Source organism: Ferrovibrio sp., from assembly GCF_035304305.1.
Lineage (GTDB): Bacteria > Pseudomonadota > Alphaproteobacteria > Ferrovibrionales > Ferrovibrionaceae > Ferrovibrio.
On record NZ_DATGQG010000007.1, the window covers coordinates 1 to 47,754 of the forward strand.

49 protein-coding genes and 1 tRNA gene are annotated in these 47,754 nt (G+C 66.9%); 25 read left to right on the forward strand and 25 right to left on the reverse strand.

Annotated elements, in window-relative coordinates; all coding sequences use genetic code 11:
* The 5 genes from VKZ87_RS00635 to VKZ87_RS00655 form a co-directional block, all read right to left on the reverse strand.
* Positions 1–243, reverse strand: a 243-nt coding sequence (locus VKZ87_RS00635; protein WP_324219298.1) for a hypothetical protein, incomplete at its 3' end; no start/stop codon positions are given.
* 10 nt (positions 244–253) lie between these two features.
* Positions 254–553, reverse strand: a complete 300-nt coding sequence (locus tag VKZ87_RS00640) for a hypothetical protein (protein ID WP_324219299.1) — start codon at positions 551–553, stop codon at positions 254–256.
* Positions 550–873, reverse strand: coding sequence for a hypothetical protein (locus VKZ87_RS00645; RefSeq protein WP_324219300.1), 324 nt, complete (start codon positions 871–873; stop codon positions 550–552). Before VKZ87_RS00645 ends, VKZ87_RS00640 begins: the two co-directional genes overlap by 4 nt.
* 84 nt (positions 874–957) lie before the next feature.
* On the reverse strand, positions 958–2,802 hold the full coding sequence (locus VKZ87_RS00650; protein ID WP_324219301.1) for a sodium:solute symporter family protein: 1,845 nt from the start codon (positions 2,800–2,802) through the stop codon (positions 958–960).
* 15 nt (positions 2,803–2,817) lie between these two features.
* A complete protein-coding gene (locus tag VKZ87_RS00655) occupies positions 2,818–3,084 on the reverse strand; it encodes a DUF4212 domain-containing protein (RefSeq protein ID WP_324219302.1) in 267 nt (88 codons plus the stop codon).
* A 171-nt stretch (positions 3,085–3,255) separates the two neighbouring features.
* On the opposite strand from VKZ87_RS00655, the gene VKZ87_RS00660 reads away from it, so the two are divergent.
* From VKZ87_RS00660 to VKZ87_RS00690, 7 genes are all read left to right on the forward strand, one after another.
* The gene (locus VKZ87_RS00660; protein ID WP_324219303.1) at positions 3,256–3,852 is read left to right on the forward strand and encodes a hypothetical protein; all 597 of its coding nucleotides are present in this window, start codon (positions 3,256–3,258) and stop codon (positions 3,850–3,852) included.
* Positions 3,853–3,859: 7 nt separating this feature from the next.
* A complete protein-coding gene (locus VKZ87_RS00665) occupies positions 3,860–4,600 on the forward strand; it encodes a 3'-5' exonuclease (RefSeq protein WP_324219304.1) in 741 nt (246 codons plus the stop codon).
* On the forward strand, positions 4,597–6,033 hold the full coding sequence (locus VKZ87_RS00670; protein WP_324219305.1) for a DUF294 nucleotidyltransferase-like domain-containing protein: 1,437 nt from the start codon (positions 4,597–4,599) through the stop codon (positions 6,031–6,033). Before VKZ87_RS00665 ends, VKZ87_RS00670 begins: the two co-directional genes overlap by 4 nt.
* Positions 6,034–6,412: 379 nt before the next feature.
* Complete coding sequence (locus tag VKZ87_RS00675) at positions 6,413–6,607, forward strand: hypothetical protein (protein WP_324219306.1); 195 nt, start codon at positions 6,413–6,415, stop codon at positions 6,605–6,607.
* 91 nt (positions 6,608–6,698) lie between these two features.
* The gene (locus VKZ87_RS00680) at positions 6,699–8,105 is read left to right on the forward strand and encodes an adenylate/guanylate cyclase domain-containing protein (protein WP_324219307.1); all 1,407 of its coding nucleotides are present in this window, start codon (positions 6,699–6,701) and stop codon (positions 8,103–8,105) included.
* Between the two features lie 97 nt (positions 8,106–8,202).
* Positions 8,203–10,410, forward strand: coding sequence for a glycogen debranching protein GlgX (gene glgX / locus VKZ87_RS00685; protein WP_324219308.1), 2,208 nt, complete (start codon positions 8,203–8,205; stop codon positions 10,408–10,410).
* A gap of 89 nt (positions 10,411–10,499) precedes the next feature.
* Positions 10,500–10,715 (forward strand): hypothetical protein, encoded by a 216-nt coding sequence (locus tag VKZ87_RS00690; RefSeq protein WP_324219309.1) that lies wholly within the window; start codon positions 10,500–10,502, stop codon positions 10,713–10,715.
* On the opposite strand, the gene VKZ87_RS00695 is transcribed toward VKZ87_RS00690, so the two are convergent.
* From VKZ87_RS00695 to VKZ87_RS00725, 7 genes are all read right to left on the reverse strand, one after another.
* Entirely contained in the window at positions 10,694–10,972 is a 279-nt protein-coding gene (locus VKZ87_RS00695; RefSeq protein ID WP_324219310.1) for a hypothetical protein, read from the reverse strand. The two genes, VKZ87_RS00690 and VKZ87_RS00695, sit on opposite strands and share 22 nt — an antisense overlap.
* 75 nt (positions 10,973–11,047) lie before the next feature.
* Positions 11,048–12,157, reverse strand: a complete 1,110-nt coding sequence (locus VKZ87_RS00700) for a PA0069 family radical SAM protein (RefSeq protein WP_324219311.1) — start codon at positions 12,155–12,157, stop codon at positions 11,048–11,050.
* Between the two features lie 89 nt (positions 12,158–12,246).
* Positions 12,247–12,696: a GNAT family N-acetyltransferase gene (locus tag VKZ87_RS00705; RefSeq protein WP_324219312.1), complete on the reverse strand. Its 450-nt coding sequence runs from the start codon at positions 12,694–12,696 to the stop codon at positions 12,247–12,249.
* Positions 12,697–12,704: 8 nt separating this feature from the next.
* Complete coding sequence (moaB, locus tag VKZ87_RS00710) at positions 12,705–13,277, reverse strand: molybdenum cofactor biosynthesis protein B (RefSeq protein ID WP_324219313.1); 573 nt, start codon at positions 13,275–13,277, stop codon at positions 12,705–12,707.
* Between the two features lie 11 nt (positions 13,278–13,288).
* Positions 13,289–15,058 carry a lytic transglycosylase domain-containing protein gene (locus VKZ87_RS00715; protein WP_324219314.1) on the reverse strand — a complete coding sequence of 590 codons (1,770 nt, stop codon included), beginning with the start codon at positions 15,056–15,058 and terminating at the stop codon, positions 13,289–13,291.
* Positions 15,059–15,131: 73 nt separating this feature from the next.
* The gene (locus VKZ87_RS00720; protein WP_324219315.1) at positions 15,132–16,364 is read right to left on the reverse strand and encodes an MFS transporter; all 1,233 of its coding nucleotides are present in this window, start codon (positions 16,362–16,364) and stop codon (positions 15,132–15,134) included.
* A complete protein-coding gene (locus tag VKZ87_RS00725) occupies positions 16,361–17,224 on the reverse strand; it encodes a uracil-DNA glycosylase (protein WP_324219316.1) in 864 nt (287 codons plus the stop codon). The genes VKZ87_RS00720 and VKZ87_RS00725 overlap by 4 nt, the downstream gene beginning before the upstream one ends.
* Positions 17,225–17,394: 170 nt before the next feature.
* Here VKZ87_RS00725 and VKZ87_RS00730 point away from each other — a divergent pair, with 170 nt between their 5' ends.
* From VKZ87_RS00730 to VKZ87_RS00745, 4 genes are all read left to right on the forward strand, one after another.
* Positions 17,395–19,041 (forward strand): electron transfer flavoprotein-ubiquinone oxidoreductase, encoded by a 1,647-nt coding sequence (locus tag VKZ87_RS00730; RefSeq protein ID WP_324219346.1) that lies wholly within the window; start codon positions 17,395–17,397, stop codon positions 19,039–19,041.
* Between the two features lie 4 nt (positions 19,042–19,045).
* A complete protein-coding gene (locus VKZ87_RS00735) occupies positions 19,046–20,839 on the forward strand; it encodes a tetratricopeptide repeat protein (RefSeq protein WP_324219317.1) in 1,794 nt (597 codons plus the stop codon).
* Positions 20,836–21,765: a 4-(cytidine 5'-diphospho)-2-C-methyl-D-erythritol kinase gene (locus VKZ87_RS00740; protein WP_414655609.1), complete on the forward strand. Its 930-nt coding sequence runs from the start codon at positions 20,836–20,838 to the stop codon at positions 21,763–21,765. The genes VKZ87_RS00735 and VKZ87_RS00740 overlap by 4 nt, the downstream gene beginning before the upstream one ends.
* Before the next feature lie 76 nt (positions 21,766–21,841).
* Positions 21,842–21,916 (forward strand) — tRNA-Gln (locus tag VKZ87_RS00745).
* Between the two features lie 27 nt (positions 21,917–21,943).
* On the opposite strand, the gene VKZ87_RS00750 is transcribed toward VKZ87_RS00745, so the two are convergent.
* The 3 genes from VKZ87_RS00750 to VKZ87_RS00760 form a co-directional block, all read right to left on the reverse strand.
* Positions 21,944–24,751, reverse strand: coding sequence for a PAS domain S-box protein (locus VKZ87_RS00750; protein ID WP_324219319.1), 2,808 nt, complete (start codon positions 24,749–24,751; stop codon positions 21,944–21,946).
* Positions 24,752–24,805: 54 nt separating this feature from the next.
* Positions 24,806–26,068: a cytochrome P450 gene (locus VKZ87_RS00755; protein ID WP_324219320.1), complete on the reverse strand. Its 1,263-nt coding sequence runs from the start codon at positions 26,066–26,068 to the stop codon at positions 24,806–24,808.
* Positions 26,069–26,158: 90 nt separating this feature from the next.
* Positions 26,159–26,611, reverse strand: coding sequence for a hypothetical protein (locus VKZ87_RS00760; protein WP_324219321.1), 453 nt, complete (start codon positions 26,609–26,611; stop codon positions 26,159–26,161).
* Between the two features lie 149 nt (positions 26,612–26,760).
* On the opposite strand from VKZ87_RS00760, the gene VKZ87_RS00765 reads away from it, so the two are divergent.
* Positions 26,761–27,543 (forward strand): hypothetical protein, encoded by a 783-nt coding sequence (locus VKZ87_RS00765; protein ID WP_324219322.1) that lies wholly within the window; start codon positions 26,761–26,763, stop codon positions 27,541–27,543.
* A gap of 59 nt (positions 27,544–27,602) precedes the next feature.
* Here VKZ87_RS00765 and phbB read toward each other — a convergent pair whose 3' ends face one another.
* The 3 genes from phbB to VKZ87_RS00780 all read right to left on the reverse strand — a co-directional run bounded on the left by phbB (position 27,603) and on the right by VKZ87_RS00780 (position 31,070).
* The gene (phbB, locus tag VKZ87_RS00770; RefSeq protein WP_324219323.1) at positions 27,603–28,325 is read right to left on the reverse strand and encodes an acetoacetyl-CoA reductase; all 723 of its coding nucleotides are present in this window, start codon (positions 28,323–28,325) and stop codon (positions 27,603–27,605) included.
* Between the two features lie 103 nt (positions 28,326–28,428).
* Entirely contained in the window at positions 28,429–29,604 is a 1,176-nt protein-coding gene (locus VKZ87_RS00775) for an acetyl-CoA C-acetyltransferase (protein ID WP_324219324.1), read from the reverse strand.
* Between the two features lie 146 nt (positions 29,605–29,750).
* Positions 29,751–31,070, reverse strand: a complete 1,320-nt coding sequence (locus VKZ87_RS00780; protein WP_324219325.1) for an alpha/beta fold hydrolase — start codon at positions 31,068–31,070, stop codon at positions 29,751–29,753.
* 314 nt (positions 31,071–31,384) lie between these two features.
* Between VKZ87_RS00780 and phaR the strand changes: the two genes are divergently transcribed.
* The 6 genes from phaR (at position 31,385) to VKZ87_RS00810 (ending at position 37,766) form a co-directional block, all read left to right on the forward strand.
* Complete coding sequence (gene phaR / locus VKZ87_RS00785) at positions 31,385–31,981, forward strand: polyhydroxyalkanoate synthesis repressor PhaR (protein ID WP_324219326.1); 597 nt, start codon at positions 31,385–31,387, stop codon at positions 31,979–31,981.
* Positions 31,982–32,006: 25 nt separating this feature from the next.
* The gene (locus VKZ87_RS00790; protein WP_324219327.1) at positions 32,007–33,854 is read left to right on the forward strand and encodes an adenylate/guanylate cyclase domain-containing protein; all 1,848 of its coding nucleotides are present in this window, start codon (positions 32,007–32,009) and stop codon (positions 33,852–33,854) included.
* Between the two features lie 63 nt (positions 33,855–33,917).
* Complete coding sequence (locus VKZ87_RS00795; RefSeq protein WP_324219328.1) at positions 33,918–34,367, forward strand: hypothetical protein; 450 nt, start codon at positions 33,918–33,920, stop codon at positions 34,365–34,367.
* A 33-nt stretch (positions 34,368–34,400) separates the two neighbouring features.
* Complete coding sequence (gene glpD, locus VKZ87_RS00800) at positions 34,401–35,924, forward strand: glycerol-3-phosphate dehydrogenase (RefSeq protein ID WP_324219329.1); 1,524 nt, start codon at positions 34,401–34,403, stop codon at positions 35,922–35,924.
* A 4-nt stretch (positions 35,925–35,928) separates the two neighbouring features.
* Positions 35,929–36,900, forward strand: a complete 972-nt coding sequence (locus VKZ87_RS00805; RefSeq protein WP_324219330.1) for a 2-dehydropantoate 2-reductase — start codon at positions 35,929–35,931, stop codon at positions 36,898–36,900.
* Between the two features lie 2 nt (positions 36,901–36,902).
* A complete protein-coding gene (locus VKZ87_RS00810) occupies positions 36,903–37,766 on the forward strand; it encodes an alpha/beta hydrolase (protein ID WP_324219331.1) in 864 nt (287 codons plus the stop codon).
* Between the two features lies 1 nt (position 37,767).
* Here the strand turns inward: VKZ87_RS00810 and VKZ87_RS00815 are convergent, their stop codons facing one another.
* The 3 genes from VKZ87_RS00815 to VKZ87_RS00825 all read right to left on the reverse strand — a co-directional run bounded on the left by VKZ87_RS00815 (position 37,768) and on the right by VKZ87_RS00825 (position 39,521).
* The gene (locus tag VKZ87_RS00815) at positions 37,768–38,547 is read right to left on the reverse strand and encodes an anti-sigma factor (protein WP_324219332.1); all 780 of its coding nucleotides are present in this window, start codon (positions 38,545–38,547) and stop codon (positions 37,768–37,770) included.
* The gene (locus VKZ87_RS00820; RefSeq protein WP_324219333.1) at positions 38,544–39,068 is read right to left on the reverse strand and encodes a sigma-70 family RNA polymerase sigma factor; all 525 of its coding nucleotides are present in this window, start codon (positions 39,066–39,068) and stop codon (positions 38,544–38,546) included. Before VKZ87_RS00820 ends, VKZ87_RS00815 begins: the two co-directional genes overlap by 4 nt.
* Positions 39,069–39,131: 63 nt before the next feature.
* On the reverse strand, positions 39,132–39,521 hold the full coding sequence (locus tag VKZ87_RS00825; RefSeq protein WP_324219334.1) for a hypothetical protein: 390 nt from the start codon (positions 39,519–39,521) through the stop codon (positions 39,132–39,134).
* A gap of 137 nt (positions 39,522–39,658) precedes the next feature.
* Between VKZ87_RS00825 and VKZ87_RS00830 the strand changes: the two genes are divergently transcribed.
* Positions 39,659–40,195 carry a tetratricopeptide repeat protein gene (locus VKZ87_RS00830; RefSeq protein ID WP_324219335.1) on the forward strand — a complete coding sequence of 179 codons (537 nt, stop codon included), beginning with the start codon at positions 39,659–39,661 and terminating at the stop codon, positions 40,193–40,195.
* 6 nt (positions 40,196–40,201) lie between these two features.
* Here the strand turns inward: VKZ87_RS00830 and VKZ87_RS00835 are convergent, their stop codons facing one another.
* Together VKZ87_RS00835 and pyk are read right to left on the reverse strand one after the other, a co-directional pair.
* Positions 40,202–40,534 carry a DMT family protein gene (locus VKZ87_RS00835; protein WP_324219336.1) on the reverse strand — a complete coding sequence of 111 codons (333 nt, stop codon included), beginning with the start codon at positions 40,532–40,534 and terminating at the stop codon, positions 40,202–40,204.
* A gap of 24 nt (positions 40,535–40,558) precedes the next feature.
* Positions 40,559–42,001, reverse strand: coding sequence for a pyruvate kinase (pyk, locus tag VKZ87_RS00840; protein ID WP_324219337.1), 1,443 nt, complete (start codon positions 41,999–42,001; stop codon positions 40,559–40,561).
* Between the two features lie 115 nt (positions 42,002–42,116).
* Here pyk and ppa point away from each other — a divergent pair, with 115 nt between their 5' ends.
* Positions 42,117–42,650, forward strand: a complete 534-nt coding sequence (gene ppa, locus VKZ87_RS00845) for an inorganic diphosphatase (RefSeq protein ID WP_324219338.1) — start codon at positions 42,117–42,119, stop codon at positions 42,648–42,650.
* 422 nt (positions 42,651–43,072) lie between these two features.
* On the opposite strand, the gene VKZ87_RS00850 is transcribed toward ppa, so the two are convergent.
* The gene (locus tag VKZ87_RS00850) at positions 43,073–43,267 is read right to left on the reverse strand and encodes a DUF3606 domain-containing protein (protein WP_324219339.1); all 195 of its coding nucleotides are present in this window, start codon (positions 43,265–43,267) and stop codon (positions 43,073–43,075) included.
* Between the two features lie 847 nt (positions 43,268–44,114).
* On the opposite strand from VKZ87_RS00850, the gene VKZ87_RS00855 reads away from it, so the two are divergent.
* Both VKZ87_RS00855 and VKZ87_RS00860 read left to right on the forward strand, forming a co-directional pair.
* Positions 44,115–44,414: a hypothetical protein gene (locus VKZ87_RS00855; RefSeq protein ID WP_324219340.1), complete on the forward strand. Its 300-nt coding sequence runs from the start codon at positions 44,115–44,117 to the stop codon at positions 44,412–44,414.
* 80 nt (positions 44,415–44,494) lie between these two features.
* A complete protein-coding gene (locus VKZ87_RS00860; RefSeq protein ID WP_324219341.1) occupies positions 44,495–44,671 on the forward strand; it encodes a hypothetical protein in 177 nt (58 codons plus the stop codon).
* A 3-nt stretch (positions 44,672–44,674) separates the two neighbouring features.
* Here VKZ87_RS00860 and VKZ87_RS00865 read toward each other — a convergent pair whose 3' ends face one another.
* Positions 44,675–45,394, reverse strand: a complete 720-nt coding sequence (locus VKZ87_RS00865) for a glutathione S-transferase N-terminal domain-containing protein (protein WP_324219342.1) — start codon at positions 45,392–45,394, stop codon at positions 44,675–44,677.
* Positions 45,395–45,448: 54 nt separating this feature from the next.
* On the opposite strand from VKZ87_RS00865, the gene dinB reads away from it, so the two are divergent.
* The 3 genes from dinB (at position 45,449) to VKZ87_RS00880 (ending at position 47,681) form a co-directional block, all read left to right on the forward strand.
* On the forward strand, positions 45,449–46,573 hold the full coding sequence (gene dinB, locus VKZ87_RS00870) for a DNA polymerase IV (RefSeq protein ID WP_324219343.1): 1,125 nt from the start codon (positions 45,449–45,451) through the stop codon (positions 46,571–46,573).
* A gap of 98 nt (positions 46,574–46,671) precedes the next feature.
* The gene (locus tag VKZ87_RS00875) at positions 46,672–47,124 is read left to right on the forward strand and encodes a GFA family protein (RefSeq protein WP_324219344.1); all 453 of its coding nucleotides are present in this window, start codon (positions 46,672–46,674) and stop codon (positions 47,122–47,124) included.
* Positions 47,125–47,228: 104 nt separating this feature from the next.
* Positions 47,229–47,681 carry a DUF2795 domain-containing protein gene (locus VKZ87_RS00880; RefSeq protein ID WP_324219345.1) on the forward strand — a complete coding sequence of 151 codons (453 nt, stop codon included), beginning with the start codon at positions 47,229–47,231 and terminating at the stop codon, positions 47,679–47,681.
* The last annotated feature ends 73 nt before the right edge of the window (positions 47,682–47,754 follow it).

Below are 47,754 nucleotides of genomic sequence, written 5' to 3' on the forward strand. Positions count from 1 at the left end.
CTGGCGGTCCAGCAGGATCCAGACCTCGGTCTTCTTGTAGGAATTGCGGGTCACATATCCTGCCTTGAGCAGCAGGATGCAGGCGACCATCATGGTCAGGATCGCACCGGACTTGATCGCCAGCAGCGGCTCGGCGATCAGACCGATCATCACGCACCAGATCGCCAGGGCGGCAAAGAAGCATCCGCGTCCGATCGAGTGTACTGCCATGGCCCTGATCCGCTCTTCGACCGGCTGGGGCATGACCGCTCCGTCAGAACAGACCCGGCAATGTCAGCAGGATGGCGGCGCCGAGCCAGACCAGCATCGAGGTGGTATCGGTCTCCTCGCGGCCGGTCAGCCGCTCGAAGATTCCCGCCGGCACGCCGGACAGGATCAGGGTGGAAACCGACACGATCAGCGACGTCCCGTACAGGACGGGGATCGACGTCATCGGCATGAATTCCGGCATCCAGACCGGCGCCATCAGGAAGACCAGTGGCAGCACCGGCGAGACGAACCCGTTGAGCAGGGTGACGCCGAGGACGGCGATGAACACGGTCTGCGGGTTCATGACGCGGCCTGTGTCAGGGTCGGCGCCATGCCATGGGCGGCGAAGGCGAAATGGGCCACGTAGCGGAGGGCGAACGCCCAGAAGGCCGCGATCAGCGGCAGGAAGCGCGGCCCGATGAACCGCGGCGTGATGAAACCGACCAGCCATAGGGCCCAGTTCGTCAGCATCCGGAACCAGCGGAAGATGTAGTTCGGATGGTCGGGCGGCAAGAAGGCCGTCATCAGGAAGCGTCCAACGCAGGTCCAGCCGATCAGGGCCAGGCCATAGGCAACCGCCCAGTAGGGCAGGTAATTCCAGAAGAAATCAGTGGGGGATGTCATGAAGATCCGGACAGGTGACCGCGGCAAAGAAAAACGGCGGGGGCCAGTATAAGGCCCCCGCCGCCGTCGACAAGAAGCGGTCGATCAGTGCGCGATCGCGTCTTCCGAGCGGGCAAGCTTAACTTCACCCTTCGGAACACGGATGCTGTCGATGAAGTCCTGCATTTCCTTCGTCGGTTCCTTGGTGACCATGCTGACCACCCAGGTGACGATGAAGGCCGCCGGGATGCCGAACAGGCCGCAGGAGATGTTCTTGACCCCGAACCACAGCGGCATGCCATAGAACTGGGTCATCACCAGGTAGAACACGCAGACACCGTAACCGGCGATCATGCCGAGAATGGCGCCGGTGTTGGTCGTGCGCTTCCACCAGATGCCCATCACCAGCGCCGGGAACAGACCCGAGGCGGCGATCGAGAAGGCCCAAGCCACCATCGCGAGGATGGTCGAGGGCTTCTGCGCCGCCGTGTACGCCGCGACGATAGCGACGAGGATCAGCAGCACGCGGCTGAGGATCAGGCGACGCTTGGTCGGGGCATGCGGGTCGATCATGCGGTAGTAGATGTCATGGCTGAGCGCGTTGGCGATCGCGAGCAGCAGGCCGTCAGCCGTGCTGAGCGCGGCAGCCAAACCACCCGCGGCTACCAGGCCGGCAATGACATACGGCAGGCCGGCAATCTCCGGGGTCGCCAGAACGATGGCGTCCGTATGGATACGGAACTCGGAGAGCTGCAGGATACCGTCATTGTTGCCGGTCACGCCTTTGCACATCGCGTAGCGAACGGCGGCATCCGGGCGGTCACAGGTACCGACCAGGCCGATTTCACCCCACGACTGCACCCAGGCCGGGAGCTGGTCGATGCTGGTGCCGATGACGTTCTGGTACACTTCCAGCTTGGCGAACGCCGCATAGGACGGCGCCGTGAAGTACAGCAGGAAGATGAAGAACAGGCTCCATGCCACCGACTTGCGGGCATCACGCACGCTGGGCGTGGTGAAGTAGCGCATCAGGATGTGCGGCAGGGCAGCCGTACCCACCATCAGACAGAAGATCAGGGCGAAGAAGTTCAGACCATCGGTGAAGTTGATCTCGCCCTTGGCATTGGAGAAGACCGCGGTGTGGCCCTTGACCACGCCGAGTGTCGGTTCCAGAGCCTGGATCTTCTCGATCGCCTGGCCATACATCAGCTGCGGGATCGGCACGCCGGTCACCTTGGCCGAGAGAATGACCACGGGGATCAGGTAGGCGATGATCAGGATGATGTACTGCGCCACCTGGGTCCAGGTGACCGCACGCATGCCACCCAGCATCGAGCAGACCAGAATGCCGGCCAGACCGACGAACACCGCGATCTCGAACGAGATGCCGAGGAAGCGGGAGGCGATGATGCCCACGCCGAAGATCTGCGCCGTCACATAGGCGAACGAGGCCGAGATCAGCACGATCACGCCGACGAAGCGCGCGACGTTGCCGCCATACCGGGCACCGAGGAAGTCGGGCACGGTGAACTGGCCGAACTTGCGCAGATACGGCGCCAGCAGGATCGAGACCAGCAGGTAGCCGCCCGTCCAGCCGAGCACGAAGGCGAGGCCGTCATAGCCGAGCAGGTAGAGCGAACCGGCCATGCCGATGAACGACGCCGCCGACATCCAGTCCGCGCCGGTCGCCATGCCGTTGTAGAGGGCCGGGACCTTGCGGCCGGCCACGTAGTATTCGCCCACTTCCGCGGTGCGCGAGAGAATACCGATCAGCGCGTATACGCCGATGGTGAGGAACACGAACAGATAGCCGATGACCTGGTTGGACACCCCCAGCTGTTCGAGGATGGCAAGAACGATCACGAAGGCGGCGAAGCCGCCGGTATACATGCCGTAGATCTTGCCTAGATTGGCGATAAAGCCGCCATCATCTTTGGTGCTGTTTGCCATTGCGGCGTCTCCCCCTTATTCGTCTTCGGCGACGCCGAATTCCTCGTCGATCGAGTTCTGCTTCGAGGCGAACCAGAACAGCGACACGACGAAGGCGATCAGCGAGCCCTGTGCGGCCATGTAGAAGCCGAGCGGGAAGCCGAGGATCTTGATCCCGTTCAGCTGCGGCGCGAAGAGATGGATGACGAAACCGAAGAAGAACCAGATGCCCAGCATCGTCCACATGAGGCCGGATGTTCTGGCCCAGTAGGCCTTGGCCTTGTCTGGTGATAGATCTGACATGGATGCGCTCCTGCCCCTTGTTTATGATATTCGTTACGTCCAGACCGCAGAATCACCCTGCGGAGACGCCCGGGGGCAGTATAGAAGGCCTTGAAACAACGGGCCCATTAGACCAAAGGCTAAAGATTGAACCGCCCTGTTTGTGGCAGCTTGTGATCCGGGGGACCGATTTTGTTGCGACGCACACTGGAATTCTTTTTCCCGCCTGCCGTGGCGACTCGTGCCGAGCTTGAGGCATTCGTCCGCGGCGAGGCATCCTATCTCGCCCAGAAATGCGTCATCGGCTATTGCCGCGTGAAGACCATGCAGGACTACGAGAAACTGCTGACCGAGGCAGCCTTCCGCGACGGCCTCGAGGCCTGCCGCTGGGAGGCCTATGCCGGCACGCTGGCCGACACCCTGATCCTGGTCGAGGGTCTGCTGCGGCCGGCCGGCGAACCGGCCCGGCAGCAGGTGGCCGATTCCCTCGCCGCCTTCTACGCCCCCCTGCTGGGCGATGTGCCGGCGCACCGCACGGACTGGAATGACGCCATCGCCGCCTTCGACGAACGCTTCTCCAGGACCCGGCAGGAGCCGCCGGCGCATCCGCGCAACGTGACCGACGGAACGGCGAAGGTGATCTACCGGCTGGCGCCGATCCACCCCCGCCTCAAGGGCGAGGATCTCGAAGTCGTGCGCGGCGACCTGCGCCTGCATGCCGTGGCGATGCACGCCTCCATGCTGAAGCGCTTCCGCCGCGAAGCCCTGCTGCGTGAACTGACCGCGTGACACGGGGATGATGCGGCAGCGGCTCATCACGGGTCTCGGCCGGATGATCGGCGGCATCCGCAGTACGCCGCGCCTCAGCCTGCCGGCGGAACACAGCTTCCCCGCCGACGAGCCGCTCAGCACCCTGCCGGTAACCGTCCTCGACATCGAGACCACCGGACTGAACGTGGCGCGCGACCGCCTGCTCTCGATCGGTGCGCTGCATTGCCACGGCGCCCAGCGCGAGGCGGCGCCGCCGCTCGACCTGCTGGTCCATCCGGGCGTGAAGATTCCGAAGCGCGCCACGCAGATCCACGGCATCACCGATGCCGACGTCGCCTTCGCGCCGTCCTTCGCGCTGATCTGGTCGCGTCTCCAGGCCTACTGGCAGGGCCGCGTGCTGATCGGCCACAACATCGCCTTTGATCTCGCGGTCCTGCGCCATGAGGCGGAGCGCGCCCGCCTGCCCTTCCGGCCGCCCTCCGCCGTGCTCGATGTCTGCCTGCTCTATGCCGGGCTGCGGCCACGGCGGCAGAATATCAGCCTGGAGCAGGTGGCGGAGGATCTCGGTATCACCGTCTCGGGCCGCCACCAGGCGCTCGGCGACGCCGAAGCGGCCGCCGCGATCTGGGCGCATCTGCTGCCTCCGCTCGGCAGCCGCGGCATCGCCACCCTGGGCGCGGCGCGCGACCTCATGGCGCGGCAGCGCGATCTGATCCACGGCCAGACCCGCGCCGGCTGGTCGGTCGACCTGCTGCTGGCATCATGACCGATATCGCCCCCCCGGATCTCGAACCCTACCGCCGCCGCGTGGCGAGCGTGATGCGGTCGGTGCAGGATGTTCCCGACACGGCAACGCTGACCGAGATCGCCCGGCGCATGGCGACCGAGAAGCGCGGCGCCCTGCTGGTCGCCGACCGCTTCGGCCAGCATGTCGGCATTCTCACCGAGCGCGACGTGACGCGGGCGCTGGGCGAGCATGGCGAAGCGGCGCTGCAGCTCACCGCGCGCGACATCATGACGCCGCAGGTGATCGCCATCGCCGATAACGCCTTCCTCTTCCGCGCCATCGGCCGCATGCGGCGGCTGAACCTGCGCTACCTGCCGGCCACCGACGAGACCGGCCGCTACACCGGCATGCTGTCGGCGCGCCTGCTGCTGGCACACCGCGCGCTGGAAGGCCAGATCATCGCCGACGGACTCGATGTCGCGACCAATGCCGCTGAACTCGCGCATGCCCGCACCGCCCTCCCCGAACTGGCGCGAACCCTGCTGGAGGATGGGAGCGGCGCCATCGACATCGCCGCGGTCATCAGCAGCATCTACTGCGACATCACCGCCCGCGCCGCCGCCATCGTCGAGACCCAGCTGGCGCAGGCCGGCCAGCCGGCGCCGGCGCCCTGGTGCGTGCTGGTGCTCGGCTCCGGCGGCCGCGGCGAAAGCCTGCTCAGCCCCGACCAGGACAATGCCATCATCCATGCCGGCAGCACCGAGGATGACGGCTGGTATGCCCGCGCCGGCGAAATGATGGCCGACCTGCTGAACGAGGCCGGCATCCCCTACTGCAAGGGCGGCGTGATGGCGAAGAACACCGCCTGGCGCGGCAACCAGGGCCAGTGGCGCGCGCGCGTCACCGAATGGATCCGCCGCTCCTCGCCCGAGTCTCTGCTCAACGTCGACATCTTCTACGATCTCAAGCCTGTCTTCGGCGCGCTGCGGCTGGGCGAGCATCTTCGCCGGGAGGCGCTCGCCGCCGCACGCAGCGCGCCGCTCTTCCTGCGCCTGCTGGCCGAGCAGTCGGCGCAGTTGCATCCCGCCATCGGCCTGTTCGGCCGGCTGAGGGAACAGGGCGGCCGTATCGACCTCAAGCTCGGCGGCCTGCTGCCGCTGGTCAGCGCCGCCCGCGTCATGGCCCTGCGGCTGGGCGAGCCGGCGACCAGCACCGGCAGCCGCCTGCGCGCCGTCGCCCGCGCCAGCCTGATCGGCGAGGACGACATCGTCCGGCTGATCGAGGCCCAGGGACTGATCCTCGAACTGATCCTCCGCCAGCAGATCGCCGACCTGGCAGCGGGGCAGCCGCCGGGCAGCCGGGTCGACCGGGCCATGATCCGCAGTCGCGACCTCGCACGGCTGAAGGCAGCCCTCAAGCATCTCGAGCTGCTGCCCGACATGACCCAGGCGGTGATCGCCGCGGGCACCTGATGGCGGCGATCCCGCCGCCAAACCGGAGCCAGTCCGGGTGCTAACCGGTGCTGATTCGTCCAAATTAACCGCTTCCTGCCCTTGAACCGGCTTATTCCTGCTTATTCCGACTTATCCGCGCTTATCCCGCCTTATCTCACTCCGCCGCAGCGCTGACCCGACCAGCGGCCATTCCCTTCACCCCGCCGGCGCTTCATTCATGAACCTTGACTGTTACTCAAAAAGAACATATCATGATCATATACAGTCAACAAGTAGAATATACGTTGCCCGCCTCATCCCAGGAATGTCACGGAGAATCACAGGCATGTTGCACCGCGGAATCAGAAAAACCGGCAGGCTGGAGGGAGAAAACGAATCACCTCTGGGGGAATTCAGAATGTATCCGGGCGCCGTCTTCTTCTGCCTGCTGGTCAGCCTGCAGTTCTTCATCGTGTCCGATGCCCTCGTCACCTGGCTGCGCATGGCTTGGCCGCTGGCGGCCGCCATCGGCGTCCTGCTCAGCGGCATCAGCCTCTTCGCCAGTCTGCGCATGCAGCACGCCGTGCTGCGCGGCGCCGAACAGCCGGGCTGAGTGGCCGGGCGCTTCCCGGCGCCTGTCTGGAAGCGCCTGCACCTAGAAATGTCATGCGGGCCGGTCCGCCGGCAGGCGTATGATCCGGCACATGAGCGACGCCGAAGCCCTGTTTGCGGTTTTGCGGCAGTCGGCCGATCCCGCCGCCGCCGCGGCCCTGGAAAAGCTGGTCCGGGATGGTCCGGAACCCGCGCTTAACCGTATCAACGCCCTCGCCTTTGCCGCCGCGAACGGTCTCGGCGAGGAGCGCACCATCGCCGCGCTGCTGCACGCCACGCGACTGGGCCTGTTCCAGATGTCGTGGAACGTGCTTTGTCCCGGCTGCGGCGGCATGCTTGGCGCCTATGCCAGCCTCAAGACCGTCCAGAGCGAGCAGTATCACTGCCATCTCTGCGCAGCCGGCTACGAGCCGACGCTGGACGAGATGGTTGAAGTGACCTTCACCGTCGATCCCCGCATCCGGCGCATTCCCGCGCATGTGCCACACGAGCTGCCATTTGCCGACTATTACCGGCAGATCTTCTGCAGCTCCGGCGTCGACATTCCGGAGGATCTGGAAACCCGCCTCGAGCAGATCATGCTGGACGTGGTCGAACTGCCCCCAGGCGAGAAGGCGATCCTGTCGCTGCAGCTGCCGGCCGAATTCGTGATCGTTTTCGATCCCGTCACCCATGCGACGCAATTCATCGATGTGCAGGGCGAACCGACCCGGGAGCGCCAGAGCCTCACCATGGTGCTCAACAAGCTGAGCACGCCGAACAGCACCCTGGCGATGCATCCCGGGCCGCTGCGCCTGACGCTGGAAAACGCCACCGACACGCGGGTTCTGCCGGGCGTCTGGATCGCCAACGACGCCATGCACGACATACTCGGCCGGCGGCGGCATTTCCTGACCGCCAAGCGTTTGCTGACCAACCAGACCTTCCGCGACCTCTATCGCGCCGATACGCTCGATATCGATCAGCGGCTGAAGATCGTCAGCCTCACCTTCCTGTTCACCGATCTCAAGGGTTCGACCGAACTCTACGAGCGCGTCGGCGATCTCGTTGCCTTCGACCTGGTGAAGGCGCATTTCCAGCTGCTCAACGACATCGTCGCCGAGGAATCCGGCGCGGTGGTGAAGACCATCGGCGATGCCGTGATGGCCACCTTCCCCAGCCCCGACCGCGCGCTTGCCGCAGCCCTGCGGATCCGGGAGGCGATGCGCGGCTTCAACAGCGAGCGCCAGCGCGAGGAACTGCTGCTGAAGATCGGCATCCATGAGGGCCCCTGCCTGGCCGTGATGCTGAACGACCGCCAGGACTATTTCGGTCAGACCGTGAATATCGCCGCCCGCGTCCAGCATCTCGCGATGTCGCGCGCCATCTTCGCCACCCGCCCGGTGGTCGAGGATCCGCAATCGGCGGCTCTGCTCGACGGAGCCGGCCTGACGGCGACGGCACAGCACTATGCCCTGCGCGGCCTGGCCAGCGAAATGCCGGTCTACGAAATTCCCTGATATTCCGACGGCAGGCCTGCCGACCGGCTGGAACCACAATGCAGGCCTCGGGTTTTCTGCCGGCACGCGCCCCTTCTTTCCGGCAGGCTTACCCCCCATGAATGCACCGCAGATCATCCAGCGCGCCAACATCCGTGAGGGGCGCCCGCATCCGCTCGGCGCCACCTGGGACGGGCTGGGCGTCAATTTCGCCATCTTCTCCGCCCATGCCACCCGGGTCGAACTCTGCATCTTCGACAGCGGGGGAGAACGCGAAGTCGTCCGCTACGACCTGCCGGAATACACCGACGAGGTGTGGCACGGCTACCTGCCCGACGCCCGACCCGGCACGATCTACGGCTACCGCGTCCACGGCCCCTACGAGCCGGATGCCGGGCACCGCTTCAATCCCAACAAGCTGCTGATCGATCCCTATGCGCGGCAGCTGATCGGCGAGCTGCACTGGTCGGACGAACTGTTCGGCTACACGATCGGCCATCCCGATGCCGACCTGTCCTTCGACGAACGCGACAGCGCGCCCTTCGTGCCAAAATCCATCGTTGTCGATCCGGCCTTCACCTGGGGCTCGCAGATGCGGCCGGCGCGGCTGTGGGAAGACACCATCATCTACGAGGCCCATGTGAAGGGCTTCACCAAGCTGCATCCGGGCATCCCGCCCGACCTGCGCGGCACTTTCTCCGGCGTCGGCCATCACCGCAGCGTCGACTACCTGAAGAAGCTGGGCATCACCGCCATCGAACTGCTGCCCGTGCATGCGTTCGTCAACGACCGCTACCTGATCGAGAAGGGCCTGGTGAACTACTGGGGCTACAACAGCATCGGCTTCTTCGCGCCGGAGCCCCGCTACATGGCGACGGCCTTCGGCAACGAGTTCAAGGAAATGGTCAACCATCTCCACGCCGCCAATATCGAGGTGATCCTCGATGTGGTCTACAACCACACCGCCGAGGGCAACGAGGGCGGGCCGACGCTGTCCTTCAAGGGCATCGACAACATGAGCTATTATCGCCTGATGCCCGACGAGCCGCGCTATTACATCAACGACACCGGCACCGGAAATACCGTGAACCTGAGCCATCCGCGCGTGCTGCAGATGGTCTGCGACTCCCTGCGCTACTGGGCCACCGAGATGCGGGTCGACGGCTTCCGCTTCGATCTGGCCACCATTCTCGCCCGCGAACCCTATGGCTTCGACGAAGGCGGCGGCTTTCTCGATTCCTGCCGCCAGGATCCGGTGCTCTCCAGCGTGAAGCTGATCGCCGAGCCCTGGGATATCGGCCCCGGCGGCTACCAGGTCGGCCGCTTTCCGCCCGGCTGGGCCGAGTGGAACGACAAGTACCGCGACATGATCCGCAGCTTCTGGAAAGGCGATGAGGGCCGCCTGCCGGATCTGGCAGCCCGCTTCTCGGGTTCGGCCGACCTGTTCGACGAGCGCGGGCGCAAACCCTGGGCCAGCGTCAACTTCATCACCGCCCATGACGGCTTCAACCTGAACGACCTCGTCTCCTACAACGACAAGCACAACGAGGCGAACGGCGAGGAGAACCGCGATGGGCACGACAATAACCATTCATGGAATCACGGCGTCGAGGGCCCGACCGACGATCCGGAGATCACCGAGCTGCGCGAGCGGCAGAAGCGCAACCTGCTGGCCACGCTGCTGATGTCCCACGGCACGCCGATGCTGCTGGCCGGCGATGAAATCGGCCACACGCAGCAGGGCAACAACAACGCCTACTGCCAGGACAACGAAATTACCTGGCTGAACTGGAGCGGCATGTCGCGGGAAGGCCGCCGGCTGAATGCCTTCGTGCGCAAGCTGATCGCCGTGCGCAAGGCCTACCCGATCCTGCACCGCAGCCGCTTCCTGCGCGGCGAATACAACGAGGAGCGCGACGTCAAGGACGTCACCTGGCTGACGCCGGCCGGCGACGAGATGACTCCGGAACACTGGGACGATCCGAATGCCAAGAGCCTCGGCATCCTGCTGGACGGCCGCGCACAGGCGAGCGGCATCAAGAAGCGCGGCTCGGACGCCACCCTGCTGATCCTGGTGAACGCCCATCACGATGTGGTGAATTTCACCCTGCCCTCGGTCACCGAGGGCAAGCGCTGGCTGCGGCTGATCGACACCAACGATCCTGACTGGCTGGACGAGGTGCGCTTCGATTTCGGCCATGTCTACCAGGTGACCGGCCGCTCGCTGCTGCTTTTCGTGCTGGGCCATGACCGCCTGTCGCGGCAGCAGCGCGAAGGCGTCGGAGCAATCCTGGACATCACCGAACAGCCGGATATCGACGACTGACCCTGCCGGCTTTCCCGGGGTCCGTTGATCCGCATCAAGGCGGCCGGCGCGTTGCCGTGGCCGGATGCGTCCTTCACACGGAGGGATTCATGGCAAGCGCCTACGAGATCGTTCACCGCCATGTCGAGGCGGCACTGGCTGAGGCGGAACGACACCGCGTCGCGCCCGAGACGGTGGCGAGCAACCTGCTGGCCGATGCGGTGCGGATCCTCAAGGCGCATCGCAGCCTCGACGACATCCGCTCGGAACTGACGTTCCTGATCGAAAACCTGGAAGACCGCGACTACGAGTTCATGCGACCCTGAGCCAGGGCTTCCGGCTCCGCCTCCGCCGACAGCGCCAGCGAGAACGCGAACTGCACCGCGCCGAAACCGGCCGCCGCGGAGAGCCAGAGCAGCAGAAGCGGCAGCGGCGGCACGCCGGATGCGCGGATCAGACCGGCAAGCCCCATCGCATCGCTGCCGAGCAGCAGGATCGCCGCCAGAGTCGCGAGCGCCATTCCGGCCAGCAGCGCCGCAGCGAAACGGCGCAGCGGTTGCATGAAATCGTGTCGCTCGGACATCGCGCTCTCCGTTCGTGGCATCCTCCTGCCACGACGGAACCCGCGGTCATCCTGCCTGTTCCGCTGTCACGCGCGCTAGAACAGCCGCCCCTGCCGCGCGTCCTTCTCGGGCGGCGTGAAAAGATCGCAGCGGATGCCGAGCCGCTTCTCGTTGAAGCCGAGGCGCCTGATCGCGAGGCGGAAACGCTGCGCCAGCAGCGTGGCATAGACCCCCTCGCCGCGCTGGCGTTCGCCCCATTCCGGCTCGTAATCCTTGCCGCCGCGGGTTTCCTGCACCAGCTTCATCACCTTCGAGGCGCGGTCGGGATAATGCTCCTGCAGCCACTCGCGCCAGATTTCCTTCAGCTCGAACGGCAGGCGCAGCAGCACATAGCCCGCTTCCCGCGCGCCGGCCTCGTACGCCGCTTCCAGGATGCGTTCCAGCTCCATGTCGTTGAGGCCCGGGATCATCGGAGCCGTCATCACGCCGCAGGGGATCCCGGCCTCGTTGAGCAGCCGGATCGCCTCGATCCTTCGGGGCGGCGTGGAGGCGCGCGGCTCCATCGCGCGCGCCAGCTTCCGGTCGAGCGAGGTAACCGAGAGATAGCATTTCACCAGATTGAGCCTCGCCATCTCCGACAGGATGTCGATGTCGCGGGTGATCAGGTGATTCTTGGTCACCATGGTCAGCGGATGGCGCGTCTCCAGCAGCACCTCCAGCACGCTGCGCGTGATCTTCAGGTCGCGCTCCACCGGCTGGTAGGGATCGGTATTGGTGCCCATCGCCATCGGCGCGACCCTGTAGCTCCGCGCCGCCAGTTCCCTGCGCAGCAGCGCGGCGGCATCGCGCTTCACCATGATCTGGGTCTCGAAATCCAGGCCGGGCGAGAAGCCGAGATAGGCATGGGTGGGCCGCGCGAAACAGTAGACGCAACCATGCTCGCAGCCGCGATAGGGGTTGATCGAGCGGTCGAAGGAAATATCGGGGGACTTGTTGTAGGCAATGATGCTGCGCGTCGTGTCGTTGTGCAGCACCGTGCGGAGGGCATCCGCCTGTTCCAGATTGTCCCAGCCGTCATCCTCCTTCTGGCGCCGTTCGATGTCGTAGCGGCTGCCGACATTGGTCACCGCGCCCCGGCCATGGCGGGCATCGGGATGGGCGTGATCCGCCGGAGTGGAAATCGCACGGGGAACGACTTTACGCATAAGGGCCAGGATAAGCCCTTATGGGAACTTTTCAAGAAAATATGTGATTTTAGGAATATAAGACCGGCCTAGACAAAAACGCCTGCGGGTCAGAGCTCGATATTGTACCGCACGAAGGGCGCGCGCTTGGCCAGCCGCTCGTAGAGCCGCCGGGCCGTACCGTTGAATTCCTCGGTTTGCCAATACAGAACGCCTGCGCCCTTCTTCCGGCTGATCTCGGCCACCGCCTCAATCAGGCGCCGGCCGATGCGCAGGCCGCGGGCCTCCGGCACCACGAACAGGTCCTGCAGATAGACGTTGCCGCCGGTATTCCAGGTCGATTCGTGCAGCAGATACTGCACCAGACCGAGGGCGTTGTTCTGCGCATCCACCGCCAGCAGGGCCTCGATCGGATTGGCCGGATCGAGAATGCGCTTCCAGGTGAAGTCGGTGGTCGCCTGCGGCAGGCGCTTTTCATAGAAGGCGATGTAGCCGAGCCAGAGCGGCTCCCAGCGCGCGCGGTCGTCGGCTGCAACCGGCCGGATGGTGATCTCGGTCATCGTGTCTCTCAGCTCGGTTTGCGGCGCTCGTGTTCGCGCAGGCGGGGGAAGAGTTCAACGAAATTGCAGGGCTTGTGGCGATAGTCGAGCTGGTCCTTGAGGATCATGTCCCAGGCGTCACGGCAGGCGCCGGGCGAGCCCGGCAGCGCGAAGAGATAGGTGCCGCGGGTCACCCCGGCGGTGGCGCGCGACTGGATCGTCGAGGTGCCGATCTTCTGGTAGCTGAGCATGCGGAACAGCTCGCCGAAGCCGGCGATCGCCTTCTCGTAGATGCCCTCGAAGGCTTCCGGCGTCACGTCGCGGCCGGTCACGCCGGTGCCGCCGGTGGAGAGCACGACGTCGATGCCGGGATCATCCACCCAGGCCAGCACGCGCCTGCGGATCGCCTCGATGTCGTCGGGGACGATGTCGCGTGCCGCCAGCACATGGCCGGCATCCGTCAGGCGCTCCACCAGCGTGTTGCCAGACTTGTCGTCGGCCAGCGTGCGCGTATCCGATACCGTAAGCACGGCGATGCGCACCGGCACGAAGAGGCGCCTGCCCTCGGCATCGACGTAGGATTGCGGCTGAAGCTCCGACACGGCGGCCTCCCTCACTTGCGCGCGGTCAGCGCGTCGGCGTCCTGCGAGCGGTAGAGCGGCGCCATGTTGGCCATCGCCTCGGCGCTGCTCGGATCCGGCTGGCCGATGCGGCTGCGGTAGATCCAGTAATTGGCCAGCACACGCTCCACGAAGATGCGCGTCTCGGCAAGCGGGATCGTCTCGATGAACAGCAGCGGATCCTCGGCGTGGCCGGGATTCTCGCGCAGCCATTTCTGCAGATTGCCGGGGCCGCCGTTATAGGCCGCGGCAAGATACAGCAGATTGCCGCTGATCATCGGCATCTCCAGCAGGGTCTGCAGATAGCGCTGGCCCAGCTCGATGTTGTATTCCGGCGCGAACAGCTTGTGACGGCCGCGGCGGTTGCGCAGGCTGCGGTCGCCGGCGACGCCGCTGGCGGTTTTCGGCATCAGCTGCATCAGGCCCGTGGCGCCGGCCGAACTCATGGCCCGCGCATTGAACGCGCTTTCCTGGCGCATGAAGGCGAAGACCAGCGCGCGGTCGACAATGAAGCCGCCTTCGGGCTCCCATGGCGGCAGCGGATACAGCGCGTGGTCGTGGCTTTCGCCCTTCGCATTGTACCAGGCGATGCCGATCCGCAGCGACGAGGCCGGCGCGTTCATGCGGCTGGACAGCGCCAGAAGGCCGCCCGCGAGATCGTCCGGCGACTGGGCGAAGATGCGCGTGATCTCCCGATCGGCCCGCACCGCCTCGCCCGCTTCCGACAGCGCCAGCGCGCGGCGGACCGCGGGAATCCGCGTCAGGCGCCGCAGCTCGCTTTCATCCAGCGGCGGCGGCGCCCAGGAAAAGGACGGATCTGTGCCGAGCTGCCGCAGGCTGAGCTGGCCATAGAAGGTGCGCTCCTCGCGGGCGCCGATCTCCAGCAGGCGGATCGCTTCAGAGGGCTGGCGCAGGCGCAGCTGCACGCGCGCCCCCCACCAGGCGCCGGCCGCACGATCCCAGCCCGTGGCGGTCTGCGAGAAGGCCAGATTCTCGAAATGATGCGCGGCATTGTCGTATTTGCCTAGGCGCCAGGCGGCGAGGCCTGCCACCCAGTCGGCTTCCGGCACCGCACGGCGCGAGCGCTTCGCCGCGGGGGAAGCCAGAGCGAGCGCCTTCTCGTCGTCGCCCTCCAGCACATAGAGCCAGGCAAGCCGTTGCCGCCATTCGTCATACTCCGATGCACTGACCTTGGCACGTATCTCCGGCTGCCGCAGGAAGGCCTCCGCCTGTTTCAGCCGGTCACGGCGCAGCAGCGCAGCGAATTGCCGCGCCGCCTGGCTGACGGCGCGGGCATGTTCGGGATCGCGCTCGCGTATCCTGGGCTGACGCCGCGTCGTCGCGACCAGCCCCGGATCGCCACCGTAATCGCCGAGATTGACGCCGAGCGGCGGCGGCGGGGCTTTTTCCTTGCGCCCCTTCTTGCGCATCGCAAGGCCATAGATCTCCTCGGCGCCGGGATGGTCTCGATACTGCTTCATCCAGGCCGAGAGTTCGGCGAAGGAGCTGATATAGGCGGTGGGATGCAGATAGCGCTGGTGCAGCACGTGGCCGAGCAGCAGGCGATCCTTCAGCCCCTTGATCTCGCGGTCGGCTGCCGCCCAGTCAGCCTCGGCCTGGGCCGCGAAAATCCGCTGATAACGCTCGGCATCCTCGGTTGAAAGGATCGCCGGCAGATCGCCGGCAGGCCCGGTCTGGGCGGCCGCCGGAACGGCGCTGAACAGCGCCGCGAGCAGGGCCGCGATGAGGCTGAGCTGTCGCATGGCTGCCGGGATACCCCAAAACCTTGCTGACCGACAAGCAGGAGGGAGCGCGAGGCCGCGGATCCGCTGTGGATCACTCGGGCAAGTGCTTGGGCATAAAGGCAACAATCGCCGCGGCAATCAGGCATCCCGCGGCGCAGACGACGATCGGCCAGAGATAGCTGCCGGTCGCATCGAAGGCCCAGCCGGCCAAGGTCGGGCCAAGCAGCGTGCCGAAGGCCACCGAGGTGTAGAGCACGCCGATCACCGCGGACGCCGCGCGCAGACCGAACAGGTCGATGGTATAGGCAGGAATGAGCGCGACGAAGCCGCCGTAGAACAATCCGAAAGCCAGCGCGAAGATCGCCAGCGCGGTGAAGCCGGTCGCGGTGAGCCAGTAGAGCAGCGCCACGCCGGTCATCAGGATGATCAGCGCCAGCGCCCTGCCCCGCCCCATGCGGTCGGCGATGCCGCCGAGCACAAAGCGGCCCAAGGTCGAACCGACGCCGATCAGGCCGACCAGCCAGACGCCTTCCAGCCGGCTCAGTCCCTGGTCCTGCGCATACGGCGCCAGATGCACGAAGGGTACGAAGGTGCCGAGGCAGCCGAGCCAGCCGACGGCATACAGCTTCCAGAACACCGGATGACGCAGCACGGTGCGCAGGTCCAGACCGGAGGGCGGACCGCCCGCTTTCGCGGCCGGCGCCGCGGCGCCATCGGGCTGCAGGCCCATGCTTGCCGGCGAGGCGCGCAGCAGCCAGGTCGCCAGCGCGCCGAGCAGCAGCACCGCAACGCCGAATATGACATAGGCGCCGCGCCAGCCGAATGCGCCGATGACGAGAGCGGCCAGCGGGGGCGCTGCCATGGTGCCGATGCCGATGCCCGCTACCGCCCAGCCCGATGCCTGTCCGCGCCGTGCGACGAACCAGCGCTGCACCGTGCCGATGGCCGGCACATAGGAGAACCCCACGCCGATGCCCACGCCGACGCCATAGAAGACGATTACCGCCGCGAGGCTCTGGGCGAAGCTCGCCGCGATCAGTCCGAGACCGATGCAGGCCATGCCGAAGCCGACGACCGGTCGCGGCCCGATGCGATCAGCCAGCGGGCCGCTGACGGCGCCGAGCACGAAATAGAGAAAACCGGCCGCCGAGAAAACCAGGGAGATGGTGCCGCGCGAAGCGCCGAAGGCATCGCTCAGCGGCTCGAAGAAGGCGGGAAACGTGTAGGCCGCGCCGAAGCCGGTGAACATCACGAGGAAGGCGGCCAGCACGACGATCCAGCCGTAGAACACCCCGCGGCCCGATGCGGCGGCTGCCTCGCTCATTTCAGCTCTTCGAGTTTCTCCGCCAGGGACAGCATGTCGCGCCAGGCTTCGCGCTTCACGCCGGGCTGGCGCAGCAGATAGGCGGGATGCAGCAGCGGCATGGCGGGAATGACCAGATCGCCGCGGCGGTATTCATGCCAGCGGCCGCGGATGCGGGTGATCCCCGTGGCGCCCAGCAGCGTGGCGGCGGAATGCTTGCCGGCGCAGGCGATCACCTTCGGCTGCACCAGCTCGATCAGGCGCTCGATGAACGGCCTGCAGGCGACGATCTCCTCGGCGGAGGGGTCGCGGTTGCCCGGCGGCCGCCAGAAAAGGATGTTGCTGATATAGACATTGCTCTCGTCGCGGCCGATCGCCTTCAGCATGCGGTCGAGCAGCTGGCCGCTCTCGCCGACGAACGGCAGGCCCTGCGCATCCTCGTCGCGGCCCGGCGCCTCGCCGATGATCATCAGCGGCGCCTGCGGGTTGCCGCGCGCGATGACCGTATTCGTTGCCGTGGCGCGAAGAGCGCAACCCTCGAAGGCCCTGATGGCGGCTTCCAGCTCCGGGACCGTGCGGCAGGCCCGGGCCGCCTCGCTGGCCGCCGATTCCACCGCCTGCACCGAGAGCAGCGCCTGCTGGGCCGCAGGCGCTGCCGGCGGCATGGCCATCGGGGGAACAGCCCCGCGGGCGGGCGTCGCACCGGCGGCCGGCCGCCCTGCCCCTGCGGCAACTGCTTCCGTGGCGGCAGGCGACCGGGGCGGCGGCGCCACCGTGCGGTCGACCGGCACCTCGCCGATCACCTCGTCCACGCCGGCTTCGGCATAGAAAAGCGCGATCTCGAGCAGGCTGGGCGTGGCCATGGCAGGGCTGACGTTCATCGGTCCAAAATTGGCCTTAATCTAGGCAGCATATGACTTTACGGCAGGGCGTTGCCGTTGGCTTGGCGACCATAGTCTGGTAAGCAGGCGGGCAGCGTCAAGCAGAGCGCTGACGAGACCAGCAAATAAAAAAAGACCAGCAGAGGTGCCCCGTGTCTGAGCGCGAAACGATGGAATACGACGTGGTGATCGTCGGGGCCGGCCCGTCCGGTCTGGCGGCCGCAATCCGTCTGAAGCAGCTGGCTGCCGAGCAGAACCATGACGTGTCCGTCTGCGTGATCGAAAAGGGCTCCGAAGTCGGTGCCCATATCCTGTCGGGCGCGGTGATCGACCCCGTGGCGCTGAACGAACTCATTCCGGACTGGAAGGAACGCGGCGCGCCGCTCAATACGCCGGTCACCGAGGACCGTTTCTGGATCCTGACCGAAGCCAATCACATTCCGGTGCCGAACCTGCTGATGCCGCCGCTGATGAACAATCACGGCAACTACATCGTCTCGCTCGGCAATGTCTGCCGCTGGCTGGCCAGCCAGGCGGAAGAGCTCGGCGTCGAGATCTTCCCGGGCTTCGCCGCGGCCGAAGTGCTCTACGGCGACAGGGGCGAAGTGGTCGGTGTCGCGACCGGCGACATGGGCATCGGCCGCAATGGTGAGAAGAAGGCGAGCTACACGCCGGGCGTCGAACTGCGCGCCAAGTACACGCTGATTGCCGAGGGCGTGCGCGGCTCGCTGGCGAAAGAGCTGCAGCAGAAATTCAACCTGCGCGACGGTGTCGATCCGCAGAAATTCGGCATCGGCATCAAGGAACTCTGGCAGATCGATCCGGCCAGGCACAAGCCGGGCCTGGTGATCCACACCCAGGGCTGGCCGCTGGACAGCAGGACCGGCGGCGGCAGCTTCATGTATCACCTGGAAGACAACCAGGTGGCGGTCGGCTTCGTCATCCACCTGAACTACCAGAATCCGTATCTCTCGCCCTTCGACGAATTCCAGCGCTTCAAGACGCATCCCGACATCCGGCCCTTCTTCGAGGGCGGCAAGCGCATTTCCTACGGCGCCCGTGCCATCAACGAGGGCGGCCTGCAGTCGATTCCGAAGCTGACCTTCCCCGGCGGCGCGCTGATCGGCTGCTCGGCCGGCTTCGTGAACCTGCCGCGCATCAAGGGCAGCCACAATGCGATGAAGACAGGCATGCTGGCCGCCGAGGCGGCTTTCGAAGCCCTGAAGAACGGCGCCGCCGGCGGCGACGAGCTCGTTGCCTATCCGCAGAATTTCCGCGCCTCCTGGGCGCACAAGGACCTTTACAAGGTCCGCAACGTCAAGCCGGCGCTGAAATACGGCATGTGGCTGGGCACGGTACTCGGCGGCCTGCATATGTGGCTGAACGATCTCGGCCTCGGCTTCCTCGTTGGCTGGACGTCCCGCCACGACAAGGCCGACCACGAAAGCCTCAAGCTGGCCAAGGACTGCCAGCCGATCGCCTATCCGAAGCCGGACGGGAAGATCACTTTCGACAAGCTGTCGTCGGTATTCCTGTCGAACACCAACCATGAAGAGGATCAGCCGATCCATCTTCGCCTCAAGGACCCGTCGATCCCGATCGCGGAAAACCTGCCGAAGTACGACGAGCCGGCGCAACGCTACTGCCCGGCCGGCGTCTACGAGGTTCTGCGCGACGAGGACGGCAGCAATCCGCGCTTCCAGATCAACGCGCAGAACTGCGTTCACTGCAAAACCTGCGACATCAAGGATCCGGCGCAGAACATCAACTGGACCGTCCCGGAGGGGGGCGGCGGTCCGAATTACCCCAACATGTGAGCCCATGCCCATCGACAGAGCCGCCCTCACCCGTCACCCCTTCCGCAACCTGCGTCGCCGGCTCGCGCTGGCGGTTCTGCTCGGCGCCGCCGCGGCATTGCCGCTGGCCTCCTGCGGGGCGGGCGATTCCGGCGGCTCCGCCGGCGAACGCCGCATGATGGCGGGCTTCGGCTCCGGGTCGGGCAGCTACCGGCTGAGTTCGCCTTATGGCAGCTTCCTCGCCGCGCGGCATGCGCGCGAGCTGAACGACAATACGGCCGCGGCGAATTACTACATGCGCGCGCTGAAGGAGGATGCCGACAACGCGATGCTGGCACAGGGCGCTTTCCTCGCCCTGCTGGCCGATGGCCGGGTCGCCGAGGCGGTCGCGCTGACGCCGGCGCTGCGCAGCCACAATCCGGCGGATTACCTGCCGCGCATGACGCAGGCTGCGGCACAGATGCTGGCGCGCGACTACGACGGCGTGCTGAAGCTGGTTGCCGATGGCCCGAGCGGCGGCATCCATGCAGCCTTCAACCCGCTGCTGGCGGCCTTCGCCCATGCCGGCAAGAACGAGGGCGATGCGGCGCTTGCCCAGCTGCAGAAGCTGGAACGCCATCCGCTGCTCGCCGGCGTGCATGCCCATCTCAAGCCGCTGCTGCTCGACCTGCTGAACCGGCCGGAGGATGCCGATGCGGCCTATCGCGACGCCATCGAGGGTCGCGACCGCGCCGGCACCCGGCTGGTGGAAGCCTATGCGCGGTTCCTCGAACGCCAGAACCGCCGCGATGACGCCAGGCAGCTGATCGCCGAGCAGCTGGAGCAGAATCCCGACAATCCCGTACTGATGCATGCCGCGCGCCGTCTCGAGGCGAACAGCAGCCAGCCCGCCGAGCCGCTGCTCGGCAATGCCGTCGATGGCTTGGCGGAAGCGATGTTCGCCTCGGCCTCCGCCATGGGTCGGTCGGATGGCGGCGAACTGGCCGAAGTGCATCTGCAGCTTGCGCTGTTCCTTCGCCCCGATCTCGACGAGGCACGCATGCTGCTCGGCGATATCTACGAGAGCCGCGAGCGCTGGGAAGAAGCGCTGACGATGTATTCGAAGGTATCGGCGGCGTCTGCCTATGCGGAAAGCGCGCAGTTGCGCAGCGCCTGGTCGATCAACGAACTCGGCCGCACCGACGAGGCGATCCGGATCCTGCGCAACATGGCGAAGGCGGACCCGAAATCGCCGCGGCCGCTGCTGACCCTGGCCGACCTGCACCGTTCGGCGGAACGCTGGTCCGACGCGGTGAAGGAGTATACCGCCGCGCTGGAGCGGATTCCGAAGCATGAGGCACGGCACTGGCCGATCTTCTTCGGCCGCGGCGTTTCCCACGAGCGCTCGAAGAACTGGGACAAGGCCGAAGCCGACATGCTGAAGGCGCTGGAGCTGCAGCCAGATCAGCCGCTGGTGCTGAACTATCTCGGCTATTCCTGGGTCGACATGAACCGCAACCTGGAGCGCGGCACGAAAATGATCGAACGCGCCGTGGCGCTGCGCCCCAATGACGGCGCCATCGTCGACAGCCTCGGCTGGGCGCTGTACCGCCAGGGCCGCTACGACGAGGCCGTGGTGCAGCTGGAGCGCGCTGTCGAGCTGAAGGGCGGCGATCCGGTGATCACCGACCATCTCGGCGATGCCTACTGGAAGGTCGGCCGGCGCGAGGAAGCCCGCTTCCAGTGGCGGCGCGCGCTGGGCCTCAAGCCCGAGCAGGAACTCGCCATCCAGGTCCAGCGCAAGCTGGACAACGGCCTCGATCCGCTGGCGAAGAACTGACGCATGACGGTCCGGCTGCCATGAGTGCGGCGCCGCTGACCCGGCTGGCGCCGGCCAAGATCAATCTGTTCCTGCATGTCACCGGCCGGCGCGCCGCGGGCAGCAGCCATGCCGGCTATCACGAACTCGAAAGCCTGGTGGTTTTCGCGCGCGACGAGGCGGCCTGCGACAGCATCTCGGTTGTCGCCGCGGACAGCCTGTCTCTGGCCCTGCAGGGCCCGCAGGCCGCGGCGCTGCAGGCGGCCTCGCAGCAGGACGGCACCGACAATCTGGTAATGCGGGCCGCGCACCTGCTGCAGCCGCTGGCGGCCGCCACGCAAACCGGCGCGGAAATCACGCTGGCCAAGTCTCTGCCGGTCGCCTCGGGGATCGGTGGCGGCTCGAGCGACGCGGCCGCCGCCCTCCATGCGCTGCGCGCCCTGTGGAATATCGCCATCGATGACGATGCGCTGACGCAGCTCTCACTCCAGCTCGGTGCCGACCTGCCGGTCTGCCTCGCCGGCCGCGCCGCCGTGATGAGCGGTATCGGCGAAACCATCGCGCCGGCGCCGGACCTGCCGCCCTTCTGGCTGGTGCTCGCCAATCCCGGCGTGGCCCTGGCCAGCCGCGAGGTTTTCTCCGCACTGGCCGGGCAATTCGGACCGGCGATGCCGCTGGAGCGCAGGCCCGACAGCGCGGCCGATCTTGCCATCCTGCTGCGCGCGCGACGCAACGATCTGGAAGCGCCGGCACGCTATCTGGTGCCGGAAATCGATCCGGTGCTGGCGGCCCTGCGGGCGCAGGCCGGATGCCTGCTCAGCCGCCTTTCCGGTTCCGGCGCCACCTGCTTCGGGCTGTTTGCCAGCAAGAGAGAAGCCGATTTCGCCGCCCGCAACCTGAGCCGCGCCTATCCGAAATGGTGGGTTGCCGCCACGGCCGCCGGGTAGCCGCTGGGACTGGCATTTGTAAACGGCTGCGATTATTGTCCGGCCCCGTCGCAGGCCCCTCGCGGGCTGCTGCTGCTGGGGCGTAGCCAAGCGGTAAGGCAGCGGTTTTTGGTACCGCCATGCGAAGGTTCGAATCCTTCCGCCCCAGCCATTTCCGCCTTCAGATCCGCCGGATTTTTCAGGATGATGACGAGCGGTTGCCGTCAAGGCAGCCGCGCAGCGTCGCGGCGAGATCGGCCACGCGGAAGGGCTTCTGCAGGATCGGCGCATCCGCCGCCGCCGCCTTCATCGCCGCCTGATCGGCATAGCCGGTGACGAAGATGACCGGAAGATCCGGTCGCCGCGACCGGACCGCCTGGGCGACTTCCGCGCCGTTCAGCCCCGGCATGGCGTAATCGAGGAGAACGAGATCGGGCGCCGCCTCGGCAAGCATGGCCAGGCCGCTCTCGCCGTCGCTCGCTCCCAGCGTTTCGTAGCCCAGCGCGTCCAGGGACTCGAGCAGGAAGGTGCGTACATCCTGGTCGTCATCGATGACGAGGATTCTCCCCCTTCCGCCATCGGTTGCGGGCGTGGGAGAGCGCTCGACCGTCTGCGCCGCCTCGCCCTTCGCCACGGGCAGCAGCAGACACACCCGGGTACCACGCCCAAGACTGCTTTCGATCCGCGCCGTACCGCCGGCCTGCCGCACGAAACCGAAGACCTGGCTGAGGCCGAGCCCGGTGCCCTTGCCGATCTCCTTGGTCGTGAAGAACGGATCGAAGGCCCGGCTGCGGACGCCGGGCGACATGCCGATGCCGGTATCGGCAATGGCAATCTCGACATACTCCCCGGCCGCAAGCTCCCCGTCGCCGGAAATCCGGACCCGCCGGGTCGAGATGTCGAGATCACCGCCTTCGGGCATCGCGTCGCGCGCGTTGATCACGAGATTGAGCATCGCGGCCTCCAGCTGGTTGGCATCGCCCATGACCGGCGGCAGCTTCTCGTCCAGCCTGACGCGCAGGGAAATCGTCGGGCCGGCCGAACGGTCCAGCAGATCGTCCATGCCCCTGAGCTGCGCGTTCACGTCGACCGGGCGAAGGGCCAGCTTCTGGCTGCGCGAGAAGGCCAGCATCTGGCCGGTCAGCCTGGCGCCGCGCTCGGTTGCGCGGATGGCATTCTGCGCCAGGCGCCTGATGCGCTCGTCGGTCACCCGGCGCTGAATGATTTCGAGATTGCCCAGCACCGCGGTGAGAAGATTGTTGAAATCATGGGCGATGCCGCCGGTGAGCTGGCCCATCGCCTCCATCTTCTGGCTCTGCCGCAGACTCTCCTCGGTTTTCCGCCGCTCGGTGGTGTCGGAGGCCTCGGCCACGATGGCCACGACATTGCCGCGCTCGTTCCGGACCGGCCGCAGCGAGAAATCGAACGAGCGCTGCCCGAGCGGAAGATTGAGGTGAAGCTCGTGATGCACGCTGTCGCCCGCGGCCGCCAGAGTGCAGGCTGACCGGATCATCTCGGGCACGCCCGGCGTTGCGGTGAACCAGGGCGTGGTCCAGAAGGGCTGGCCCAGAACGTCCTCCCGCTGCACCGAGATGCTTTCCAGCGACGCCCGGTTGGTGTCGAGCAGGATGCCTTCGGGCGAGAGCAGGCCCTGATACTGAAAGGTCGTTTCGATGATGGAGCGGATGCGCGCCTCGTTCAGCCGGAGATCCCGGGTACGCTCGGCCACCTGGGCCTCCAAGGTTTCGTTCAGGCGCTGCAGGGCCTGCTCGCTGTTCCGCCGGTCGGTGATGTCGAGCACGGCACCGACATGACCGAGATAGGCGCCGTTCTCGTCGAAGCGCGGATTGGCGGCATCGATGGCATAGGCATAGCTGCCGTCGGCGCGGCGCAGGCGGTATTCGATGCGGAACGGGCGCCGTTCCCTCAACCCCGCCTGGGCAATCTCGTCCGTTCTCTGGCGATCCTCGGGGTGGGTGGCATCCAGCCAGCCGAACCCCTCGGCTTCCGCCACCGTCTGCCCGGTGAACTCGTACCAGTTCCGGTTCAGGTAGGTGCAGTAGCCGGTGGCGTCGGTGGCCCAGATCATCACCGGCACCGTGTCGGCCATGCTGCGGAAGCGCGCCTCGCTTTCGCGCAGGGCCGCTTCGCTGTTCTTCCGTTCGGTGATATCGCGGAAATAGACCGACATTCCGCCGTCCGACGAGGGATAGATATTCACTTCGATCCAGCGCTGCCGGGTCGGCGATATGGTCTCGAAATGCGCGGCCTGACGCGTCCGGGCGACCTGCAGATGCGCATCATACGCCGCGCTGCCCACCGCATCGGGAAATTCCGTCCAGTAGACCCTGCCGAGCAGCTCCTCGCGCCGCCGCCCCCAGAGCTGCTCGGCCTTCCGGTTGATGTAGGTGAAGCGCCAGTCGCGATCGACCGTATAGAAAGCATCGCTGATGCTTTCGAGGATCTCGATGCTGCGCTCGCTCGCCGAGCGCAGCGCGGCCTCGGCCAGAACCCTGCCCGTGGTCTCGATGCCGGCGCAGAAAATGCCCGCAATGCAGCCGTCCTCGTCGCGTACCGGCGAGTAGGAAAAGGAATACCAGGTATCTTCGGGAAAGCCGTTGCGCTCCATCACGAGATGGAGATTTTCCGACCACGTCGCCTCGCCTCCCAGGGCGCGCTCGACCAGCGGCAGAAGATCATCCCAGATCTCAGGCCACACATTCCGGAAGGGCCGCCCTAGAGCCTGCGGATGCCTGGCACCCAGGATCGGCCGGTAGCTGTCATTGTACAGGAAGGTCAGCTCCGGCCCCCAGGCGAGGAACATGGGATGCCGCGAACTGATCATCAGCTCGGTGACGGTGCGGAGCACGCGCGGCCAGCTTTCCGGCGGTCCGACCGCCGAGCCGTGCCAGTCGTGCTCGCGCAGCCGGCGCCCCATCTCGCCACCACCGGCAAGGCTGCCAGCCGCAGTCTGTGATGGCGATGTCCCGGCCGGTTCCGACGTCAAGGCAAAATTCCTTCTGCGGGTCGCATGGCAGCAGGATTAACCCGCGAGGCGCCGTCAGGCTCCGCGCCCGGCCGGCAGCCGGATGCGGCTGATGACAAAGCCACTGCGCGGTCCGGTCGGGATCCGGCGCAGGCTGTAGCCGAGATCCTGCGGCGGCACGTCATACGCCATGAAGCGGGTGAGGAAGGTCAGCGCCAGCTTCATCGCCTCGATGGTGATGCGCTCGCCGGCGCAGCGATGACCAGTGTGGTGGTCGCCGCCACCCTGCGGAATGAAGTCGAAGGCACTGCCACTCCAGTGACGGAAACGGTCGGGACGGAATGCCTCCGGGTCATCCCACAGCTTTGCGTCGCGGTTGGTGCCGTAGACGTCGAGAATCACCAGCGTTCCGGGGATGAAGCGATGGCCCCGCCAGTCGAATTCGCTGCGCACCCGGGCGCCGACCAGCGGCGTGAAGGGATAGAAGCGGCGCACCTCGTGGGCGAAATACTCCAGATACTCGTCGCTCTCGGATTCCAGACGCCGTGCCGCTTCGGGAAACCGGTGCAGGGCGAGGGCGGCAAAGACAACATAGCTGGCGATCGCGACGATCGGCCGGATCAGGTTGAGCAGTTCCACGGCCGCCACGCGGCGATCCAGAAGCTGCCCGTCCGGTTCCCGGTGCCAGGCAATCCGATACAAGGCCCCTGCCGCATCGGCCTCGTGCGGCTTTTGCTGCCGTACGGCGTCGACGATGCCGGCGATCCAGTCCTCGGAACGCTGCCGGGCGCGGCGCCCCCGCCAGTGACGCAGTCCCACGGCGCCGAAACCATCCACCATGGCGCCCATATCGGCAGCGCGCCGGCGCACGTCCTCTTCCTGCAGCGGAATGCCTGTCCAGGCGCAGGCGGCTCGGCAGAGAATATGCTGCACCTCGGTGAAGAGCGTCACGGAGCGCTGCCTGGCCCAGCGGCGCAGCGCCGCCCGCCAGTGCTGCGCCATCAGATCGGTCAGACGTTCGATACTCGCCTGCCCCATCAGCGACATGAACATCGCCTTGCGGTGCCGGTGCGCGGCGTCGTCGAGGGTCTGCACGCCAGCCTCTCCGGTCAGCGTCTTCCGGATCCGCGGAGGCAGGGCATTGCGCCGCTCGAACAGACCGGAATCGTAGAAGACGCGCACGGCCTCCTCGCCGCCGATGCAGACGGCGGGCTGAAGCATCAGGCGCAGGGTGAAGATGTCCGACCGGTGATGCTGCCGCCTCTTCTGGGCAAAGCGATAGCCGTCGAGCAGAAGCGCCAGCGAACTGTCGAGGCTGTTATCCCGCGGCACCGCCATGCATGACCTGCCAAGCCGAGTGATCCCCGCTGCAACCTGCCAGCATCCGCTGCTGTTCCCTCGCCGCAGCGGATCGCCGCGGGAAATCGCTCAGTTCACCACACGCCACGTGCCGTCGGGCATCAGGCAGGCCGTGCCGTAACTCGGCTGCGAAACACCGTTGATCGTCACAGTGCCCTGGTATTCACGGCAATAGCGGCCGTCCCGCGCCTGATAGACCGGCGAGGACGGCACGGCCGAAACGACGGGCGGCGCGGCATAGACCACCGGCGGCGGCGCATACACGACGGGCGGTCGCACGACTACCGTCGGCGGACGGTGGACATAGCGGTAATGATGGAAGTCCGACCAGACATGCGACCGGTGACGATGATGGAGGTGAGGCCGGTGATCGTAATGCCTGTGGCCGTGATGCTTGTGCCGGTGGCCGCCGGAAATGCCGAAGATGAAACTGTCGGCCTCCGCGGGAGCCGGCATCGCAAAGAGTGCCATCACGGCGCCCGCCAGACCGCACACCCAGAACCGCATCGATCGTTGCATCATGGCAGCCCTCCCGGACTGGATGTGCGACAGATTTGCCGGCAATCATGGCCAATTTGTGTTCGCCGGCCCGCAGGTGAAACCCCTTGCGCAATGGCTTGTTTCAGCCTTGTCCCAACCCACCAGACTGCCTCACCCATCGGACTGTGCACATGGCTCTATTCAACTGGGAGAACGACATTGCGCAGAGGGGGACGCCGGTTCCGATACGGGAGACAGCCCGGGTGATCCCGGGCATGATCGAACTGCCGCGCCGGAAAATCATTGCCATCCAGACGATCTGCATCCTGAGCCTGGTAATGCTCAGCCTTGCCGGCCAGGTCGTGCGCTACCAGTTCAACCGGCCCTTTGCCCTCGGGTTCATTGATTTCTTCTATGTCGACCTCGAGAACAACCTGCCGACCTGGTATCAGTCGGTGAATTTCCTCCTCGCGGCCTTCCTGCTCGGAATGCTTTTCCGTTCCGCCCGGCGGATGAGTGAACGCTTCGCCCGGCATTGGGGCCTGCTTGCGCTGGGCTTCGTCTATCTCTCGCTGGACGAGATGGCCAGCCTGCATGAACGGCTGATCAATCCGCTTCAGCGCATCATCCAGCCCAGCGGTGCCTGGGCGCCCACCTGGGTGATTGTCGGCCTGATCGGCGCCGCCGTCGCGGCGGTGTATTTCCTGCCCTTCATTCTGCATCTGCCCCATCGCGCGAAACTGCAGGCGATTGCGGCCGCAGGCCTGTTCCTCGGCGGGGCGATCGGCGTGGAGATGTGGACCGCGACGATGTTCGACACGACGGATCTGAATTTCAAGAATTCCTTCCGCTATGCACTGATGGCCCATGCGGAAGAGTTGCTCGAGATGATCGGCCTGCTTGTCTTCATCGATCTCCTGCTCAGGCTGGCGGAGCAGAAGCCGCCGGTCTGCATCGGAATATCGGGCAGATAGCAGAACGCCACGCCGGTCCGGGCGTGGCGTTGCTGAGGGTTCTCCCGAGAGCCCTCGCGTCAGTACATGTGCTGGCCACCGTTGATGCTGAGCGTGGAGCCGGTGATGAAGCCGGCCTCGTCCGCCACCAGGAAAAGCACGCCGCGGGCGATCTCCTCGGCCCGGCCCAGGCGGCCGACGGGGATCTTGGCGACGATTTTCTCCAGCACGTTGGCCGGTACGGCGGCCACCATGTCAGTATCGATATAGCCGGGCGCGATCGCGTTCACCGTGATGCCGCGGGCCGCGCCTTCCTGCGCCAGCGCCTTGGTGAAGCCGTGGATGCCGGATTTCGCCGCCGCGTAATTGACCTGGCCGTACTGCCCGGCCTGACCGTTGATCGAGCCGATATTCACGATCCGCCCGAAGCCGCGCTCGCGCATGCCGTCGATCGTGGCGCGGCACATATTGAAGCAACCGCCGAGATTGGTATCGATCACCGCCTGCCACTGCTCGTGTGTCATGCGATGCATGGTGCTGTCGCGGGTGATGCCGGCGTTGTTGACCACCACGTCGACCGGTCCCAGATCGCGTTCGACCTGCTTCACGCCCTCGACGCATTCCTCGTAGGAGGCGACATCCCACCGGTAGGCCTTGATGCCGGTTTCGGCCTCGAAAGCCTTGGCCCGCTCCTCATTGCCAGCGTAGTTCGCAGCCACCTTGTAGCCGTTCTGGTGCAGCAGCTTGCAGATGGCGGCACCGATGCCTCGGGTGCCGCCAGTGACGATTGCTACGCGCGACATGGAATCCTCCTCTTGATCCGTTTCTTATGATTGGTCGTCAGATGCCGGTACGGTTGACGAAGAAAAGGCCGGGATACCCCCTCCCGGCCTTTCTGTCCTGTGATCAGTCGCGGGCGACGCACATGGCGATGCCCATGCCGCCGCCAATACACAGCGTGGCAAGTCCTTTCTTGGCATCGCGACGCTGCATTTCGTAGAGCAGCGTCACCAGCACGCGAGCGCCCGAGGCGCCAATCGGATGGCCGATGGCGATGGCACCGCCATTGACGTTCACCTTCTCGGTGTCCCAGCCCATGTCCTTGTTCACGGCGCAGGCTTGGGCGGCGAACGCCTCATTCGCCTCGACGAGGTCGAGGTCCGCTGTCGACCAGCCGGCCTTCTTCAGCGCCGCGCGCGAGGCCGGGATCGGGCCGGTGCCCATGATCGCCGGATCGACGCCCGCCTGGGCCCAGGACACGATGCGGGCCAGCGGCTTCACGCCGCGCTTGCTGGCTTCCTCGGCGCTCATCAGCACCACCGCGGCGGCGCCATCGTTGATGCCCGAGGCATTGCCGGCCGTCACGGTGCCGTCCTTGGCGAAGGCCGGGCGCAGGCCCTTCATCGCCTCGACGGTCGCGCCGTGGCGGATGTATTCGTCCTGGTCAACCACGGTATCGCCCTTGCGACCCTTGATGGTGACCGGAACGATCTCGTCCTTGAACCTGCCGGCCTTCTGCGCGGCTTCCGCCTTGTTCTGGCTCTTCGCCGCGAATTCGTCCTGCATCTCGCGGGTGATCTGGAACTGCCTGGCGACATTCTCAGCCGTGTTGCCCATGTGGTAGCCGTTGAAGGCATCCCACAGGCCGTCGCGGATCATCGTGTCGATGAAGCCGAGATCGCCCATCTTGTGGCCGGCGCGCAGATAGGCCGCATGCGGCGCCTGGCTCATGCTTTCCTGGCCGCCGGCGACCACGATGCTGCTGTCGCCGTTCATGATCGCCTGCCAGCCAAGCGCGACCGCGCGCAGGCCCGAGCCGCAGAGCTGGTTGACGCCCCAGGCCGGCACTTCCACCGGCAGGCCGGCATTGATCGCGGCCTGACGGGCCGGATTCTGGCCCTGCGCGGCCGTGAGGATCTGGCCCATGATCACTTCGCTGACGTCACCGGGATTCACGCCGGCGCGCTGCAGCGCGCCCTGGATCGCGACCTGCCCGAGATAATGGGCCGGCACGCTGCTGAGCGAACCGTTGAACGAGCCGACCGGCGTGCGCGCGGCTCCTGCGATAACGATCTCCGTCATGGTAACCTCCACTCTGCTCCGCTATGGCGAGCTCATCAGGCGAGACTTGGCGAGTTCGACGGTGCCGTCGGATGCGGCGCCGCTCACCTCCACGATAGGCCTTTTCGCAACTGCGGCAAGTCCTGCCGCAGCGCAAAACAACCATTTCAGGCCCGTACTTTCGTCCCATGGCGGCGGCGGCCGCGCCCTTTCGGGACTGGCTGGCTGCGCTGTTGCAGCCAGTCGGCCAGCGGCTGCCACAGGCCGGCCTCGGCACGCGGCCCGACCACCATGCCGACATGGCCGCTGGGCGCATCCAGCCGTTCCGCGGCGGGCAGCTGCGCCAGCAGGACGGCTGCGCCTTCCTTCGGCACCAGCTTGTCGCGCTCAGGCAGCACGACCAGCGCCGGCTTGGTCCAGTCCTGCGGCCGGACCGCACGGCCATCGACCATCCAGCGTCCCTGCGGCGGCGTATTCTCGCCATACCAGCCGAGCAGGCATTGCCGCGCGGTCGGCCCGGCAAGCTTCACGCCGTCATTGATCCAGTCTTCCATCGCCACGAAACGCCGTTCGCCTTCGCCGCCTTCGGGCATCCCGACGAACATGCTGAACTTCTTCAGCGCGCTGAGCGGATCCAGCGCCCAGAAAAATCCCTGCAACACATCCACGTCCAGCGCCGGCGGCGGTTCATCATCCTTCACCGGCGGTGGCACCAGATTGGGTGCCAGCGCCTGCACCAGCGCCGCCTGGTGCGCGCCGCCGGCATGGAAATCCCAGGGTGTGGCGAGCAGCGCCAGCGCGGCGACATCTTCGGGGCTGCGCAGGGCCGCCGCCAGCGCAAGATTGCCGCCCATGCAGTAGCCGAGCAGCAGGGGCGCGCAGCCCGAGCTCTGCCGCACATGGTTCAGCGCGCGGTTGAGCCGCGCGATATAGGCGTCGAGATCGAAGCGCAGTTCGGCATCGCCCGGTTCGCCCCAGTCGAGCAGCAGGGGACGCAGATTCTGTCCGGCGAGATAGCGGGCGAGACTCTGGCCCTCCGCCAGATCGAGTACATAGGCGCGGTTGACCAGCGACGGCACCATCAGCAGCGGCGGCGCATCCGCAGGCCCGTAATCGAGCAGGCGGCTGCCGCCCTCGCGCCAGATCTCCGGCGGCTCCGGCAGCGCGCGCCGGCCTTCATGGCGGCGGTAACGCAGCATGCCGCCCGTCATCGCGGTGAGCCGCGTGATCGAGGCGCGCATCAGCGCGGCGGTGAATTCACCCGGATCGGCTGCGGCGAGATGCGGCGCGAGGCTTGCGAGCGGATCCTGCGCGGCCGGATTCAGCCAGGGCAGATTCCAGGGCGGCGATCCGCGCCTCACACTCGGCCAGACGGCGAGCGAGCTCAGCAGGATCAGGTTGGCCGTCGCCAGATGCAGCGGCAGCGGCCGCGGGCCGCTCCGCACGGCCTGCTGCTGAATTGCGGCCTGCATCGGCCTGTCGGGCATTGCCGCCTCCTTCACCTGCCGCAGCCTGCATCGCCATGCCGGCGCCGCGCTGCCACAGTGTCAGCCACGCGCCCGACAGTTCCGCCAGCCTGGGATCCGTCGCCAGCAAAGCGGCCTGTTCCTGCCACAGGTCGAGGAAACGCCGTGCCAGCGCATCGACGTCATCCGGCCTGTCCCTGGGCTCGTCGCGATCCATGCCCTACCCTAACCCGGGCGCGGTTTTCCGGCCAGCCCTTCGCGGTGCACAAGAGGCTTGCGCGGTGCGAAAAATGCGAGTGTTATGAAGCCCCAAACGAGGCAGGGAGCACGTACACGTGGCCGAACAGGATCAGCAAACGGCATCGCCGGCTATCAAGATCAAGAAGTACGCCAACCGGCGGCTCTACAATACGGCGACCTCTTCCTACGTCACGCTCGAGAACCTTTGCCAGATGGTGAAGGACGGGCAGGACTTCGTCGTCGAGGATGCCAAGACCGGTGAGGACATCACCCGCAGCGTGCTGACGCAGATCATCTTCGAGGAGGAATCCAAGGGGCAGAATCTGCTTCCCATCGGCTTCCTGCGCCGGCTGATCACCTTCTACGGAGACAGCCTGCAGACCCTGGTGCCGAGCTATCTCGAGGTCTCGATGGCCTCCTTCCAGCGCAACCAGGAACAGATGCGCCAGTACATGGCGGAGGCCTTCGGCGAGATGTTCCCGTTCCGCAACATCGAGGAGATGGGGCGGCAGAACATGGCAATGTTCCAGCGCGCCATGACGATGTTCAATCCCTTCGCCGCCAACTTCAGCGACCTGACCGGCAAGTCGCAGGGTTCCGCGCCGGAGCAGACTGCCGAAGTCGACACGCTGAAGACGCAGCTCGAGGAGCTGCGCAAGCAGGTCGATGCCCTCGCCCGGAACAAGGGTTGAGCCACTAGCCCAACCGCCGCAACCGATGCCGCGCCTGCACCGGCCGCGTTTCCGGCCGACGATTTCCGTTGTCCTGATCGGCGGCGTCGCCCTGCTGATGATCCTGGCGGGCGTCGCCTATGCGATCACCCTGCTCAGCGGGCGGCAGAACACCGTCGACCTGCTGCGCAGCCGCAACGAGCAGACCGTCGACCGCCTCGTCGAACGCACCCGGCTGCAGCTCGACCCCGTGCGCAACCAGGTCGAGGCGCTGCGCAACCGGCTGCAGCGCGGCCAGATCGGCCTCGACGATATCGAGCGGCTGGGCGATTACCTGTCGGCCGCGCTCGACGGCCTGCCGCAGATCGATGCGCTGGGCGTGGTCCGCAACAATCTCGTCGCCACCCGTGCGGTGCGCAACCAGGGCAATGTCACCTCCGTGCATGACAGCCTGGCGGGCTATCCCGCCTCGGCCATCCGCATCCAGGCCGTGAAGCGGCGTTTCGAGGAACGCTTCGGCAGCGGCATTCCGGCGAGTGACGTGACCTGGGGCGACCTGATCTGGAATCCCCAGATCCGCGAACCGCTGATCAACGCCCATGCCTCGGTCGTCATCGACGGCGTGTTCGCCGGCGAAGTCGCCGCGCTGGTGTCGCTCGGCTCCCTGTCGCGCATCCTGGAAACCGATTCCACCGATGGCGAGGCGGTGAATTTCATCCTCTACGGCGAGGATGCCGTGCTGGCGCATCCGACCCTGCTGAATCACCAGTACGATCTCTCCGAGGGGAATCCGCTGCCGCGCCTGCAGGATATCCATGATCCGGTCCTGCAGCAGATCTGGAACAGCCGGGTGGATGTGCGGGCGGCGCGCGCCATGCTGGGCGATGGCGGCGGCGCGCATATCGTCGAAACCGCCGGGCGCCGCTGGATCTTCGTCTATCGCTGGCTGGACAGCTTCGGCGAGACGCCCTGGCTGGTGGGCCGCTATTTCTCCTTCGACGAGATCGAGACCGAGGTGAACCGCCTGCGGGTCGCCGCGGCCGTCGGCGGGCTGGCTCTGGTGCTTGCGCTGCTGATCGCCTGGCGCATCGCCTGGCATCTGCGCCGTCCGATCCAGCAGCTGAGCACTGCCGCCCAGCGGCTGCGCAATCTCGATTTCGATGCGCCGCCGCTGGACCGGGTGCTGCTGCGCGAGCTCGACGATGCCGCCCAGGCCTTCAATGCGGCCAACGCCGCGCTGCGCTGGTTCGGCGACTACGTGCCGCGCAAGCTGGTCAACCGCCTCGTGCGCGAAGGCGAGGATGCCGTCAACGTCAGCAAGCAGCGGCAGATCACCGTCATCTTCACCGACCTGGTCGGCTTCACCGGCATGTCGGAGCATATGACGGCGCAGGAAACAGCCGATGTGCTGAACGAGCATTTCGCCCTGGTCACGGCCTGCATCGAGGCCCATGGCGGCATCGTCGACAAGTTCATCGGCGATGCCGTGATGGCGGTCTGGGGCGCGATCAAGCGTGACGAGAACCACGCCAAGCATGCCTGCGCCGCGGTAAAGGCGATCAGCGTCGCGATGGCGGCCGACAATGCGCGGCGCGCGATGCTGGGCAAGCCGATCCTGCGCATGCGCGTCGGCATCCATTCCGGCCCGGCCGTGGTCGGCAATATCGGCGCGCCCGGCCGCATCAACTACACCGTGGTCGGCGACACGGTGAACACGGCGCAGCGGCTCGAGCAGCTCGGTCACGACCACCAGTCGCCCGACTGCAATGTTGTGGCGCTGGCCAGTGCCGATACCGTGGCTGCCGCGGATCTCGACCCGAAGCCGCCGGTGATCGGCCGCGTGACCGTGAAGGGCCGCAGCGAGCCGGTCGAGGTTTACCGCCTGGAACTCTGAGTGCCTGCCGGCTGTTAACCGGTTATTAGGCGAATCCCGCTTGAGTCCGGCCGGCAGGTCTTCATGGTTTCCAGCATCCTAGGCAACGGCACGGCGCTTCCCGTCACGGGACTGCGGAGCGATTCCGTCGCCGAGTCGCTGTCCCGGCGCCACCAGCATCCCGCCGGAGAGATTTTCCCAGACGGGGACCAGGCGCAGCAGCCCCGTTCCGCAGCGCAGGCCAAAGCAACCACAGGCAGTGGCAGCGCCGCCGGCCTGCCGTTCCTGCGCCGCCGCACCGACCGCGGCGAGCCGGCCGACCCCACAATCCAGATCCCACCGCATCTCGAGCGCCGGCGCGCCTGGCGCGCGGCCTTCGGCCTCAACACATTCCACACCCAGGAACTGTCGCAGCGCGACGAATCCCTGCCCTCGCGGCAGTTGCGGACCAGCGCTGCGGACGCTTACCGCGGGAATGCCGCCCGCGGGCGGCTGGACCTCCACCTTGCGCAGCTTGTCAGCCTGACCGTATAACGGCCGCTTCCCTATCGAAGTGGTCGTTTACCAATGTCATCTGAACCCGCCGATCTGCTGATCATCGGCGGCGGCGTGAACGGGACAGGCATAGCCCGTGACGCCGCCGGCCGTGGCCTGAAAGTCCTGCTGGCCGAACGCGGCGATCTCGCCGGCGCCACCTCCTCGGCCGCAACCAAGCTGATCCATGGCGGCCTGCGCTATCTGGAGCATTACGAATTCCGCCTGGTGCGCGAGTCGCTGGGCGAGCGCGAGGTGCTGATGCGGCTGGCGCCGCACATCATCTGGCCGCTGCGTTTCGTGCTGCCGCATCATCCCGGCCTGCGCCCGGCCTGGATGATCCGGCTCGGCCTGTTCCTCTACGACAACCTGTCGCGGCGGCAGACCCTGCCGGGATCCATCAGCGTCGACCTGACCGGCGACGATCCGCGCGGCAAGCCGCTCAAGCCGGAATTCAAGCGCGGCTTCGAATATTCCGACTGCTGGGTGGACGATGCCCGCATCGTCGTGCTGAACGCGATGAGCGCGCGGTCCATGGGTGCGACGATCCTCACCCGCACCGCCGTGACTGCGGCGCGCCGCGACGGCGATCTGTGGCGCGCCACGCTCGCCGACCACGTGAGCGGCGAGTCGCGCGAGGTTACCGCGCGCGGCATCGTGAATGCTGCCGGTCCCTGGGTGCGCGAGACGCTGACCGGCGCCTTCGGCCAGAACCCGAAGAACAGCGTGCGCCTGATCAAGGGCAGCCACATCGTCACACACCGGCTGTTCGAGGGCGATCACTGCTACATCTTCCAGAATGCCGACAACCGCATCATCTTCGCGATTCCCTACGAGCATGACTTCACGCTGATCGGGACAACCGACATCGCGCTGGACAGGCTCGACGGTCCGCCGCGCATCAGCCCGGAAGAAACCGACTACCTTCTGTCGGCGGCCAGCGAGTATTTCCGCCAGCCGCTCAGCCGCGAGATGATCGTCTGGTCCTATGCCGGCGTGCGGCCGCTCTATGACGACGGCGACAACGACCCGTCAGCGGTGACACGCGACTATGTGCTCGATCTCGATGCCAACGGCCCGATGCTGCTGTCGGTCTATGGCGGCAAGCTGACCACTTACCGCCGGCTCTCCGAGCATGTGATGGAGAAGATCGCGCCCTTCTATCCCGGACTGGGCAAACCCTGGTCGGGCACCAAGCCGCTGCCGGGCGGCGATCTCGGCTTCCCGAGTTTCGAGGCCTTCGCCCAGGACCTGGCGCGCAGCTATCCGGAACTCGATCCGGTCTGGCTGCGCCGCGTCGCCCGCCGCCATGGCAGCGCGACGCGAGAGGTGCTGGGCGATGCGAAGACCGTTGCCGATCTGGGCGACCATTTCGGCGGCGGCCTCTATGCCCGTGAGGTCGATTACCTGATGCGCCGGGAATGGGCCCGCGAAGCCGACGACGTGCTGTGGCGCCGCACCAAATGCGGCCTCTGGGCCAGCGCCAGCGACCGCGAGCGGCTGGCGCACTGGATGGCGCAGCACAAACCTAACGAGGCGCAGCCCGGAACGGAGTGACGGCGTGAAGATTGCAATCATCGGCGCCGGTGCGATCGGCGGCTATATCGGCGGCATGCTGGCGCGTGCCGGCGCCGACGTCACCCTGCTGGCGCGCGGCCGCCATCTGGACGCCATGCGCGAGAACGGCCTCACGGTGGAAGCCGGCGGAGAGCGCTTCACGGTCAAGCCCGCCTGCACCGATGATCCGGCGAAGATCGGCCGGCAGGATTACCTGCTGGTGACGCTGAAGGCGCCCGCCTTCCCCGCACTGGCGCCGCAGCTCGCGCCGCTGCTCGGCCCCGACGCGGCCGTGGTCACGGCAATGAACGGGATTCCGTACTGGTATTTCCATGCCCATCCGGGCGCCTTCGCCGGACGGCAGCTGAAAAGCATCGATCCCGACGGCGTGCTGTGGCAGACGCTGACGCCCGAACGGGCGATCGGCGGCGTTCTCTGGCTGCCCGCTTCCGTGCCGCAGCCGGGCGTGGTCCGCCGCGGCAACGGCAACAGGCTCGTGCTGGGTGAACCCGATGGCAGCCGCTCGGCCCGCGTGACGATACTCGCAGACGCGCTGGAACACGCCGGCATCGAGGCGCCGGTCACCGAAGCGATCCGGCAGGAGATGTGGGTGAAGCTTTGGGGCAATCTCTCCTTCAGCCCGGTCGCGGTGCTCACCCGGGACACGCTGGAAGGCATCGGCTCCGATCCCGGCACGCGCGCCATCGTGGCGGCGATGATGCGCGAGGCGCAGGCCGTGGGCGAAGCGCTCGGCATCCGCTTTCCGATCACGGTCGAACAGCGCGTCGAGGAGTCGCGCCGGATCGGACCGCACAAGCCCTCCATGCTGCAGGATCTCGAAGCCGGCCGGCCGATGGAGATCGAGGCCATCACCGGCGTCATCGCCGAGCTGGCGCGGCTGCTGAACCTTCCCGTCCCCACCATCGACCTGATCCTGGCGCTGGTCCGAAGCCGCGCCCGTACTGCAGGAGTGTGAGCATGAGCGACTGGCGCAAGATGTCTCCGCAGGAGCTGGAAGCGCATTTCAATCCGCGCGCCGCGGTGCCCGATTTCGAACGGCATTTCAACGGCTGGATCGAACGCTCGCAGGATGCGAAGGCGAATCTGCCGGGCGAGTACGATCTGCGCTACGGCCCGGGGCCGCTGCAGACCTACGACCTGCATCGCCCCGCCAGCGCAAAGCCCGGCGCGCCGCTGGTGGTGCTGGTGCATGGCGGCTACTGGCGCGGCCTCGACAAGAACACGATGATCTTCGCCGTCACGCCCTTCCTGGAGCACGGCGCGGTGGTCGTGAACCTGAACTACGATCTCTGCCCGAAGGTGACGCTGGATGCCATCGTGCGCCAGGTGCAGGATGCCTTGGTGCATATTGCGGCGAAGGCGCCGGACTGGGGCGCCGATGCGGCAAAGCTGCATGTCATTGGCCATTCCGCCGGCGCCCATCTCGCCGCCATGATGGCCGCAGCGCCCTGGCCACAGGACCTGCCGGCGCAGCCGCGGATCGCCTCGCTCGGCCTGATCAGCGGCGTCTACGATCTCGGCCCCGTGCTGCAGATCAGCGTCAACCAGGATATCCGGCTGGACGCGGCGATGGCCGAACGCAACAGCGTTATGGACTTCCCGCCGCGCTCGGTCGGCAGGGTTCTCGTCTCCTATGGCACCGCGGAGCCGGCCGGCTGGCAGGCGCAGAGCGAGGATTTCCATCAGGCATGCCGCAGGGCCGGCACGTCTTCCGAACTGCTGCCGGTCGACGGCGCCAACCACTTCGACATTCTCTACCCGCTGGCCGACGCGACGCAGCCGCTCGGCGCCGCCCTGCTGCGGCAATGCGGCCTCGCCTGAGCTACCGCGTCAGCTGTTCGTAGACGGCACGCGCCACCGGCAGCAGGGCTTCGCGCCCCGCCTCGCCGGTCAGGGCATAGCCGAAGCCGCCATCGACCCAGTAGAAGGCGGCCGCGCGGCCCTCGCTGGCGAAATGGAAGGCCGTGTCGCCGCCGCTTTCGCCCGCGCGCACATAAAGCGTCAGCCGCTCGCCCTGCCGGGTCTCGTACATGAACTGCGCCGCCGTGCCGCCCGCCGTCGCCGCCGGCAGCAGGCGACCGCCGACCAGTCTGTAGCCTTCCGCTGCCAGCGAAGGCACGCGGAGCGCGGTGCCGAGCCGCTTCGACAGCCAGGCGACCAGATGCTGCTCTTCCGCCGCGGTGACTTCCACCGGATGCAGCACTTCGCGGGTATAGATCAGGTGCGCCCGCGCGGCTTCCGCCGGCAGCGCGGGGATGCGCGGCGGCTCGACATACCCGCGGCTCCACCAGCCGATGCCGGCGCCGGTCACGGCAATCAGCAGCACGGCCGCAACCTGCATCACCCGGCGCAACATCGCATCGCGGCGCTGGCGGGCATCGAACAGCGCGGCCATCGCCGCCGGCGCTGCCATGGCAAGCTCCGGCTCGAAATGCACGCGCAGATCGTCCGCCTGCCGCTGCCAGGCCGTGACGCGCGCCGCCTCATCGGGATGCGTCACCAGCCAGGCTTCCACATCGGCGCGGCGCACGGGCGGCAGCCGGTCGTCGACATAGGCGTGCAGATCGGCCTCGCTGACCGGCGAAGCGGAATGGCGAGTCACTTCACCCTCCTCAGATGCGTGCCGGACGGCGGCTGCCGGTCTTCCGTCAGCGCGCGCAGCCGCTCGCGCGCCCGCGACAGCCGCGACATCACCGTCCCCACCGGAACGTCCTGTATGCGGGCCACCTCTTCGTAGCCCAGCCCCTCCAGCACCACCAGCAGCAGCACGGCGCGCTGTTCCTCCGGCAGCAGGCCGAGCGCGGTGTCCATGTCGCGCAGTTCGAGCCGCTCCCACTGGCCGCCGCTCGCCGCCGGCTCGGCACCCATCGCCTCCAGCGGCATGCGGTCGGGCCGGCTGCCTTCGCGACGCATGCGGCTGCGCCAGGTATTGTGCAGGATGGCGAACAGCCAGGGGCGCAGTGATGGTCCGTTCCGCCGCAGCGCCCAGGCCGCCAGCGCGCGCTCGAGACAATCCTGTACCAGATCGTCGGCGAGATTGCGGTCGCGCATCAGCGCCAGCGCGAAGCGGCGCAGGCGCGGAATCTCGGCCTCGATCGGATGCGGTCGTCGACGGAACAGCATGATGGCGCCCGGTCGGATGGCGGCAGGAGCAGAGGGGGCCGCCACCCGACCTTACGCCTCCCGTTACGGCTTGGCGACGTGCCAGGCGCCGTTCAGGAAGCCGTCACCCGTGGTATCGCCGGGTTTCTGGTCGCGCACCCAGCCGTAGAGCGGCTTGCCCCTGTAGGCCCACTGCTTCGACCCGTCGTCGCGCGTGATCACCGACCAGTCACCGCCGGTCCGGGTATTGCCGGACGCCATCAGCGGCGGCCAGTTCTGCGCGCACTGGCCGTTGCAGGCCGATTTCCCGACGCTGTCGCGGTCGAAGGTGTAGAGCGTCATGCCCTTGGTATCGACCAGCACCGGGCCGAGCGCGGTGTTGCCAGTCCTGGCGGGCGCGGCCATGTCGGCGCCGCCGGCGCAGGCGGCCAGGCCGAGCGTCAGCGCGCCGGCCAGCATCAGGTTGCGGATCATCGTCAGTCTCCCCTTCGGAAACGGCCGCCGCGATCGGCGGTCCTGCAGGTGAGACTAGTGGCCGCTGCTTTTATTCCGGGACGGCGGCAATTTTTTCGCCCTTGCCGGAGTGCGAACCCGTCCCTACCATTCTCCGCATGCGGTTGCTGCCGGTTCTTGCCGTTCTCCTGCTGGCTGCCGCGCCCGCCCGGGCGCAGCAGGCGGTCGACTCGCTGTTCGAGAAACTCTACGAGACGCAGAACCCGATTGAGGCGCGGCAGCTGGAACGCAAGATCTGGGAAGCCTGGGCGGCTTCCGGCTCCGACACCATCGACGCGCTGATGAAGGGCGGCATGGCGGTGATGGAAACCGGCGACCACGCCCGCGCCGAGCAGATCTTCACCAGCATGATCGAGCTGAAGCCCGACTTCGCCGAGGCCTACAACAAACGCGCCACGGTGCGCTTCCTGACGATGGACTATGCCGGCTCGGTGGCCGATATCGAGCGCACGCTGCAGCTCGAGCCGCGGCATTTCGGCGCGCTGGCGGGACTCGGCACCATCATGGAGCAGCTCGACAATTTGGAAGAGGCGCTGCGGGCCTACCGCCGCGCGCTCGCCGCCAATCCGCATCTGCCCGATGCCTCGGAGAAGCTGAAGGAACTGCGCCGCCGCCTCGACGCGCGCGAGCTCTAGCCTCTCCTACTTCTGGAAGATGAAATACACGGCGCCGATCAGGCAGCCGAAGGCGGCGAGATAGTTCCAGCGCAGGCTTTCGCCGAGATAGAAGATCGCGAAGCCGGCGAAGACCGCGAGCGTGATCACCTCCTGCACGATCTTGAGCTGCGCCGCCGAGAAGCTGCCGCTGGCATAGCCGATGCGATTGGCCGGCACCGCGAGGCAGTATTCGAAAAACGCGATCGCCCAGGAAATCAGGATCACCTTCCACAGCACCTGGTCGGGATGCTTGAGATGCCAGTACCAGGCGAAGGTCATCAGCACGTTCGAGCCGATCAGCAGAAAGATCGTGGTCATCGGATTGTCCGTGGAAAAAAGCGTTCAGTGTTCGATGCGGGCGATGCGCAGCACGTTGGTCATGCCCGGCGTGCCGAAGGGAACGCCGGCAGTCACCACGATATGGTCGCCGCGCTGCGCCAGTCCGCTCTGCTTGGCCAGCGACAGCGCCTTGGCGATCATGTCGGCGAAGTTCACCGCATCCGGCGAGACCATGGCATTCACGCCCCAGGCGATGGTCAGCCGCCGCGCGGTTTCCTGCAGCGGGGTGAGGCAGAGGATCGGCGCCCGCGGCCGCTCGCGGGCCGCGCGCAGGGCGGTCGAGCCCGACATCGTGTAGGTGACGATGGCCGCCGCCGCGATGGTCTCCGCCACCTGGCGGGCCGCCGCGGTGATGGCATCGGCGGCGGTATGCTCGGGCAAAGCATGCTCGGCCTCCATGATGCCGCGGTAGAGCGGATCGCGCTCCACCTGCTCGGCGATGGAGTTCATCACCGTCACCGCCTCGACCGGATAATCGCCCGACGCCGTCTCGGCCGAGAGCATCACGGCATCCGCGCCATCATAGACGGCAGTGGCGACGTCGGAGACCTCGGCCCGCGTCGGCACCGGCGCCTTCACCATGCTGTCGAGCATCTGGGTGGCGACCACCACCGGCTTGCCGGCGCGGCGCGCCAGCCGCACGATGCGCTTCTGCAGGCCGGGAACGTCCTGCAGCGGCAGTTCGACGCCGAGATCGCCGCGCGCCACCATCAGCGCGTCCGACAGGGTGATGATCTCCTCCAGGCTGTCGATCGCCGAGGGCTTCTCGATCTTCGCCAGCAGGGCGGCACGGTTGCCGATGATGCTGCGGGCCTCGCGCAGATCCTCGGGCCGCTGCACGAAGCTGAGCGCGATCCAGTCGACGCCGTTCTCCAGCGCGAAGGCGAGATCGGCGCGGTCCTTCGCCGTCAGCGCCGACAGGGGCACGACGGTATTCGGCAGGTTGACTCCCTTGCGGTTGCTCAGGGTGCCGCCGACCAGCACCTCGGCCTCCGCCCAGGCGCCGCCGGCGCTGCCCTTGCGCGTGCCGCCGGTGGCGAGGATGCGCAGGCGCAGCTTGCCGTCGTCGAGCAGCAGCTCGGTGCCCTGGCGCAGGCTGCCGAGCACTTCCGGATGGGGCAGCTGCACGCGTTTGGCATCGCCCGGCAGATCCTGGGCATCGAGGCGGAAACGCTGCCCGGGCATGAGCTGGATGCTGCCCTCGGCGAAGGTGCCGATGCGCAGCTTGGGTCCCTGCAGGTCGGCCAGCAGGCCGATCGGCCGCCCCACCTCCTTCTCCAGCGCGCGCACGGTGCGGATCCGGGTCAGGTGGTCGTCATGGCTGCCATGGCTGAAATTCAGCCGGAAAACGTCCACGCCGGCATCGAACAGCGCCCTGATCCGGTCGGGCCCGGAACTGGCCGGACCCAGGGTGGCGACGATCTTCACATTGCGCTGGCGGTGCATGACTCCCCCGGATGGATCCAAGGATCATAGACGAAAATATTAGGGATCAAGCAGTTGCGTTTTTTGCTGCATCTGCGAAAACCCGCACCCAGTTTCCGCCAAGGAGCCCCCCGGCATGGACATCAACCGCATCGGGGTGGGCAAGGCCCCGCCCTACGACATCAACGCCGTCATCGAGATCCCCGCCGGCGGCTCGCCGGTGAAGTACGAGCTGGACAAGGATTCGGGCGCGCTGTTCGTTGACCGCTTCCTGCACACGGCCATGTTCTACCCGGCCAATTACGGCTTCATCCCGCATACGCTGTCGAATGACGGCGATCCCTGCGACATCATGGTGGTGAGCCATGTGCCGGTGGTGGCCGGCGCGGTGATCCGCTCGCGGCCGATCGGCGCGCTGAAAATGGAGGACGAGGCCGGCGGCGACGAGAAGATCATCGCGGTGCCGGTCGACAAGCTGCACCCCTTCTACACCGATGTGCAGACCTATGCGGAGCTGCCCAGCATCCTGCTGCAGCAGATCGAGCATTTCTTCGTCCACTACAAGGACCTGGAAAAGGGCAAGTTCGTCAAATCCGCCGGCTGGGTCGGCCCGGAAGAAGCCGCCAAGATGATCACCGACGGCATCGTGCGGGCCGCCGGCATCAAGTAAGCCGCGGGTGGATGGCGGCTAAAAGGCCTTAGAAAAACAGCAGTTTACAGTCTCATGAAACCGTCATGGCAGGGCTCGCCCCGGCCATCCACGACGGTTCGAGGCGCCCTGGGCGCGCCCAGTCCGGTGCGACGCCATCGAGGTTCACTGGAGTCCGCCAGAGCCCGCTGCGGACCGCTGGAGCCCACTACGGTCCACTACGGCCCGCTGTGGACCGCTGGAGCCCATTCGAGCCCGCTGGAGCCCGCTGCGGTTCGGGGCTCAGCGCGAGGTCGACCACCGGCCGGCCGCATCGCATAAACGCGTATGGCCCTGCCCTGCGGCAGGTGTCCGATGGCTATGCACGATGATCAACAACAGTTCGGCCGTTATAGAACATAATGCATACATAAGCAAGACCAGAAACCTACCCGCCGCCCCGGCTATCCGGCCGTACCGCCATCCTTGCCGAGCCGGCGCGCCACCGCATCGGCGGAGACGCCGACGGCGGTCACCGCTTCCTTCAGCTCTTCGCTGGTGACGCCGAATTTCCGCGTCCAGTAGCGCAGCTCGTAGGCCTGGTTGACGTTGATCCGGGTGCGGTCGCGCGGGCCGCGGTCATTCATATCGTCGGTCATGGCGTTCCTCTCTTTCGCCGCTCCAACCCGCGCCGCAACCGCTAGTTCCTGGCGTGCAACCAGACATTCCGCGCGTCCTTTCATTGCCACGGAACGCCCGCCGACGACGGCGGATTCAAGGTGCAGGGCGCGCTCTGACCTGCCGTGCCCTGGGTCCCGGCTGCCGGAGGGAAACCACATGACACAGAGAACTGCCCGCAGAGACCGCCTGTCCGCACGCCTTGCGGCGAAGCCTCGCCCAGCCCGTCCCCTGCTGACGCTGGCGGTGATCGCGGCATCGGCCGCGGCGCTGTGCAGCCATGCTCCCGAAGCCCGGGCAAAGTCCGGTGGCGGTGCGGCCGGCGCCGCCGCGGGTGCAGCGGCTGGTGCGGCCGCAGGAGCTGCTGCCGGGGCGTCGGCGGGTGCCGCAGGCGCGGGCGGCGGCGCGGCCGGTGCAGCCGCCGGGGCTGCAGCGGGCGCGGCCGCAGGAGCTGCGGCAGGTGCCGCGGCCGGCGCGGCTGCCGGTGGAGCCGGATCAGGAGCGTCCGCGGGGGCAGCGGCAGGTGCGGCTGCCGGCGCCGCGGCGGCCGGCGGTGGCGGCGATGGCGGCGGCTCGGGCGGTGGTTCTGGTGGTGGTTCTGATGGTGCTTCCGGCGGAAGCGCGGGCGGCGGCAGCGGTGGATCCGGTGGTGGCGGAAGTTCCGGCAGCAGCGGATCCGGAGGCTCGGGGTCGGGCAGCGGAGGGTCCGGTTCAGCAGGCGGCGGGGGTTCGGGCACGGGCGGCAGCGGCGGCACCGGCACCGCCTCGGCGGGAGATGCCGCGCCTGCTGCCGGCACCGAGGCATCCGGCGGACCGGGCGGCACCGAGATGCTGCTGCCCTGCCCGCAGAGCCGCACCTGCATCGAGATCCGCAAGGTGGAGCGCGACGAGCGGCGGATGCTCGCCAAGCCGCCGGCCGGAAACGGCGGCAGCATGGCGGTTGGCGGCACGACCGTGGCCGCCGCATCGGACAGCCGCGAAGTCATGCCCATCGTCCGGCAAAACGGCTATGCCAGCTTCACCCGCGGCACCGGCGTGATGGTGATGCCGCTGCCGCCGCCGCAGACGCGCAATGCGGAGAATCCCGCGCCCTCGCCCGCGCGCCGCGCAACCGGTCAGCGCCACTGACCATCATTCGTCACACCGCGCCGGAACCTCTGCCGCTCTGATGTGCTGACTGCCCAGCCTCCTCAGACCGGGAGCCGCAGATGCTGCCCCAGGACCGAACCGGCCGCTTCCTCGCGGCCATGCTGCTCTATTTCGTCGCCGGCTGGCTGTTCGCCCGCCTGATGCCGATGACCGCCGCGCATCCGCTACCCATCGCGTTCTTCTTCACCGCGACGGGTTTCTTCCTGCATCCGCGGCTCTGGCCCTGGCGGCGCTGAACCCTAGCCGCGGGCGGGAATGTTGAGTCCGCGCTGCACCGCCGGACGTGCCAGGCCGCGGTCCAGCCAGGCCGGCACTGCCTTCAGCGCATCGAAGCCGACGATGTCGCGCGCGCCGTAGAACCCGATCAGGTTGCGCACCCAGCCGAGCGTCGCGATGTCTGCGATGGTGTAGTCGTCGCCCATGATCCAGTCGCGCGGTTTCCCGCCGTCATTGGCAAGCCGTGTTTCCAGCACGCCGAGCAGGCGCTGCGATTCCGCGCGGTAGCGTTCATGCGGCCGCTTGTCCTCGTAGTCGCGGCCGGCGAATTTGTGGAAGAAGCCGAGCTGGCCGAATATCGGGCCGATCGCGGCCATCTGGAAGAAGACCCACTGGATGCATTCGTAGCGGCGGGCGGCATCCTGCGGCAGGAAGCGGCCGGTCTTCTCCGCCAGATAAAGCAGGATCGCGCCCGACTCGAAGAGCGGCAGCGGCCGGCCTCCGGGGCCGTCGGGATCGATGATCGCCGGAATCTTGCCATTCGGATTGAGCGAGAGGAATTCCGGCGTCCAGCTCTCGTTCTGGCCGATATCCACCAGATGCGGCTCGTAGGGCAGCCCGGTCTCCTCCAGCATGATCGAGACCTTCACGCCGTTCGGCGTCGGCAGCGAATAGAGCTGGATGCGGTCGGGATGCTGCGGCGGCCAGCGTCTGGTGATCGGGAAGGCGGACAGGTCGGCCATGGCAATCTCCTGTGGTTCCTTGCGAACAAAACAGGAAATTGCTATCGATGCAACATGCCTGCGCCGGATTCCGATACGGAGCTGCGGGAACAGCCGATAAGCCGCCCGCGCAAGATCATCCATATCGACATGGATGCCTTCTACGCGTCGGTCGAGCAGCGCGATAATCCTGAGCTGCGCGGCAGGCCGGTGGCCGTTGGCGGCTCGGCGCTGCGCGGCGTGGTGGCGGCGGCGAGCTACGAGGCGCGCAGGTTCGGCGTGCGCTCGGCCATGCCTTCGGTGACGGCGAAGCGGCACTGCCCCGAGCTGATCTTCGTGAAGCCGCGCTTCGACGTCTATCGCGCGGTGTCGCTGCAGATCCGCGAGATCTTCGCCGAGCATACGACCCTGATCGAGCCGCTGTCGCTGGATGAGGCCTATCTCGACGTCACCGAGAACCGCAGGAACATCCCGGTGGCGACGGAGATCGCCGAGGAGATCCGCGCCCGCATCCGCGCCGAGACCGGGCTGACCGCCTCGGCCGGCGTGTCCTACAACAAGTTCCTCGCCAAGCTGGCCTCCGACCACAACAAGCCGGACGGGCTCTACGTGATCACCCCGAAGATGGGGCCTCTGTTCGTCGAGGCGCTGCCGGTCGGGAAATTCCACGGCATCGGCCCGGCCACGGCGGCGAAGATGCAGAAACTGGGCATCCATACCGGCGCCGACCTGCGGGCGCAGAGCCTGGAATTCCTGCAGCGGCATTTCGGCAAGGCGGGCCACCATTATTACTGGATCTCGCGCGGCGTCGACGAACGCCCGGTGCGGCCCGACCGCATCCGCAAATCCGTCGGTGCGGAAAACACCTTCCAGACCGATCTCTTCGCACTGGAGGAAGCGCGGACCGAACTGCTGCCGATCGTCGCCAAGGTGTGGCGCTACTGCGATGGCCACGGCATCCGCGGCCGCACGGTGACGCTTAAGGTGAAATACGCCGATTTCCGCATCATCACCCGCAGCCGCACCCTGCAGGTGCCGGTATCGGGCCAGGCGGAGCTGGAGCGGCTCAGCCTTGCGCTGCTGGAAGGCGTCTTTCCGGTGCAGAAGGGCATACGCCTGCTCGGCGTGACGCTGTCGTCGCTGGACAGCGAAGCCGGCGATGACGCGGACAGCGCGCCGCAGCTGAGCCTGATGCTGTAGCCATGCGCCGCCGCCCCGCCAATCCCGTACTGGCGGAACCGCGCCGCCGCGCTATGGTTGAACCCCGGTAGTCCCTCCCGCTCATCCGGCCGCCAGCCATGACCGACCCCGCCGATGCCCGCACGCCCGAACCCGCCCCCGCCATCGAGGCCAAGGGCGGCTGCCTCTGCGGCGCGGTGCGGTTCGAGAGCAACGCCTTCCACCCCCATGTGACGCTCTGCCATTGCAGCATGTGCCGCAAGTTCCACGGCCATGCCGGCCCCTATACGACGGTGCCGATCAGCCGCCTGGTGCTGAACGACAGCCAGGGCGCGCTGCGCTGGTACCGCTCGTCCGCCTCGGCCGAACGGGGTTTCTGCGGCCTCTGCGGCTCCAGCCTGTTCTTCCGCAGCATCAACAGCACGCAGCTCGACGTTGCCGCCGGCTGCCTGGACGGCCTGACCGGCATGACCACGGTCAAGCATATCTTCGTCGCCTCGAAGGGCGACTACTACGAAATCACCGACGAGCTGCCGCAGCTGCCGCAGGGTTCGGACGATCCGCCGGCCTGACGCGCGGGCCGCGCGCCGGAACCTCCAACTGCCGGAACCTTCATCCGACGGCACCGTTTCCCTTCCGGCCCGCGCCCGGCGCGGGCATAGCGAAGGAGGACATCATGGCACAGGGCAACGGCGTGCTGAACGGCATGCATGAAGGCAGCATCGCCCATCACCTCCAGACCATGCACTTTCCCGCCTCGCGCGAAGAACTCGTGGCGCATGTCCGCGAGCACAGCGCCGACGGCGTCGCGGCCAACCTGATGGAGCTGCTGCCGCGCGGCCGCTACGACAGCCCCGGCGAGGTGATGCAGGCCCTGGTGAGCGCCGACGAGCGCGACTATCTGAACCACATGTACGAGGATGTCGAGACCGGCTTCGCTGAATACGAAGATGACGACGACGACGATGATGACGATGACGGCGACGACGGGATGGACGGCGAGGACGAGGACGAGGACGAGGACGACGAAGACGACGAGGATGATGAGGACGAAGACGATGACGAGGAGGAAGACGACTGGGATGAGGATGAGGATGAGGACGATGACGATGAGGAGGAGGGGCAATGATTGCGTCCAGGCAAGACGTCTGAACGCTCCATCTGAACGTCATGCCCGGACCTGACGGCTGGCGAAAGGGCAT

What these genes read in the sequence shown, in the direction of transcription:
- VKZ87_RS00640 (WP_324219299.1), bottom strand. Translation starts at nt 553, where the DNA reads ATGAACCCGCAGACCGTGTTCATCGCCGTCCTCGGCGTCACCCTGCTC.
- VKZ87_RS00645 (WP_324219300.1), bottom strand. Translation starts at nt 873, where the DNA reads ATGACATCCCCCACTGATTTCTTCTGGAATTACCTGCCCTACTGGGCG.
- VKZ87_RS00650 (WP_324219301.1), bottom strand. Translation starts at nt 2,802, where the DNA reads ATGGCAAACAGCACCAAAGATGATGGCGGCTTTATCGCCAATCTAGGC.
- VKZ87_RS00655 (WP_324219302.1), bottom strand. Translation starts at nt 3,084, where the DNA reads ATGTCAGATCTATCACCAGACAAGGCCAAGGCCTACTGGGCCAGAACA.
- VKZ87_RS00665 (WP_324219304.1), top strand. Translation starts at nt 3,860, where the DNA reads ATGATGCGGCAGCGGCTCATCACGGGTCTCGGCCGGATGATCGGCGGC.
- VKZ87_RS00670 (WP_324219305.1), top strand. Translation starts at nt 4,597, where the DNA reads ATGACCGATATCGCCCCCCCGGATCTCGAACCCTACCGCCGCCGCGTG.
- VKZ87_RS00675 (WP_324219306.1), top strand. Translation starts at nt 6,413, where the DNA reads ATGTATCCGGGCGCCGTCTTCTTCTGCCTGCTGGTCAGCCTGCAGTTC.
- VKZ87_RS00680 (WP_324219307.1), top strand. Translation starts at nt 6,699, where the DNA reads ATGAGCGACGCCGAAGCCCTGTTTGCGGTTTTGCGGCAGTCGGCCGAT.
- glgX (WP_324219308.1), top strand. Translation starts at nt 8,203, where the DNA reads ATGAATGCACCGCAGATCATCCAGCGCGCCAACATCCGTGAGGGGCGC.
- VKZ87_RS00690 (WP_324219309.1), top strand. Translation starts at nt 10,500, where the DNA reads ATGGCAAGCGCCTACGAGATCGTTCACCGCCATGTCGAGGCGGCACTG.
- VKZ87_RS00695 (WP_324219310.1), bottom strand. Translation starts at nt 10,972, where the DNA reads ATGTCCGAGCGACACGATTTCATGCAACCGCTGCGCCGTTTCGCTGCG.
- VKZ87_RS00700 (WP_324219311.1), bottom strand. Translation starts at nt 12,157, where the DNA reads ATGCGTAAAGTCGTTCCCCGTGCGATTTCCACTCCGGCGGATCACGCC.
- VKZ87_RS00705 (WP_324219312.1), bottom strand. Translation starts at nt 12,696, where the DNA reads ATGACCGAGATCACCATCCGGCCGGTTGCAGCCGACGACCGCGCGCGC.
- VKZ87_RS00715 (WP_324219314.1), bottom strand. Translation starts at nt 15,058, where the DNA reads ATGCGACAGCTCAGCCTCATCGCGGCCCTGCTCGCGGCGCTGTTCAGC.
- VKZ87_RS00720 (WP_324219315.1), bottom strand. Translation starts at nt 16,364, where the DNA reads ATGAGCGAGGCAGCCGCCGCATCGGGCCGCGGGGTGTTCTACGGCTGG.
- VKZ87_RS00725 (WP_324219316.1), bottom strand. Translation starts at nt 17,224, where the DNA reads ATGAACGTCAGCCCTGCCATGGCCACGCCCAGCCTGCTCGAGATCGCG.
- VKZ87_RS00730 (WP_324219346.1), top strand. Translation starts at nt 17,395, where the DNA reads ATGGAATACGACGTGGTGATCGTCGGGGCCGGCCCGTCCGGTCTGGCG.
- VKZ87_RS00735 (WP_324219317.1), top strand. Translation starts at nt 19,046, where the DNA reads ATGCCCATCGACAGAGCCGCCCTCACCCGTCACCCCTTCCGCAACCTG.
- VKZ87_RS00755 (WP_324219320.1), bottom strand. Translation starts at nt 26,068, where the DNA reads ATGGCGGTGCCGCGGGATAACAGCCTCGACAGTTCGCTGGCGCTTCTG.
- VKZ87_RS00760 (WP_324219321.1), bottom strand. Translation starts at nt 26,611, where the DNA reads ATGATGCAACGATCGATGCGGTTCTGGGTGTGCGGTCTGGCGGGCGCC.
- VKZ87_RS00765 (WP_324219322.1), top strand. Translation starts at nt 26,761, where the DNA reads ATGGCTCTATTCAACTGGGAGAACGACATTGCGCAGAGGGGGACGCCG.
- phbB (WP_324219323.1), bottom strand. Translation starts at nt 28,325, where the DNA reads ATGTCGCGCGTAGCAATCGTCACTGGCGGCACCCGAGGCATCGGTGCC.
- VKZ87_RS00775 (WP_324219324.1), bottom strand. Translation starts at nt 29,604, where the DNA reads ATGACGGAGATCGTTATCGCAGGAGCCGCGCGCACGCCGGTCGGCTCG.
- VKZ87_RS00780 (WP_324219325.1), bottom strand. Translation starts at nt 31,070, where the DNA reads ATGCCCGACAGGCCGATGCAGGCCGCAATTCAGCAGCAGGCCGTGCGG.
- VKZ87_RS00790 (WP_324219327.1), top strand. Translation starts at nt 32,007, where the DNA reads ATGCCGCGCCTGCACCGGCCGCGTTTCCGGCCGACGATTTCCGTTGTC.
- VKZ87_RS00795 (WP_324219328.1), top strand. Translation starts at nt 33,918, where the DNA reads ATGGTTTCCAGCATCCTAGGCAACGGCACGGCGCTTCCCGTCACGGGA.
- glpD (WP_324219329.1), top strand. Translation starts at nt 34,401, where the DNA reads ATGTCATCTGAACCCGCCGATCTGCTGATCATCGGCGGCGGCGTGAAC.
- VKZ87_RS00810 (WP_324219331.1), top strand. Translation starts at nt 36,903, where the DNA reads ATGAGCGACTGGCGCAAGATGTCTCCGCAGGAGCTGGAAGCGCATTTC.
- VKZ87_RS00820 (WP_324219333.1), bottom strand. Translation starts at nt 39,068, where the DNA reads ATGCTGTTCCGTCGACGACCGCATCCGATCGAGGCCGAGATTCCGCGC.
- VKZ87_RS00825 (WP_324219334.1), bottom strand. Translation starts at nt 39,521, where the DNA reads ATGATCCGCAACCTGATGCTGGCCGGCGCGCTGACGCTCGGCCTGGCC.
- VKZ87_RS00830 (WP_324219335.1), top strand. Translation starts at nt 39,659, where the DNA reads ATGCGGTTGCTGCCGGTTCTTGCCGTTCTCCTGCTGGCTGCCGCGCCC.
- VKZ87_RS00835 (WP_324219336.1), bottom strand. Translation starts at nt 40,534, where the DNA reads ATGACCACGATCTTTCTGCTGATCGGCTCGAACGTGCTGATGACCTTC.
- pyk (WP_324219337.1), bottom strand. Translation starts at nt 42,001, where the DNA reads ATGCACCGCCAGCGCAATGTGAAGATCGTCGCCACCCTGGGTCCGGCC.
- ppa (WP_324219338.1), top strand. Translation starts at nt 42,117, where the DNA reads ATGGACATCAACCGCATCGGGGTGGGCAAGGCCCCGCCCTACGACATC.
- VKZ87_RS00850 (WP_324219339.1), bottom strand. Translation starts at nt 43,267, where the DNA reads ATGACCGACGATATGAATGACCGCGGCCCGCGCGACCGCACCCGGATC.
- VKZ87_RS00855 (WP_324219340.1), top strand. Translation starts at nt 44,115, where the DNA reads ATGCTGCTGCCCTGCCCGCAGAGCCGCACCTGCATCGAGATCCGCAAG.
- VKZ87_RS00860 (WP_324219341.1), top strand. Translation starts at nt 44,495, where the DNA reads ATGCTGCCCCAGGACCGAACCGGCCGCTTCCTCGCGGCCATGCTGCTC.
- VKZ87_RS00865 (WP_324219342.1), bottom strand. Translation starts at nt 45,394, where the DNA reads ATGGCCGACCTGTCCGCCTTCCCGATCACCAGACGCTGGCCGCCGCAG.
- dinB (WP_324219343.1), top strand. Translation starts at nt 45,449, where the DNA reads ATGCCTGCGCCGGATTCCGATACGGAGCTGCGGGAACAGCCGATAAGC.
- VKZ87_RS00875 (WP_324219344.1), top strand. Translation starts at nt 46,672, where the DNA reads ATGACCGACCCCGCCGATGCCCGCACGCCCGAACCCGCCCCCGCCATC.
- VKZ87_RS00880 (WP_324219345.1), top strand. Translation starts at nt 47,229, where the DNA reads ATGGCACAGGGCAACGGCGTGCTGAACGGCATGCATGAAGGCAGCATC.